Origin of the sequence: Rhodococcus sp. ACS1, from assembly GCF_002300155.1 — a bacterium.
Lineage (GTDB): Bacteria > Actinomycetota > Actinomycetes > Mycobacteriales > Mycobacteriaceae > Rhodococcus_F > Rhodococcus_F koreensis.
Map to the genome: position 1 here is coordinate 57,672 of NZ_NSDZ01000003.1, position 57,671 is coordinate 115,342.

Below are 57,671 nucleotides of genomic sequence, written 5' to 3' on the forward strand. Positions count from 1 at the left end.
TTCCGGCGCGGGGAGCCACTGCGCGATCACGCCGGCGAACAGCGCGCCGCAGCCGAATCCCGCGGACAACGACATGGCGGCGCGGCGCGCACCCGCCCCGGCCGGCGACGTGGAGCTGAGTTCCTTCATCCAGGCAGTGCCGGCGCCGAACGCCATGCCGGACGCGAGTCCGGCCAGCACTCGTCCCAGATAGAGCAGGTCGGGGACGGCGGCTCCCGCGATCAGGACGAGGGAGGAGACGATGCCGACGGGGATCATCGGACGGATCACCGCTCGCCGGCCGAACCGGTCGGACACGCGCCCGAAGTACAGCAGCGCAGGGATCAGCCCGACGACATACGACGCGAGCATCGCGGTGAACGAACCGCTCCCGAGACCGAGATGATCGCGGTAGACCAGCTGCATCGGGGCGAACTGGTTGGCTCCCCAGCTGACCGCGAACAGCGCGACGGCAAGGCGGACCCAGGGCGAGAGCATTATCCGATCCTCCCAGAGCCGGTAGCGCGGCGAAGTATCAACTCTTCACAGGTCGGGCGCCGTATTCCTGTGAACAGTGGCCGTGTGCGGCGGGTCCGGGGATGTCTAGCGTCGACCCCTGAGCACGAGCCGAGGAGGACATGTGTGGGGTAACGACGGCAGCTGGGTCGGCTCGGACGCGCGGACGATTGCCCGCGCCGTGGCGAACCGGGAGGTGTCCGCGAGCCAGGTGCTCGACGATCACCTGGCGCACATCAAGGCCCGCAACCCGCAGTTGAACGCCGTCGTCACAGTCGCCGAGGACCAGGCGATCCGGGCCGCCGACGACCTCGATACCAGGATCGGCCGAGGTGAGGACGTCGGTCCGCTGGCCGGGGTCCCGTTCACGGTGAAGGACCTCATCGCGACGGCGGGAGTTCGGACGACGGCGGGATCACGCGCGCTCGAGCACAACGTGCCTTCTGTCGACGCCCCCGCGGTGGCCGCGGTGAGGGCGGCCGGCGCGATCCTCGTCGGCAAGACGAACACCCCGGAGTTCGGGGCCAGCGGTCTCACGCACAACGACCTGTTCGGGTACACCGTGAACCCGCTCCGGCCCGACGGCGTACCCCGCTCGCCCGGCGGTTCGAGCGGCGGCGAGGCGGCGGCGATCGCGTCCGGGATGAGTGTGGTCGGTCTCGGCACCGACTTCGGCGGGTCGGTGCGCTGGCCCGCGCACTGCACGGGACTGCGCTCCGTCCGCCCGACCGTCGGCCGGGTCGACCCCGACGGCCAGTACCCCGGCGTCCCGTCGGGCGATCACCTGCTGACCAATGCGGCGACCATGCACGGCACGCTGCAGACGATCGGTCCGATGGCGCGGACGCTGGACGACGCGGCCCTCGTGCTGCGGGTGCTCTCGTCCCGGCACTACCGGTGGACCGACCCGGGCACGGTGGACCTCTCACGTCTCGACGTCACGTGGGCGCCCGGTGAGGGGACCGTCCCGGTGGACGAGGAGATCGTCGCGGCCGTCGCCGGTGTCGCTCGGCAACTCGGTGCCCGCCCGTATCGGGGTGCGGCGCTGGCGGAGGGGAACGACCTGTTCGGGACGTTGCGGTCCGTCGAAACTCACACCGACATCGAAGAACTCGGCACCGGCTTCGGGGCGAACATCACCGCGATGCTCGCCGACGGGCGGGACGTGGACCGCCGGTCGGTCGAGCGGCTGTGGGCGCGGCGATCGGAACTGGTGCACCGGTTGCTCGGCGAGATGGGGGACGTCCTCGTCCTTCCCGTCGCCTCGATTCCGGCGCCCCCGCTCGGCGAAGAACTGTTCGACGTCGGTGGGCAGTCGCTCACGTGGGCTCAGGCCCTGGCGAGTTGCCGCGCGATCAGTGTGACGGGTCTGCCGTCCGTCGTCGTTCCGGTGGGAATCACGAAGTCGGGGTTGCCGATCGGCGTGCAGGTCGTCGCGCGGCCGTGGTGCGAGCACGTCGCGCTGGCCGTGGCCGCCCGGTTGTGAGGCGGCCACGACCCGCGTGACCTCAGATCACCCGGTCCCGCCGGAGGCCCTCGATGTCTTCCTCGCTCAACCCGAATTCGCCCAGCACCTCCGCCGTGTCCTGCCCCAGCACCATCGGCGGCGCATTCCGGATCGGCAGGGTTTCCTCGTCGACCCAGAACGGGCTCCGGACCAGCGGCACCTCACCGCCGTCCGGGGTGGCCACGGGCTGCACCATCTTCAGCGCCTGCACCTGCGGGTCGGCGAACGCCTGATCGATCGTGTGGACGGGACCGCACGGGATGCCCGCCGCGCGAATCAGTGTCACCCATTCGGCGGCCGGCCGCACGGACAGCAGTTCGAGCAGTTCCTTGGTGAGCTGGTCCCGGTGCGCGAGTCGTGACTGGCCGGTGCGGTATTCGGGCCGTTCGGCGAGGGCGGGATCCCCGAGAACCTGGCACAGCGAGTCCCAGTGCTTGTCCGAGCCGGTCGCGATGATGATCGGGAAATCGGCGGTGTCGAACGTGCCGTACGGCGTGATCGTGGGGTGCGTGTTCCCGTTCGGCTCCGCGACGCGTCCGGTGCTCAGGTAGTCCTGGGCCTGGAACGACATGATCGACAGCGCCGATTCGAGCAGGGACGTCTGCACGTGATGGCCGGCGCCGTCCCGCCCCCGGGCCACGAGTGCCGCCGTGATGCCCAGCGCCGCATAGATACCGGACACCGTGTCGATGATCGGGATCCCGACGCGCATCGGCGTGTGGTCACCGGCGCCGGTCACCGACATCAGCCCCGACATGCCCTGCGCGACCTGATCGAGTCCCGGCGAGAACTGCTCGGGACCGGTCGGGCCGAAACCGCTGACGCTCATCACGATCACCCCGGGATTGTCCGCGGCGAGCGACTCCTGGTCGAGTCCCATCTCCGCGAGAACGCCGGGACGGAAGTTCTCCACGATGACGTCCACGCCGACGGCAATGCGGCGCAGCAGTTTCCGGCCCTGCTCACTACGCATGTCGAGAGCGACCGAACGTTTGCCACGGTTGACGGAGGTGAAGTAGAGGCTGTCGCTGCCGTCGAACGGCGGCCACTGCCGGGAACTGTCGCCACCGGAACGGGTCTCGACCTTGATGATGTCGGCGCCGAAATCGGACAGCAGTGCCGTGCACAGCGGTCCGGCGAGGGCTCGTGTGAGGTCGAGGACCCGGATCCCGCTGAGCAACTGGTTCATGGTGGATCCTCGGTTCTCTGAGAAGGAAGGGGACCGTCCGAGAATTGCGGACTCGCCGGTCGATAGCGATGGCGAGAATGCACAAGCGGCCGCTGGGGATTTCGGCGCATTGTGTGCCGCGACGGCAGGTCACGGCCGGTTAGCGTGAGCTACCCGAAGAAGCACCCGAGGAGGACGAGACGATGCGCGACATCCTGACGGGCCTGGAATCGTGGTTCGACCGCGGCGAGACGTTCGCGCTCGCGACGGTGGTGCGCACCTGGAAGTCGTCCCCGCGGGCGCCGGGCGCGGCGATGGCCGTGTCGGAATCCGGTGAGGTGCTCGGAAGTGTGTCCGGTGGGTGCGTCGAGAGCACGCTGTACGAGACGGCGCGGGACGTGCTGGCCGACGGGCGGAGCCGGACGGAAGTGTTCTGTGTGGCGGACGACGACGCGATCGGGGTCGGACTGACGTGCGGCGGCACCATCGAGGTGTTCGTCCAGCGCATCGGGCGGCACGACTTCCCGGGTTTCGCGGACGCGGCGCGGCGCATCCGCGGCGGCGAATCGATCGCCGTCGTGACGGAAACCGGCGACGGATCGCGGACCCGGCGCTGCGTGATCACCGGCGACGGGCCGGTGGGCGACCTCGACCTGCCCGGCGCCGACGTCGACAGCGTCCGCCGGCGGCTCGAGGCCGGTGAGTCGCAGGTGTATCAGCTGCGGTCGGAGACGGTGTGCATGGTCGAGATCTTCGCGCCGCCGCCGCGGATGTACATCTTCGGGGCCATCGACTTCGCCGCCGCCATGTGCACGCTGGGCGCGTTCGCCGGCTACCACGTCACGGTGATCGACGCCCGCGCCGTGTTCGCGACCCGCGCCCGGTTCCCGGACGCCGACGACGTCGTCGTGATGTGGCCGCACCGGTTCCTCGAGACCGCACCGGTCGACCACCGGACCGTCCTGGCCGTGCTGACCCACGACGAGAAGTTCGACATTCCGCTGCTGGAGCTGGCCCTGCGATCGGACGCGGCGTACATCGGCGCGATGGGCAGTCGGGCCACACACGAGCGCCGGGTCGCGCTGCTGTGCGAACAGGGGACGACCGCGGCGGAGCTGGCGCGGCTGCATTCGCCGATCGGCCTCGACCTGGGTGCCCGCACCCCCGAGGAGACGGCGGTGTCGATCCTCGCCGAGATGATGAAGACGACCCGCGGAACCACGGGCCTCGAGCTCCAGCAGCTGAGCGGTCCGATCCACCGTGACGCGCCCGCCGGGACCGGCCGTCCGCTCGAGTGCACCGCGTGAGCGACGTTTGACGGGTATTCGGGTCGAGACTTAAGGTCAGGCTTTCGCGCCATCCGGGGCGAGTGTCGGATCAGGTGAGCAGGGTGTTGCAGTGACGACGAGGGATGCCGGTAGTTCCGCTCCCGGGTTCCGCGCAGCCGCCGACACCGGCAACGGGCCTGGTCCGGGCGTTGCGCCGCAACCGCTCGCCGACGTGTTGGCATCCGATCTGCTCGTCTCCCCGACCCTCGTCGCCGGCGAGAGCGGCACCTCGCGTGAGGTGTCGAACATCGCCGTGATGGCGGTGCCGGGCATCGGACCGTGGCTCCGGACCGGACAGTTGCTGATCACCACGACCGCGGTTCTCGGCCGGCTGGTCGAGCCGATCGACGCGTTCCTGGCCCGGCTCGACCGGCGAGGTGTCGCTGGGCTCGCCGTGCGCCTCGACGACCCCACCGCGCCGCTGCCGGCCGAGATGTCCGATGCGGCCGACGAACTCGGGCTTCCGGTCGTCGTGGTCGCCGACCTGTACTCGCAGGCACATCCGCTGGCGGCGGCTCTCGCGGAGTTGTCGGCCCGGCAGGTCGACGCCGTGTTCGAGGCGGACCGGCTGCGGCGGGTGCTCGTCGACGTCGTGATGGCAGGCGGCGGGTTCGCCGAACTGTCCGTCGCCGTCGCCGCCGAATTGGGCGGGGCGGTGCTGATCACGACACCCGACGGACGTCAGTTGTGCCGGGCGGGCGACGAGTCGGAACTGAGCCGGCTGGCATCGAGTGCAGCGCTCGACTCCACCGGACGGGTCCGCACCGATTCCACGGAGGGCGGGCTCGGCCTGCACCGGCTGGGCGACGAGTCCATCGCGGTATCAGCGATTTCGGCCAACGGCATCGACCACGGGCGGCTGGTGCACTCTTGCACCGGACGCGCGCTGCGCAGCGAGGACCTGTACCTCGTCGAGCAGGCGGCCGCGGTGTGCGCCCTGGTGGTGGCCCGCGAACTGGTCGTCTCCTCGGTGGAGGAGAAGCACCGCGCGAACTTCGTGCGCGACCTGCTGCTCGGCCGCGGCGGCGAACACGAGCACGTGGTCGCGCACGCCAAGACGTTCGGCTGGGACCTGGACCGCCCCGTGGTGGTCGTGGTGATCGAACCCGACCCGGTCGGCGAGGACGAACCGTCGATGCCCACCCGGATGCCGCTCGTCGAGCGGCAGGCGCGGGCATTCACCAGCGCCGTCGCGGGCCGCGACCAGGGCGCCGCCGTCACCGCGCTGGCAACCGAGACGGTGATCCTCATGGGTGTCGGCACCGACACGATGAACCTCGTCCACGAACTCGTCGCCACTGTGCGCGGCGCCGGTGGCGGCGGTCGCCGCCCGTTCGGGGTGGGCGTTTCCCGGCCGACGGACTCGGTGGACGGCATCCCCGCCCTCTACGGTCAGGCTCGGACCGCGCTGAAGGTGGGACGGCAGATCACCGGCGCCTGGGCGGTGACGCATTTCGACGACCTCGGCGTGTACCGGCTGTTGAGTCTCGTCGAGGACGACCGTGAACTCGAGTCGTTCGCGAGCGAGACGCTGCGCGAACTGACCGCGGACACAGCGGAGGCGCAGGACATGCGGCGCACCCTCGAGGTGCTGCTCGCCACCAACATCAACATCGCCGAAACCGCACGTCAACTCCACTTTCACTACAACACCCTGCGGTACCGGGTGGTGAAGCTGGAGAAGATGCTCGGGTCGTTCACCGATCACCCCGAATTGCGCCTCGACCTGTCGCTCGCCCTCAAGATCATGGCGATGCGCGGCATCAATTCCTAAAGTTGCCAATTTCGCCGGGCACGCCCTGGCAGATTCTTCTCACGCCGGGTGGCTGACGCTGTAATAACGTTTCCCTCCTATCGAGGTGTAATTGTGACGTGCGGCACATCGCCAGAAGCGGCCCGCCGGCACCCCTGCACCGCCACCTGTCTGAAAGGTCCCCCTATGCCTATCTGGACACTGCACGGAGATGGCAAGACCATCGCACCCGGGGAGGTCGTCACCCCCAGCGAACGGCTCAGCTGGGGCCGCACGATCGGGCTGGGCGGGCAGCACGTGGTCTCGATGTTCGGGGCCACGTTCGTCTTCCCGATCATCATGGGCCTCAATCCTCAACTGGCCGTGATGATGTCGGGATTCTGCACGCTCTTCTTCCTGCTCGTCGTCAAGGGCCGGATTCCCAGCTACCTCGGGACGTCGGCCGCATTCGTCGGCGGCATCGCCGCGATCCGTGCCCAGGGCGGCACGTCCGCGCAGGTGACGGGCGCGATCCTGGTGTCGGGTCTCGTGCTCGCCGGGATCGGCGTGCTGATCCACTTCCTCGGCGGCGGGGTGGTGTTCAAGATCCTGCCGCCCGTGGTCACCGGCGCCGTCGTCATGCTGATCGGGTTCAACCTGGCCCCGGTGGTCGCCGGAACGTACTGGCCCCAGGACCAGTGGGTCGCGTTGACGGTGATGGTCGTGCTGGTGGTGGCGAGCGTCGCGCTGCGCGGATTCCTCGGGCGGGTCGCGATCTTCCTGACCCTGCTGTTCGGCTACGTGCTGTCGTGGGTGCTCGACCTGACGACCGGCATGATCACCTCGTACGACCCGGTCGCCGGCGCGGTCACCGAGCACTTCCGCGTCAACTGGGACGGCGTCTCCTCGGCGTCGTGGATCGGGCTTCCGCCGTTCTCCGACGAGGCGAACGGCATCGTCGGCATCCACGCGCCGTCGTTCAGTCTCACGTTCATCGTCCTCGTGCTGCCCGGTGTGATCGCCCTGATCGCGGAAAACGCCGGACACGTCAAGGCCGTCGCGGAGATCACCAAGACCGACCTCGACCCGATGATGGGGCGCGCCCTGATCGGCGACGGCCTGGCCACCACCATTGCGACCAGCGTCGGCGGATCCCCCACGACGACGTACGCGGAGAACATCGGCGTCATGGCCGCGACCAAGGTGTACTCGACCGCCGCGTACGCCGCGGCCGGGGTGATCGCGATGCTGCTGGGCTTCTCCCCCAAGTTCGGTGCCGTCATCTCCGCGACCCCCGGCGGCGTGCTCGGCGGAATCACGGTGGTGCTCTACGGGATCATCGGCCTGCTCGGCGCGAAGATCTGGAAGGAGAACGGCGTCGACTTCGGCAATCCGCTCAACCTGATGCCCATCGCGGCGGGCCTGATCATCGCGATCGGTGACGTGGAGCTGACGTTCAGCGACAGCTTCTCCCTCAGCGGCATCGCGCTCGGCACGATCGTGGTGATCGGGATGTACCACCTGTGCCGCGTCATCGCCCCGAAGGACGCCGACAACGCCGACGACGCAGGCACCGGCCGTCACCACCCGAAGCCGACCACCGACGACGGAACGGTCCCGGACCGGGTCGGTCAGCTCACGTGATCTGCCAGCGTCAGCACGTGAGTTTTGTCACTAGTTCACGAAACGTCGAGCGTACGATACGGGCAGGATCTGAGGAATGAAACCGTCGCCACTGACTTATCACCGACCTCGGTCGATCGACGAGGCCTGTCAGATCCTCGCGGACGTGGCTCACGAGGGAAAGGTGCTCGCGGGCGGGCAGTCGCTGATCCCGTTGCTCTCGATGCGGCTGGCCGCGCCGGCGCACCTCGTCGACATCGGGTCGATCCCCCGGCTGGACGCGGTGTCGTCGTCACGTGACCTCGGTGTCACGTTCGACGCCCTGACCACGCATTCGGTGCTCGAAGCCGACCGCGGCGCCGCCCAGGTGCAGCCGCTGATCGGCCGCGGGCTGCGTCTCGTCGCGCACCCGACCATCCGCAACCGCGGCACGACGGTCGGGTCCATCGTGCACGCCGACCCGTCCGCCGAGATGCCGGCCGTGCTCGCGCTGCTCGGGGGCTCGATCACCGTGCGCTCGGTGCGCGGGGTCCGGGAGATCCGGTCGACCGACCTGTTCGCCGGGCCGCTCGAAAGCACCCTCGAGGCGGACGAGATCGCGACCAGTGTCACCGTCCCGGCCGCCGAGCCCGGTGTCGGGACGGCGATCGACGAGATCGCCCGCAGACACGGCGACTACGCACTCGTCGGGGTCGCGGCGCAGGTGCGGGTCGAGGACGGCGTCGTGGCCGAGGCCCGGATGACGTACGTGTCGGCCGGCGAACTCGGTGAGGTCGTCGACTACACGGACATCCTCCAGGGCGCGTCCGCGACGGACGACCGGGACCCGTTGTGGCGGAATCTGTCCGAGTTCGCGCGGGAACGGATCGACACCGAACCCGACATCCACGCCACGGCGCGGTACCGGTCGCAACTGGTGGCGGCGCTGACCGCACGGGTCGGATTCGCGGCCGCGCAGGATGCAGTGCTCGACGGTGCCGCCGTGCACGCGTCGGCGGGAGGAAGATGACCATGGCAAAGGCAACGACCAGCATCGACGAGCAACTCGCCGAGCTACAGGAGGAGACGGGCGAACAGCACGTCGCGGTGACGTTCACGCTCAACGCGGTGACGCAGACGGTGCTGCTGCCGTCGCGGACGCTCGCGTCCGACGCGATCCGGCACCATCTGCGCCAGACGGGAACCCACGTCGGCTGCGAGCACGGCGTGTGCGGCGCCTGCACCGTGCTGCTCGACGGCAAGCCGGTGCGGTCGTGCCTGGTACTCGCGGCAAGCCTCGAAGGCAGGGAGGTCACCACGGTCGAGGGACTCGTCGAACCCGACGGCACGCTGCATCCGGTGCAGCAGGCGTTCATCGACTGCCACGGCCTGCAGTGCGGGTTCTGCACTCCCGGGTTCGTCACGACCATCGCGGCGTTCCTCGAGGAGAACGACTCGCCCACCCGCGAGGAGGCCACCGACGCGATCGCCGGCAACCTCTGCCGGTGCACCGGCTACCAGAACATCCGGGCGGCCGTGCTGCGCGCCGCGGAGATCAAGCGCGAGCGTTCGGGCGAATTCCCGCTCGGCAAGGACGACGAGTCGGCCCGCGCGTCACTCGATCCAAAGGTCCGCGGCACCACCAACCCCGTCGGGGGAAGGGCAGGGAGAGCATGAGCGTCACGAAACCCCGCACCGCGCCGGCAGGCACGAAGCACACCGGCGGGGACACCGCCGAATCCGAGAAGCTGTTCGGCAAACCGATTCCCCGCACCGAGGACGCCCGGCTGCTGTCCGGCAACGGCCGCTACCTCGACGACCTGGGCCACAATGCGCTCATCGCCGCGTTCGTCCGATCACCGCACGCGCACGCCCGGATCACCGGGATCGACATCGACGCCGCCCTGGATCTGCCCGGCGTGCACGCGATCTACACGTACGACGACCTCGCGGACGACTCCCCGGAGATGGCGGAGAACCTGCCCCTCCTGATCCCGCATCCGGCGATCACCGCCCCGCGCAACGGATATCCGCTCGCCAAGGACGAGGTCAACCACGTCGGTGAGGCAATCGCGATGGTCGTCGCCGACAGCCGGTACATCGCCGAGGACGCGTGCGCCAAGATCGACGTCACGTACGAGATGCTCCCGCCGGTCGTGGGCATCGACGTGGCGCGGCAGGCGGACAACGCCGTGCACGCGGACGTCCCCGACAACGTCGCGGCGCACCTGCAGCACGGATTCGGCGACGTGGACGCGGAACTGGCGAACGCACCGCACCGGCTCACGCTGAACCTCGAGATCGAGCGGTCGGCGTCGATGCCGATGGAGGGCAAGGGCGTCTACGCGCGCTGGGACACCGACGAGCAGGCGCTCACGTTCTGGACGTCGACTCAGACGTCGACGTCGGCCCGCGCCGCGATCGCGGCCCGGCTGAAGATGGCGCACAACAAGGTCCATTGCATCGCCCCCGACGTCGGTGGCGGCTTCGGCGTCAAGATCGTCCACCCGTGGCCGGAGGAGGTCATGGTCACCTGGGCCGCGCGGCGGCTCGGGACGGCGGGCATCTCCAGCGAGGTCAAATGGGTCGAGGACCGGCGCGAGCACTTCGTGTCGAGCGCGCACGAACGCGGCCAGATCCAGGAGGTGACGGTCGGATTCGACGACGACGGCACCCTCCTCGCGTTCGACTTCACGTTCTGGCACGACAACGGCGCCTACCTGCCGTACGGCATCATCGTCATGCTGAACACGTCGACGCAGGTGCTCGGGCCGTACAAGCCGAAATCGTTCCGGGTGGACGCGTATTCGCTGTACACGAACACCGTCATCGTGACGCCCTACCGCGGCGCCGGGCGCCCGCAGGCCGTGTTCGCGATGGAACGGGCGATGGACGCGATCGCGAAGTATCTCGGCAAGGACGTCATCGAGGTCCGCGAGCACAACTTCATCCGGCCCGAGGAGATGCCGTACGACTTCCATCTCACGTTCCAGGACGGCCGCCCGCTGATCTACGACACCGGCAACTACCAGGCCGGGATCGACAAGCTGAAGAAGCTCATCGACTGGGACGGGTTCGCCGAGTACAAGAAGCAGGCGAAGGCCGAGGGCCGGGCCGTGGGCATCGGGATCGGCGCCTACGTGGAGGGAACCGGGCCGGGCCCGTACGAGGGCGCCCACGTCCTCGTCGAAACGTCCGGGAAGGTGAAGGCCGCAACGGGTCTGACCACTCAGGGGCAGGGCCACCAGACGGCGTTCGCGCAGATCGTCGCGGACGACCTCGGCGTGCCGGTCACCGACGTGGAGATCGTCACCGGCGACACCCGCCGATTCGGCTATGCCGTCGGCACGTTCGCGTCCCGCGGTGCCGTGATGTCCGGGTCGGCGTTCCACGTGGCCGCGCAGATGGTCGCGGAGAAGGCCCGCAAGATCGCCGGGGACGCGCTGAACCTCGATCCCGCCGAACTGGAACTTCGCGGTGGGCACGTGTGCAAGATCGGCACGCTGCCCGGCGCCGAGGGCACCTCCATCTCGCTGGGCGTGGTCGCCGTGCTGTCGAACCCGCTGCGCTACGCGTTCGACGACGCGTCGCGGCAGGCCACCGGATTCGCGAAAGCCGACACGGACATGACGATTCCGCCGGTCCGGGAAGGTGAACAACCCGGGCTCGAGGCCACCGGCTACTACTCGCCCCCGACGTCGACGTTCGCGTCCGGCGTGCACGCGGCGATCGTCGAAACCGATCCGGTGACGGCCGAAATCCACGTCCGGCGGTACGCCGTCATCCACGACTGCGGCAACGTCATCAACCCGCGGATCGTCGAGGGCCAGGTCATGGGCGCGGTCGCGCAGGGGGTCGGCGGCGCGCTGTACGAGAAGATCGTCTACGACGAGCACGGCCAGATGCTGAACGCGTCGTACATGGACTTCCTGATGCCGTTCGTCACCGAGATGCCCGACTCGCTCGAGATGGACCACACCGTCACCCCATCCGGCCTCAATCCCCTCGGCATGAAGGGTGCGGGCGAGGCGGGCGTGATTCCGACGTCCGCCGTCATCGCCGCCGCGATCGAGGACGCGGAAGGCATCCCGATCACATCCATGCCGATATCCCCATCGGAGTTGTTCGAGCTTCGCCTCGTGCACGCGTCGTCACAGAGCAAGGAGAACGAATGAGAATCGCAGGCACCGCCCTACTGACCGCACCGCCGGAGGCCGTGTACGACAACCTGCAGGACGGAAAGGTCCTCGCGGCCACGATTCCCGGGGTGCAGTCCCTCGAGCAGGTCAGCGACAACCATTACAAGTTGTCCATCACCGCGGGCGTCGCATCCATCAAGGGCACCTATGACGGCGAAGTGATTCTGTCGCAGCAGAATCGGCCCCAGTCGTTCGTGATGACGGCGTCCGGCGCCGGTGCGCCCGGCACCGTCAAGGCCGACGTGACGGTGCGGCTCGAGGAACGCGACGGCGGCACCCTGCTCAGCTACGACGCGGACGCCGTCGTCGGCGGCATGGTCGGCGGCGTCGGGCAGCGGATGATCACCGGCGTCGCGAAGAAGATGGCCGGGGTGTTCTTCAAGGGCATCGACGGCGTCATCGCCAACGGCATCCCACCGGCCGAGGTCGCCGCCGCGGCGGGTGAGGCCCCGGCGGTCGCGGGTGTCGCGCAGGCAGCCCCGGTCCCCACGGCGGCCGCGGCCCGGCTGCGGGCACCCGAGGCGGCGTCCACGGCAACTGTTCTCGCGTCGGCCGCACTGGGCGCCGGCATCGCTCTCGCCGGTGTCCTCGTCGGCGGCATCCTCGTGCGGGGCACCTGCTCGAAATAACCCGCGCACACCCTCGACACAGCACCCCGAACCGCCCGGTTCGGGGTGCTGTCGTCTGTCCAGGGGTGCGGCCGCGCGGGCAGCGCCGAACGAGGACCGCCGAGTTCGGCGATATGTGACAAAGAAACCGGGCGGCGGAAACGGTGCAATTGCCTTACAGAGACGAGCCCAGGAGGAATCGTGGAATCCAGGAAGATTCGGGTCGGTATCGACACCGGCGGAACATTCACCGACGTCGTGGCTGTGGACGAGGAGTCCGGAGCCGTCGTCACCACCAAGACACCCTCGACGCCTGCCGACCCGGCGCAGGGATTCCTCACCGGAATCGAGAAGGTGCTCGCCAAGCTCGGCGAGACCGGAGACGCGATCGGCGCCGTCAGCCACGGCACCACCGTCGCCACCAACAAGCTCCTCGAAGGCAAGGTCGAGAACCTCGGGTTCATCACCACCGAGGGGTACGAGCACGTCCTCGAGATCGCCCGCCAGTCCGTCCCCGACGGCTATGGCAACTCCTACTTCTGGGTCAAGCCCGACCGCATCGTCCCCGCCGACCGCGTCCGCACCATCGGCGGCCGGCTCGCGTTCGACGGCAGCGAGATCCGCCCCCTCGTCGAGGACGACGTCCGCCAGGCGGCCCGCTTCTTCGCCGACCGCGGCATCCGCACCATCGGCGTGTGCCTGATGCACTCCTACGCCAATCCGAGCCACGAGAACCGCGTCCGGGATCTTCTGCTCGAGGAATACCCCGAGGCGACGGTGAGCATCTCCAGCCAGGTGCTGCGCGAGTACCGCGAATACGAGCGGTCCATCACCACGCTCGTCGACGCGGCCGTGAAGCCGAACATCCGCAACTACGTGAACAACATCGCGAACCGGCTGCGCGAATTCTCCTCCGACGAGGGCGAGGCCCGCGACATCCCGTTCTACGTGATGAAGTCGAACGGCGGCGTGCTGTCCGCGAAGGAGGTCGTGCACCAGCCGATCACCACGGTGCTGTCCGGCCCGGCGGCCGGCGCGCTCGGTGCGGCGCTCATCGCGAGTGTCGCGGGTGTCGAGCAGGTCCTCACGTGCGACGGCGGCGGAACGTCGACCGACGTCACCGTCGTGGTCCGCGGCGAGCCCGCGCTCACCACCGAGGGCCGGGTCGGGGCGTACCCGTCGAAGATCCCGATGATCGACGTCGTCACCGTCGGCGCAGGCGGCGGCTCCATCGCCTGGCAGACCCCCGAAGGCACTCTGCGTGTCGGACCGCAGTCGGCGGGCGCCGACCCCGGCCCGCTCTGCTACGGCAAGGGCGGCAGCGAGCCGACCATCACCGACGCCCACGTGCTGCTCGGCCGCATCCCACCCCACCTGCTCGGCGGCGAGATCCCCCTCGACACCGAACTGGCCCGCAAGGGCGTCGAGCAGCTCGCACACCAGCTGAAGCTCGACTTCGAGACCTGCGCCACCGGCATCCTCGAGGTGTCGGCGTGGAACCAGGCCAACGCACTGCGGCAGATCACGGTCAAGCGGGGCCTCGACGTCCGCGACTTCACCCTGGTGACGTTCGGCGGCTCCGGTTCGCTGCTCGCCTGCCGGCTCGTCGACATTCTCGGCCTCAAGGACGTCCTCGTCCCGCTGAACCCGGGCAACGTGTCCGCGTTCGGACTGCTCACCGTCGACGTCCGCAACGACTACGTCCAGACTCACGTCTGCCGGCACGACCGGCTGGAGATCGCCGAACTGCAGTCGGGGCTGGACGCGCTCGCCGCCGAGGCGGAAATCGCACTCGCCGACGAGGGCTTCGGCGAGGCGGAGCGCAAGTATGCGCGTTCGGCCGACCTCCGCTACCTCGGCCAGGCGTTCGAGGTGCGGGTGCCCGTCGGGGACGGTCCCGTCACCCCGGAGCTGATGGACGAGGCCGCGGAGCGGTTCCACCAGGCGCACAAGGAGCTGTACGGGTACGACTTCCGCGGCGACCCGCACCAGCACGTGGAGTGGGTGAACCTCCGCGTCAGCGGCATCGGCCCGATCAAGCGCCCGACGCTGAACGAGATCGCGGCGGGCACCGGAGCCGAGTCCGCGGTGACCGGCACCCGACCGGCGTACTTCGACGAATGGGTCACCACCCAGGTCTACGACCGGGCCAAGCTCGGCGCCGGCGACGTGCTCGAGGGCCCGGCGGTGATCGAGGAATTCAGCTCCACCATTCCCGTGCACCCCGGATTCCGGGCACGGATCGACACCTTCGGAAACATCCGCATCACCAAGATCGCCGACTCGAACGGAGCGAACCGATGACCGTCACCACCGAACCCGTTGCAGTGCAGCCGGTCAAGCCCTACCGGCTGACACCGGTCGACGGTACGACGCCCGACCCGGTGCTGGTGGAGATCGTCGCCGGCTACCTCGCCAGCGTCGAGATGGAGGTCGAGACGTCGATCTCGCGGACCTCCCGCTCCCCGATGATCCGCGACGCGCACGACTTCCGCGCCGGCATCCACGACCGCAACCTCCGGAAGCTCACCGGCCGTTCGTATTCGGCGCTCGTGCATCCGGTGGCGCGGGACTTCCCGCTCGACACCATGAAGCCCGGCGACGTCTACTTCCACAACGACGTCTACCTGTCCGAAGGCGGCATCGGCCACCTCCCCGACCTCTGCGTCACCGTCCCGGTGTTCGCGACCCGGCCGGGCGAGGAGGAACCGTCCGTCGTCGCGTTCGTGCAGGCGTTCGGCCACCACGACGACATCGGCGGCTGCTGCCCGGGATCGATGCCGTCCGGCGCGACCACGGTGTACGAGGAGGGCCTGATGGTCCCGCCGATCAAGCTGTGGGATCAGGGTGTGCCCAACGAGGCCGCACTGCGCATCATGACCCGCAACTCGCGGATGCCCGACGCGCTGGCCGCCGACCTCGACGCCGAATGCTCGGCGTGCCTCATGGGCGCCCGTCGCCTCACCGAACTGTTCGAGCGGTACGGCTGCGACACCGTCGAGGCCTGCTTCGACGCGATGATGGACGCGACCACCGAGACGTACCGGCGGGAGATCCTCAGCAAGATCCCCAAGGGCGAATACACGTGGGAGGACTACGCCGAACACGACGGCGTCGACGAGCCCATGCTGCACCGGCAGCGGATCACGCTCACCAAGACCGGACCGGAGGACGAGGGCGGCGAACGCCTCATCCTCGACTTCAACGGCACCGGCCCGCAGGCCAAGGGTCCGATCAACCACTGCGGTGACTACGCCGACGGCAACTTCCTCATCAAGTGGCTCGCACCGATCCTGCGCAACCTCGCCGACAGTCCCGAGCGGATGGCGGAACTCGACGTCAACGAGGGCGTCGTGCCGTTGATCGAGATGAAGTTCCCGGAGAAGGGCACGCTGATCACGCCGATCTTCCCGGCGCCCACCAACGCCCGGACGTTCGTGATCCTGCGGCTGCTCGGCGTGCTCGCCGGCGTCGTCGCGAAGGCCGTCGACGGGAACATGCCCGCCGACCAGGAGACCATCCGCTACACCGGGGTGTACGGCGAGGACTTCGACGGGCACTCGTACCTGATGCGCGAGGTGCTCGGCGGCGGGTCCGGCGGCAGGCACTACGCGGACGGCGAGGACACCATCCACGTCGTTCCCGACTCACGGAACCTGCCGACCGAGTTCACGGAGAGCCGGTTCCCGTTCATCGTCGAGAAGCTGGGCCTGGCGAAGGACTCCGGCGGCGCCGGACGCTACCGCGGCGGCCTCGGCTACGAGAAGCACATCCGGATGCTCAAGGACGCCAACTTCATGTCCATCGCCGACCGCTCGATCCTCTCCTGCTGGGGAGTCAAGGGCGGCAAGGCCGGACGTCCCTTCTCGGTGGTCCTCGACCCGGGCGGCCCGAACGAGCGCGAGTTCGACGCGCTCACCGACGCCGAACCGATCAAGGCCGGCGAGGTGGTGCGCATCCGCACGACCGGTGGCGGCGGCTGGGGCGACCCCCTCGACCGTCCGATCGAGGAGGTCGTCCGGGATGTGCTGTGGGGCAAGGTGTCCGCGGAGGGTGCCCGGGCCGACTACGGTGTGGTGCTGACGTCGTCGACCGAGGAACCGGTCGCGGACGCCGACGCCACCGAGGCGCTGCGCGAGCAGATGCGCGACAGCCGCGGACTGGACGAGCCGTTCTTCGACCGCGGTCCCGGTTACGAACGCCTCTCCGGCGGTGCGAAGTTCGCCGAGTTCGACTTCATCGACCGGTGATCCGATGACCGAGTCACTCTCCCGCGGCGCCGGCATCGCCGTCGTCGGCGCCGCGGGGAAGACCGGAGCCGCCGTCGTCGCGGCGCTCGAGGGACTCGCCGACGTACGCCGGGTGGTGCACACCGCCCGGCGTTCCGGCGATTTCGCCGTCGACCTCGAAACCGGTGCGGGACTGGCCGACGCGCTGTCGGGGTGCCGGGGCGTGTACTTCATCGCCCCGAATGTGCATCCCGACGAGCCGGCCCTCGTGCGCCGGGTTCTCACGGCCGCCGCCGACGCGGGCGTCGAGCATTTCGTCTACCACTCGGTGGCGTGGCCGTACACCCCGCTCATGCCGCACCACGTCGACAAGGCGCGGTGCGAGGACATGCTCCGGACGTTCGGTGGGCTCCGGTGGACGATTCTGCAGCCGTGCGCGTACGCCGAGAACTTCGCGTCGGTCCTCGACGGCACGGCCACCGAGGTCGACGTGCCGTACAGCCCCGACGCGGCGTTCTCGTTCGTCGCACTCGCGGACGTCGCCGAGGTGGCCGCGCGAGTGCTGATGGAGGGCCCGGACATCCACCACGGCGCCACCTACGAACTGGGTGGCCCGGAGGCCCTGACCGTGCGGGAACTGTGCGACCGGGCGGCCGGTCCGGTGTCGGTGAAGCAGGTGTCCGTCGACGAGTGGATGTCGCGGCACGGGCGCGACCTGACGGACGACGGTCGCGCCCGGTTGTCCGCGATGTTCGAGTTCTACGACCGGCACGGCTTCACCGCGGGCAATGCTGTGTTCGAGTCGCTGCTGGGCCGCCCACCCAGGTGAGCGGCAAAGCGTGCCGGGGCACACTTTGCCACTCACATGGGGTCAGACGCCGATCCGGCCGCCCGACTTCCACACCGCCACGACGGCGGGACGCGGCTGCATATCGCCGCCGTCGGGCCAGTGCGACGCCGGGTTGTCGGCGCTCGCGTCGTCCAGTTCACCCGGGTGCTGCACGCACACCGTGACCCGCTCCTCGCTGACGATCGGACCGCACGTCTCGGCGCCCTTGGGCACGGAGAGGAACTGCTTGGTCTCCCCGCGGTTCGCGCCGTCGAGGACGACGCTGAACAGGCCGTCGTTCGACTTCAGCGCGTTGCCGTCGGTGGAGATCCACAGGTTGCCGTGCGGGTCGAACGCCAGGTTGTCGGGGCAGGAGATCGGGCTGACGCTCTCCTTGTCGAACCCGCCGAAGTAGGTGTCGGCCGCCGTCGGGTCACCGCACACGAGCAGCAGGTTCCACGTGAACGCGGTGCCGGCGTGGTCGTCGGTGAGTTCGAGGACCTGGCCGTTCTTGTTGTTGTTCCGCGGGTTGGCCTCGTCGGCGGCCGCGGCGCCGTCGACGCCGCGCTTGGTGTTGTTGGTCAGCGCCACGTACACCTTGCCGCTTGTCGGGCTGGGCTCGAAGTCCTCGGGGCGGTCCATCTTGGTGGCACCGACCTTGTCGCCGGCCTGACGGGTGAACACCGCCACCTCCTCGGCGCTCATGCCGTCGACGAGGGATTCCCCCTTGCCGTCCTCGCCGGTGCGCAGCAGCGGGATCCACTCCCCGCTGCCGTCGAACGTGCCGCTCGACGGCAGCGCCCCCGACCCGTCGATCTCGTCCGCGGAGTTCCCGGCGAACTTCGCGACGTACAGGGTGCCCGCGTCGAGCAGTGTCATGTTGTTGCGGACGGCGGCCTGGCTGTTGCCGTCCATCATCTTCCGGCTGGAGACGAACTTGTACATGTAGTCGAAGCGTTCGTCGTCGCCGCTGTACGCCACGACGGTGCCGTCGTCGGTGACGTGTATGGTGGCGGCCTCGTGCTTGAACCGGCCCAGCGCCGTGTGCTTGACGGGCGCGGACGTCGCGTCCCACGGGTTGACCTCGACGACCCAGCCGAAGCGGTTGACCTCGTTCGGCTCCTGGGCGAGGTCGAAACGCTTGTCGAATCGCTCCCACTTGCGTTCGGATGCAGCACCTTCCACGCCGTACCGCTTCAGCCGCGCGGCGACGGCGGGGTCGGTGACCAGTTCGGCGTTCGCGAAGTACTGGTTGAAGTTCTCCTCCCCCGACAGCACCGTGCCCCACGGGGTGACGCCGCCGGAACAGTTGTTGAGCGTGCCGAGCACCTTGGTGCCCGTCGGGTCGGCGGACGTCTTCAGGAAGTCGCTGCCCGCGGCGGGACCGGTGACGACGAATTCCGTCGTCGCCGTGATGCGCCGGTTGTACGGCCCGAAGTCGGGAGTGAGCGCGCCCGAGCCGGATTCACCCTTCACCTGCACCACGGACAGTCCGTGGGCGGCGAGCGCCGTCTGGAACTGCTCCGGCGACGGGTTCTCGGCGTCGTATCCCTTGAACATGAACGGCTCGGTGGTGTACTCGTGGTTGACCACCAGCAGGAAGGTGTTCGGCTGCCCCTCGACCGGCAGCAGTCCGGCGAAGTCGTTGTTGAACCCGAACTGCTGCGCCTGTGCCTGGGCGGTCTGGTTGTCGAAGTCGAACGCGGGGGCCCCGGGCAGCACCGGGTCGCCCCAGCGGATCACGACGGCCTGCTCGTACCCCTCGGGGACGACGACGGCGTCCTCGGTGTTGGGGGCGACGGCACCGAAGTTCGTTCCCGCCGGTGTGGCGCCGTCCGAACCCCCCGTGCCGGAGACACTTCCGCTGCCGGAGTCGTCCGAGCAGGCGGCCAGCGCACTGCCCGCGCCGACGGCGAGGACGGCCATCCCCGTCCCGCGCAGCATCCCGCGCCGCGACAGGGCGGTGCGGGCGATGTCACGGAAGTATTCGCCGTGCGAGGTGTTGGGCACGTCGTGGGAGCACGCGTTTCCGCACTTGTACTGGCAGGTGACGGAGGCGCGTGAGGACGCGCCGTCATGGTTGACGAACAGTGCGAGGGGTTTCAAACTCACCGTGGCTCCCGATTCGAATGCGGACAACTCCGGCACCGTAGAAGTCGTAAGCGAGGGAAAGGGAACGTAGGTGTGAACGCGCGGACAACGAGGCGACCCTAAGTCTGGAGTGATTTACGTCTAGCCAGCAGCCCGGACGGCGTGCACGATGGATAGATGGACGCCGTCGATGCGCTGCGGGAAATTGCGTTCTGGCTCGAGCGTTCGCGCGACGAGGGACCCAGGATCGGCGCCTTCCGCCGGGCGGCCGATGTGCTCGAGTCGTCGACCGCCGAGGAGCGGGAAGCCCTGGCGGCGAACGGCTGGGTATATCTGCCCGACATCGGCTCCGAGGCGGCCGCGATCATCCGTGAGTGCGCCGATGCGGTGCCGCTGTACCTGACGTATCTGCGCGGTTCCGCGGAGCCGATCGGGCTGGGCGGAACGGAACTGCTCGAGGCGCTCCGCGGCGACCTGCACACCCATTCGGATTGGTCGGATGGCCGGTGCCAGCTCCGGGAGATGATGCGGCGCGCGGCCGCGCTGGGGCACGACTACTGCGCGATCACCGACCACTCGCCGCGGCTGACGGTCGCGAACGGGCTGTCGTCGGAGCAACTGCTCGTCCAGTTGAACGTGGTCGCCGAACTGAACGTCGAACTCGCGCCGTTCCGGGTGCTCACCGGAATCGAGGTCGACATCCTCGACGACGGCTCCCTCGACCAGGACGACGACGTGCTCGCCGACCTGGACATCGTGGTCGCGAGCGTGCACTCGCATCTGGACACCGACCGGGCGACGACGACCAAGCGGATGCTGCAGGCCGTCAAGTCTCCGCACGTCGACGTGCTCGGGCACTGCACCGGCCGCCTCGTCGAGGGGGTGCGGGGACCGCGGCCCGAATCGAAGTTCGACGCGGAACGGGTGTTCGACGCGTGCCGCGAGTACGGCACCGCGGTGGAGATCAACTCCCGACCCGAGCGCCGCGACCCGCCGGGACGCCTGATCGACCTCGCACTGAACAGCGGCTGCAAGTTCTCCATCGACACGGACGCGCACACCACCGGGCACCTCGCGTGGCAGGGTTATGCCTGCGAGCGCGCCGCGGAGCGCGGAGTCGAGCCGTCGGATGTGATCAACACCCTGCCCGTGGCCGAGTTGCTGGAGTGGACCGGCGCGCCGATTCGGCAATGATCCGTGTCGTGCTGATCGCGGCCGCGGTGATGGCACTGCTGATCGCCGCGGCGTGGGTGCTGCAGCGAAAACTGATCTACTACCCCGACACCACCCCGGTGCCCCCCGCCGGCCGGCTGATCGCCGGGGCGGAGGACGTCACGCTGACCACGTCGGACGGCCTCGAACTCGGTGCCTGGTACGTCCCGCCGGCGGTCGGCGAGCCGCGCATGACCGTCCTCGTGGCCGCCGGGAACGCCGGCAACCGGGCCGACCGGGCACTGCTGGCCTCGGACCTCGCCGCCGCGGGTTTCGCCACCCTGCTCTTCGACTACCGCGGGTACGGCGGCAACCCCGGTCAGCCCAGCGAGGAGGGGCTGGCACTCGACGTCCGGGCCGCTCGCCGGCACCTCGTCGACGAACGTCGCGTGCCGCCGGGGCGGCTGCTCTACTTCGGGGAGAGCCTCGGCACCGGTGTGGTCACCGAACTCGCCACCGAGCACCCGCCCGCCGGACTGCTGCTGCGGTCGCCGTTCGCCGACCTCGCCGCCGTCGGCAGGGCGCACTACCCGTTCCTGCCGGTTCGGTTGCTGTTGCGCGACCGATTTCCCGTCGCCGAGTTCGTCGCACGCATCGACGTGCCTGTCACCGTGGTCTACGGGACGGCGGACACCATCGTCCCGCCGGAGCAGAGTGCCCGCGTCGCCGAAGCCGCGCTCGGCGACGTCGACACCGTCGTGCTGTCCGGCGCGGGGCACAACGACGACGTGATGTTCGGCGGCCCGGAGATCGTCCGCGCCGCCGCCGAACTCGCCGCGAGGGCGCTCCGCGCCCCGTGAGTGGTTGACGAGTCTCTGGACTCGCTAACCACGCACGGGGGCGTCAGCGCACGATCACGACGTCCAGCGTCCGGGGACCGTGCACGCCTTCGACGCGGTTGAGTTCGATGTCGCTGGTGGCGCTGGGACCGCTGATGAACGTCAGCGGTGTGGTCGGGTCGAGGGTCTGGAAGGCCTGCGGCACGGTGTCGACGATCTGGTCGGTGCGCACGATGCAGATGTGGTGATCCGGGACCAGCGTCAGCGCCCGGCGTCCCTGACCGGCGCCGCCGTCGAGCACGATGGTGCCGGTGGCCGCGATTCCGAGGGTGCAGCCGGTGACGACCACGTCGATGGCGTCGAGTTCGAGCGTCGACAGTTCGGCGGGTGCGCCGTCGACGACGACGTCACGTCGCGGCCGCCACGACTGCGGCAGGTCCGGTGGGACGACGGCCCGCTTCCCCTCCGCGATCAGTCCGGTGACGATCTCGGCGACGGTGGTCTCGTCGGCGCGGTGGACCTGTGCGCGGTAGTCGTCGACGGTGTGGGCGAACAACTCGACGTCGCCGGGGCCGGACGCGGGCTCGCGGTGGTAGTCGCGGGGAACGGGGTCGGGGGCCGGCGCGTCGGCGAGCGCCGACCGGATCCGGGACAGTATCTCTGCGCGTGCGGTCATCGTGTCGTGTCCTCGTGTGTGCGGGCCCACCATTGTCGGAACGTTTCCTTCGGCGGGGCGGGCAGGTCGCGGCTCGCGGTCCATTTCGATGCCGGGTACGGCAGCGACGTGATGCGTCCGGACCGGCCGCCCAGCACCCGGCCGACCTTGGCCGCCGTCTCGGCGGCGGCGAACCGTTTCTCCGAACCCATCACGAAGCCGGCGGCTTTCATCGCGAGGTCCTGGCCGCCGGGAAGTCCGTGCCGTTCGGAGTCGACCTGTTCCGCGCGTAGGTGCACGAGGATGCTGGGGATGTCGATGCGGACCGGGCAGGCGTCGAAGCAGGCGCCGCACAGGGTGGAGGCGTAGGGCAGTGAGGCGTTCGGGTCGTCGTGGCCGGTGGTCCCGGTGAGTTGTGGGCTGAGGATCGCGCCGATCGGCCCGGGGTAGACCGACCCGTACGCGTGCCCGCCCGCCCGCTCGTAGACGGGGCACACGTTCAGGCAGGCGCTGCAGCGGATGCAGTGCAGTGCCGCCCGCCCGGTCTCGTCCGCGAGGACGTTGGTGCGACCGTTGTCGAGGAGGACGACGTGGAAGTTCTGCGGGCCGTCGCCGGGGTGCACCCCGGTCCACATGGAGGTGTACGGGTTCATCCGCTCGGCGGTGGACGACCGGGGCAGCAGTTGCATGAACACCTCGAGGTCGGTGAACGTGGGGACCAGTTTCTCGATGCCCATGAGCGTGATGAGGGTGTCGGGGAGGGTCAGGCACATCCGTCCGTTGCCCTCCGACTCCACCACCGCGAGGGTCCCGGTTTCCGCGATTCCGAAGTTCGCGCCGCTGATCGCGACCTTGGCGGACAGGAACTTTCGCCGCAGGTGCGCCCGCGCGGCCATCGCCAGCGCGCGGGGGTCGTCGGTGATGTCCTTGTCGACGCCCGGCATCGCGTTCAGGAAGATCTCGCGGATTTCGGCGCGGTTGCGGTGGATGGCGGGAACGAGGATGTGGCTCGGTTTGTCCTCGCCGAGTTGGACGATGAGTTCGGCGAGGTCGGTTTCGATGGCCGCGATCCCGTTCTCCTCGAGATGCTCGTTCAGGCCCGTCTCCTGGGTGGCCATCGACTTGACCTTCACCACCTCGTCGGAGCCGGTGGCCCGCACGAGGTCGGTGATGATCCGGTTCGCCTCCTCCGCGTCGCGCGCCCAGTGGACGGTGCCGCCGTGGGCGGTGACGTTCTCCTCGAACTGCACGAGCAGTTCGGGGAGCCGGGCCATCACGTCCGCCTTCAGGGCGCTGCCGGCCCGGCGCAGTTCCTCCCAGTCGTCGACCTCGGCGACCGCGGCGATCCGTTTGTTGCGGATGGTAGTGGTGGCGGCGCCGAGGTTGGCGCGCAGCTGGGTGTCGGTGAGTGCCTTCCGTGCGGCGTCGGGGAAAGATTCTGTGCCCCGGATGTTTCCGGTGCCGGCGTGGAAGGTGGGTGAGCCGAGGAACGTGGTCATGCGTTGCTCCCGATCTTCTCGGTGCTCGCCAGGATCTCGGCGAGGTGGACGGTGCGGACCCCGCTGCGCAGCCGGGACAGCCCGCCGCCGATGTGCATCAGGCAGGACGAGTCGCCGGCGCTGCACACCTCGGCGCCGGTGCTCAGGACGTTGCCCATCTTGTCGGCGAGCATCGCGGTCGACGTCTCGGAGTTCTTCAGCGCGAACGTTCCGCCGAAGCCGCAACAGGATTCGGCCGCGGGTAGCTCGATCAGGGTCATCCCCCGCACCGCGCGCAGCAGTTGCAGCGGTTTGTCGGCAACCCGCAGCATCCGCAGCGAGTGGCACGTCGGGTGGTACGTCACCCGGTGCGGGTAGTAGGCGCCGACGTCGGTGACGCCGAGGACGTCGACGAGCAGTTCCGACAGCTCGTACGTCCGGGACGCGACGTCCTCGGCGCGGGTCGCGAGCGATTCGTCGCCGTACCGGCGGGCGACCATCGCGTGCTGGTGCCGGACGGATCCGACGCACGAACCGGACGGGGCCACTGCGACGTCCCACGACGGTCCGCTCTCGAACGCCTCCACGTGGTGACGGACGAGCGGCAGCGCCTCGGCCTGGTAGCCGGTGTTGACGTGCATCTGCCCGCAGCACGTCTGCTTCGGCGGGAACACGACCTCGTGGCCGAGCCGCTCGAGCAGGCGGACCGTGGAGGTGGCGGATTCGGGGAACAGGGCATCCGCCAGGCAGGTGGCGAACAGGGCGATTCTCATCGGGTACTCCAACCGGGCTGGGCTGTGGTCTGACCACAGTAGCGCACTGTGGTCAGACCACACCAGGTAAACTTCGGTCGTGCGCACACACGAGGTCGTCCTGCACCGCATCGAGCAGGATCTGGCGGCCGGCAAACTCACCGTCGGCGGTCGTCTGCCCGCCGAGCGCGCACTCGCCGAGGAACTGGGCGTCGGACGCTCGTCGGTCCGCGAGGCCATGCGGGTGCTCGAGGCGATGGGCATCGTCCGCACCGCCGTCGGCTCCGGACCGGACGCAGGCGCGATCGTCGCCGCCGACCCGGCCGCGTCCATCGGCGCGGCCCTGCGGCTGCACATGGCGACGCGCACCCTGCCGATCCGCGACGTCGTCCAGACGCGCACGCTGCTCGAGTCGTGGGCGGTGCAGGAAGCCGCCGGGCAGTCCGGTGACCTCGACTTCTCGGCCATCGACGCGCTGCTCGACGCGATGGACGACGAGGACCTCTCCCCGGAGGCGTTCCACCGTCTCGACGCCGACCTGCACGTCGCGATGGCCGGGCTGGCCGGCAACGTTCTCGTCGAGGCGATGATGGTCTCGCTCCGCGACTCCATTCACGGCTACGTCATGCAGGCCGTGCCGCTGCTCGACGACTGGCCCGCGGTCGCGACCCACCTGCGCTGCGAGCACCGCGGCATCGTCGCCGCCCTCCGCGGCGGACACGGCGCCGAGGCCGCCGGCCTGGTGCGGGAGCACATCGAGGGCTTCTACGGGCTGATCCGCTAGGTGCTGCGCACCCGTGCGCCTTTATGGTTGCTCCAGCTACCAGAAAGGCGCACGGGCGCGAAGCGCCTCAGTACGCCCCCAGGATCTGCGCCTCGGCGTCTTCGAGGTAGGTCTTGAGTAGCTGACCTGCGGCTTCGGTGTTGCCGGCGACGAGGGCGTCGTAGATCTCGTGATTACGGGTGAGGTATGGCCCGTGGAATCGGTGGGCGTCGTCCATGACGTGGAAGACGAGCCGTGCCTCGTTCCAGACGCTGCGCATGAGTTCGTCGATGCGGTTGCTGTTGTTGAGGCTCGCGAGGGCGCTGTGGAAGTGGATGTCGGCGGTGCCGACGCCGGTCCAGTCCTCGACGGCGTGCCGTTCGTCGGCCAGGTTCAGGGCCTCGGCGACGCCGGACAGGTCGCCGGTGGCGGGGTCGAATCCGTTGACGCCGGCGCATTCGACGACGCGCCGGCAGATGTAGAGCTCGGTGATGTCCTCGGCGGTGGGTACGCGGACGAAGACGCCGCGGTTGAGTTCGTGCGCCACCAGCCGGTCTTCGATCAGGATCTGGAAGGCCTCACGGACGGTGTTGCGGGAGACGTCGAGGGCGGCGCAGATGTCGGGTTCGGACAGTCGCGCCCCTGGTTGGAACGTTCCGTCGATGATGGCGTCCCGCAGAATGCCGGCGACCCGCGTGGTCCTGCTGGTGCGTTCGAGCAGGCCGCGGTGAGCGGCCAGGCGGGAATGCGCATCGCCGCGAAGGGCATTCGAGCTGGTCAAGTCCACTCCTCAGGTTTCGATCTCGACCGCAATCATAGTTGTCAGCTCGGTTCCGCGATTTCTTCCAGGATAACAATCCCCTCGAGGTATTGCAGGATCGTTGAACGATTTGTACCGTGATGGGAGTTACATCGGATTCTTCGAGCAGTTACATCCCTTCTTCAGGCGAGGTGCCATGACCACAGATACACAGACCGAGGTCGCGCAGGCGCGCCCCTTCGACTGGTTCCGCACCCTCGGGCCGAAGGGAAAAAGAGCCTTCATCGGCGCGTTCGGCGGATACGGGCTCGACTCCTACGACTTCCAGGTCCTCCCGCTCGGCCTCGCGGCCATCGCCGCCTACTTCGGCCTCACCACCGGTCAGGCAGGCCTGCTGACCACCGTGACGCTGGTGGTGTCCGCGCTCGGCGGCGCCCTCGCCGGCATCCTCGTCGACAAGATCGGCCGGGTCCGCACGCTGCAGGTCACCGTCGCGACGTACACGATCTTCACGGTGCTGTGCGGTTTCGCGCAGAACTTCGAGACGCTGCTGATCTTCCGCGCCTTCCAGGGCCTCGGCTTCGGCGGTGAGTGGGCGGCAGGCGCGATTCTCGTCGCCGAGTACGCCCGCGCCGAGTACCGTGGCCGGGCCGTCGCCTTCGTGCAGAGCGCGTGGGCCGTCGGCTGGGCGCTGGCCGTGATCGTCTACACCGTCGTCTTCCAGCTGTTCGACCCCGACGTCGCGTGGCGCGTGCTGTTCTTCACCGGTGTGCTGCCCGCCTTCCTCATCATCTGGGTGCGCCGGAATCTGAAGGACCCCGAGGTCGTCACGGAGCGCCGCGAGTCCGCGGGCAAGCAGACGGGCTCGTTCGCGGCCATCTTCCGCGGCGGACTGCTCCGCACCACCGTGCTCGCGTCGCTGCTCGCCACCGGTGTGCAGGGCGGCTACTACACGCTGGCGTCCTGGCTGCCGACGTTCCTCAAGACCTCGCGCGGACTCGACGTCGTCGGCACCGGCGGCTACCTGGCGATCCTCATCTCCGGAGCGTTCCTCGGCTACGTCAGCGGCGGCATCCTCACCGACAAGCTGGGCCGCAAGCGGACCATGCAGCTGTTCGCGTTCCTGTCGGCGATCTTCATGGTCGGCTACACCCAGGTGCCCGAGGGTGCGAACATGCTGATCCTGATCCTGGGCTTCCCGCTCGGCTTCTGCACGTCGGCGATCTTCAGCGGATTCGGATCGTTCCTGTCCGAGCTGTACCCGACGCAGTCCCGCGGCACCGGCCAGGGCTTCACGTACAACTTCGGCCGCGCGGTCGGCGCCGTGTTCCCCGCCGTCGTGGGTTTCCTGGCCGCCACCCAGCTGGGCATCGGAGGCGCGATGATCTTCGGTGCGCTCGGTTACGCCATCGCCGTGTTCGCCCTGTTCTTCCTCCCCGAGACCCGCGGGAGCGAACTTGCCTGACTCGCCGACCGACCTCCGCTCCGCGTTCCGCTCGGGACGTGTCACCCCGACCGCCGGTCTGGCACCCGGATTCGCGCAGACGAATCTCATCGCCGTCCCGCAGGACTGGGCATACGACGTGCTGCTGTTCACCCAGCGCAACCCCAAGCCGTGCCCCGTCCTCGACGTCGGCGACGCCGGCTCCCGGACGACGATGCTCGCCCCCGGCGCCGACATCGCAACGGATCTGCCGCTGTACCGGGTGTGGAAGGACGGCGAACTCGCGGACGAGACCACGGACGTGTCCTCGCTGTGGCGGGACGACCTCGTCGCGTTCCACATCGGGTGCAGCTTCACGTTCGAACACCCGGTGGCCGCTGCCGGGGTGCCGCTCCGGCACGTCGAGCAGGGCAGCAACGTCCCGATGTATGTCACCGACCGCGAGTGCAGGCCCGCGGGCCGGGTCAGCGGGCCGATGGTGGTGTCGATGCGACCCGTCCCCGAACACCAGGTGGCGCTCGCGGCGGCGATCTCGGCGCGGATGCCCGCCGTCCACGGTGGCCCCGTGCACGTCGGTGATCCCGCGGAACTCGGCATCGCCGATCTCGCGGCCCCCGACTTCGGCGATCCGGTGAACTTCGAGCCCGGCGACGTCCCGATGTTCTGGGCCTGTGGGGTCACCCCGCAGGCGGCGGTGATGGCGTCCCGGTTGCCGTTCGCGATCACCCACGCACCCGGGTACATGCTGATCACCGACACCCCGGACAGCGAGTACGTCCTGGAGGTCCCCGATGCGCGTTGACCTGAACTGCGACCTCGGCGAGGGCTTCGGGCAGTGGACGCTGGCCGACGACGAGGCCCTCCTCGACGTCGTCACCAGTGCGAACATCGCGTGCGGGTTTCACGCGGGCGATCCGATGATCATCCGCAAGGCCTGCGAGAGCGCGGCCGAGCGAGGCGTCGCGATCGGGGCGCACGTGGGGTTCCGGGATCTGGCTGGATTCGGCCGGCGCGAACTCGCGGTGTCGCCCGCGGATCTGCGCGACGAGACGCTGTACCAGATCGGCGCGCTCGCCGGGTTCGCCCGCGCCGCCGGATCCTCGGTGACGTACGTCAAACCGCATGGTGCGCTCTACAATTCCGCGGCACTCGACTTCGAGCGGGCCGATGCGGTCGCATCCGCCATCGACGAGTTCGCCGAGCCGCTCACGCTGATGGGACCGCCCGGCTCGCAGTTGCAGCGGGCCGCGGAGGCGCACGGCATCGAGTTCGTCGCGGAAGGGTTCGCCGACCGCCGCTACACCGCCGCGGGCACGCTGACCCCGCGCTCGGTGCCCGGTGCCGTCATCGACGATCCCGACGCCGCCGCCGCCCAGGCCGTGCGGATGGTGTCGACCGGAACGGTGGAGTCGATCGACGGCGACGACGTCGCGGTGGCGGTGCGCAGCATCTGCGTCCACGGCGACACGCCCGGGTCCGTGCACACCGCGCGCCGGGTCCGGCACGCGCTGGAGAGTGCCGACGTCACGCTCGGATCCTTCACATGACCACCCCCACCCGGATCCTCCCGGCGGGCGATCGGGCCCTGCTCGTCGAACTCGACTCGGAACCTTTGGTCGTGTCGCTGACCGAACGCCTGCGCCGGACACCGGTTCCCGGTATGGAGGACGTGCTGCCCGCGGCGCGCACGGTGCTCGTCACCACCACACCGCGGACCGACCTCGACGAGGTGCGCCGCGCGCTGCGGACGTTGACCGTCGACCTCGAGGCGCACGACCACACCGGCGTGCCCGAATCGGAACCGGTCACCATCCCGGTCCGCTACGACGGCGCCGATCTCGCCGACGTCGCCGACCTTCTGCGGATGAGCCGCGAGGACGTGATCGCCGCCCACACCGCCGCCACCTGGCGTTGTGTATTCATCGGATTCGCACCGGGTTTCGGCTACCTGAGTTGCGGCGACGACCGGCTCACCGTGCCCCGGCGCGCGCAGTCCCGCACCGTGGTGCCCGCCGGGTCCGTGGCCCTCGCCGGCGGCTACGGCGCGGTGTATCCGCGGTCCTCACCCGGCGGATGGCAGATCATCGGAACCACGGACTCCCCGATGTGGAACCTCGACGCGGAACCCCCGGCGCTGCTGCAGCCGGGACGTCGCGTCCGATTCGTCGACGAGGAAACGCTGTGAGTGAACTCGAAGTACTCGAAACGGGTCCGCTCAGCCTGATCCAGGATCTCGGCCGCCCCGGCTACCTGAGTTCGGGTGTCGGCGTGTCCGGCGCCGCCGACCGCGGGTCCGCGAGGCTCGCGAATCGTCTGGTCGGGAACGACGAGAACGGCGCGTGCATCGAGGTGCTGATGGGCGGGCTCGCCCTGCGTGCGCAGGCGGTGACGACCGTCGCCGTCACCGGTGCCCCCGCCACGGCGCTGCTCGACGGCATCCCGATGGGTCACGCGAGCGTCATCGTGATGCAGCCGGGGCAGACGCTGCGGTTGCAGTATGCGCAGGTCGGGCTGCGCAGCTACGTCGGGGTCCGCGGTGGCCTCGCGGTGCCGGACGTGCTCGGCTCCCGCAGCACCGACACCCTCTCCGGGATCGGGCCGGAAGCGTTGAAGCCCAACGACGTCCTGCCCGTCGGCACGTGGACGAGGAACTTCCCGAACGTCGACGTCGCGCCCCTCCCCGCGATGGACCCCGGACCGCTGTCGGTGCGGGTCATCGGCGGCCCCCGCGACGACTGGTTCACCAACCCGGACGCGCTGACCACGGGTGCGTGGGCGGTCTCCCCGGACACCGACCGCATCGGCGCCCGGCTGAACCGGCACGCCGGCGCACCTGCCCTGCAGCGGACGTCCGAGGCCGAACTCCCCACCGAGGGCGTCGCACTCGGGTCCATCCAGGTTCCGCCGAGCGGGCAGCCCGTCGTGTTCCTCGCGGACCATCCCATCTCCGGCGGTTACCCCGTCATCGGCGTCGTCGCGGACGAGGACATCGACCGGATCGCCCAGGCCCGCCCAGGCCAACTGATTCGCTTCACCACTGCGTGATCGGCTGCGCGCCGATCCCACTACAGGAGATCACCCCATCGCCATGAACAGCATCGGCACGGAACTCGACACACCCTGGTCCCACGAGTTGTGGCGCAACACGCTGCTTGCGGAACCGCACCGTCAGGGCACCGCGGTCGCGCGCCACTACGCGTCCGCGCTGCCGATCAGCTACGCCACCGAAACCGATCCTGCACAGGCGATCCGCGACGTCGCCGCGGTGGAACGTCTCGACGTCGACAGTGTGGCGCTGACGTTCACCACCTCCGAGGCGTCCGCGCCGTACGAGAACCTCAAGATCTACGCCGTCGGGAAACCCGCACCGCTCAACGAGGTGCTGCCGATCCTGTCCAGCCTGGGCGTCAACGCCCTCGACGAACGTCCGGCCGCGCTGACCCGGCCGGACGGCAGTCGCGCCTGGATCTACGACCTGACCGTCGACCTGCCGGCCGTCACGGACGGCCACGGGTCCACCCGGGACGGCCGGATCGCGGACGCGTTCCGCGCGGCGTGGACGGGTGAGACCGAGGTGGACGGGTTCAACGCCCTCGTCCTGCACGCCGGGCTCGGCTGGCGTCAGGTGACCGTCCTGCGGGCGTACGCCGCGTACCTGCGGCAGGCCGGGCTCCCGTACAGCCGCAGCAACGTCGAACGAGTCCTGCTGGGCAACACCGGCATCACCCAACTCCTCGTCGAGTTGCACGCACTCCGGCTCGACCCCAGCCTGGAACGGGACGCCGCCGCGGAGAGCGCGCTCGAAGACCGCATCTCGGCCGCGATCGACGCCGTCGCCGGAATCGACGCCGACCGGATCCTGCGGGCCCTGCTGTCCCTGATCCGCGCCACCACCCGCACGACCTACTACGCCGGCGACCCCCGGCCCGGGCGCGCCCTCGCGTTCAAGTTCGACTCCTCGTCGATCGACGAATTGCCGCTGCCCCGGCCGAAATACGAGGCCTACGTGTACTCGCCGCGGATGGAAGGCGTGCACCTGCGGTTCGACGACGTCGCCCGCGGCGGCCTCCGGTGGTCCGATCGGCGCGACGACTTCCGCACCGAGATCCTCGGACTCGTGAAGGCGCAGGCGGTCAAGAACGCCGTCATCGTCCCCGCCGGGGCAAAGGGCGGCTTCGTCGTCAAGAACCCGCCCGCGGCGACCGGCGACGCCGCCGCCGACCGGGAGGCGATGCTGGCGGCCGGAATCTCCTGCTACCGCGAATTCATCTCGAGCCTCCTCGACATGACGGACAACCTCGACATCGCGACCCGGCACGTGATCGCGCCGGACGGCATCGTCCGCCGCGACGGCGACGACACCTACCTCGTGGTCGCCGCGGACAAGGGCACCGCGGCGTTCTCGGACGTCGCCAACGCCGTCGCGCTCGCGCGCGGGTACTGGCTGGGCGACGGTTTCGCGTCCGGCGGGTCCGTCGGCTACGACCACAAGGCGATGGGCATCACCGCCCGCGGCGCGTGGGAGAGCGTCGTGCAGCACTTCCGTGAGATGGGCGTCGACACCCACACCGACGACTTCACCGTCGTCGGGATCGGCGACATGAGCGGCGACGTGTTCGGCAACGGGATGCTGCTCAGCCCCCACATCCGCCTCGTCGCCGCGTTCGACCACCGCCACGTCTTCATCGACCCCGATCCCGACCCGCAGACGTCCTGGGACGAGCGGGCGCGGCTCTTCGGCCTCGGCAGGTCCAGTTGGAAGGACTACGACAGGGCGGTCCTCAGCGAGGGCGCGATGATCGTCGACCGGTCGGCGAAGTCGGTTCGGCTCACACCGCAGGCGCGGCGCGCGCTGGGGATCGACACGGATCGGGCGCTCACCACCGTCGAACTCGTCCGCGCCGTCCTCGGTGCGCCCGCGGACCTGCTGTGGAACGGCGGCGTCGGCACGTACGTCAAGGCCACGTCGGAGAGTCACGCGGACGTCGGCGACAAGTCGAACGACGCCGTCCGGCTGGACGCGCCCGCGCTGCGCGTCCGGGTGGTCGGCGAGGGCGGCAACCTCGGCCTCACCCAACTCGGCCGAATCGAATACGCGCGCCACGGCGGTCGCGTCAACACCGACGCACTCGACAACTCGGCCGGTGTCGACTGCTCCGACCACGAGGTCAACATCAAGATCGCCCTCGCGGGCGCCACCGCCGACGACACGCTCGCCGCGCAGGACCGTCGAGAACTGCTGTCCGACATGACCGACGACGTCAGCAGGCTCGTCCTCGCCGACAACCGCAGCCAGAACGAGATGATGAGCCTCAACCGGGCGCAGGCGGTGACGCTCGTCAGCTTCCACTCCCGCATGGTCGACGACCTGGAACGGCGCGGCCACGTGGACCGCGCGATCGACGTGCTCCCGACGTCCGCCCAGTTCGATGCCCTCGAACGCGAGCAGAAGGGCCTGACCAGCCCGGAACTGGCGCAGCTCACCGCGCAGGTCAAGCGGTTCATCAAGAGCGAGGTGTCGGGCACCACGCTCCCCGACAACAAGGTCTACGCCGGCCGGCTCCACGACTACTTCCCGCCGCGGCTCGGCCGCGAGTACGCGCACACGGTCGCCGCGCATCCGCTGCGCCGGGAGATCGTCACCACGTCGGTCGTCAACGACATGGTCGACCGTGCCGGGATGACGTTCGCCTTCCGGCTGCGGGAGGAGACCGGCGCCGACTCGGCGGAGGCGGTGAACGCCTTCACCGCCGTCACCGAGATCTTCGACCTCGGAGCGACTTTCGCGCGGATCCGGGCGGCGGCCGACACGACCCCGGCGTCCGGGACGAACGCGCTGACCGTGCAGACCCAGCGGCTGATCGACCGGGCGTCGCGGTGGCTGACCACGCACCGGCCGCAACCGCTGCCGCTCGAGGCCACCATCGCCCGCTACCGGCCGGTGGTCCGCGAACTCGGACCCCGCGTGCGGGAATGGTTGCAGGGCGACGAGATCACCGCCGTCGAGGGCCGAACCGAGGCCCTGACGTCGCGGGGTGCGGACGCCGGGATCGCCGCCGACGTCGCGGACCTCCTGCACACGTACTGCCTTCTCGACATCGTGGACATCGCGGAGATCTCCCAGCACCGCGCGGAGGACGTCGCGGAACTGTATTTCGCGCTGTCGGCGCACCTGCACATCAACACCGCGCTGACCGCCGTCACGGCGCTCCCGCGGCTGGACCGGTGGCACGCCCTCGCGCGTCTCGCCCTGCGCGACGACCTCTACAGCTCGCTGCGCGCCATCACCCTCGACGCGCTGTCCGTCAGCGAACCCGGCGACGCCGCGGCCGACAAGGTCGACCAGTGGGAGCAGCACAACGCCGCCCGGCTCGCCCGCGCGCGGGCGCTGCTCACCGAGATCGAGTCGGAGGTCGCCACCGAACCCACCCTGGCGCTGATCTCCGTCGCGGCCAGGCGGATCCGGGCGATGACGCGGTAGGCGCTTCGCGCCCGTGCGCCTTTCTGGTTGTTCCAGCTACCAAAAAGGCGCACAGGCCGCGGAGCGGCCTACAGCACCTGCGACAGGAACTGCTGCAGCCGTTCGGTTTCTGGCTTGTCGAACAGCTGGTCCGGTTTGCCGGTCTCGACGACGGCGCCGTGGTCCATGAACAGCACGGTGTCGGACACCTCGCGGGCGAAGCCCATTTCGTGGGTGACGACGACCATCGTCATGCCGCCCTTGGCGAGGTCGGCCATCAGGGCGAGGACGCCCTTCACCAGTTCGGGGTCGAGTGCCGACGTGGCCTCGTCGAAGAACATCACCTCGGGTTTCATCGCGAGGGCGCGGGCGATCGCGACGCGCTGCTGCTGCCCGCCCGACAGGTTGCCGGGGCGTGAGTCGGCCTTGTTGGCGAGGCCGACGAGTTCGAGTTGCTCGAGCGCCACCGACCGCGCCTCGTCCTTCGACATGCCCTTGAGCTTGCGGGGGCCGAGGGCGATGTTGTCGACGACGGTCTTGTGCGGGAACAGGTTGAAGTGCTGGAACACCATGCCGATGCGCTGCCGCAGCTTGTCGGGGTTGTCCTGCAGCACGGATTTGCCGTCGAGGAGGACGTCGCCCTGGTCGGGTTCGTGCAGCCGGTTGAGGACCCGCAGCAGCGTGGACTTGCCGGAGCCGGACGGCCCGATGACGGTGACGGTGTCGCCGGCGTCGACGTGGAGGTCGACGCCGCGCAGCACCTGGTTGGTGCCGAACGCGAGGTGCAGGTTGGTTCCAGTGAGAGAGACGGCCATCGCCCTATCCCCTTTCCACGACGATGGACTGTTCCACCGGGTCGAGCGTGCCGGACGTGTCGGCGCGGCCGGTGCGCAGACGGTTGTCGATGTAGTTGACGAGGTGCGTCAGCGGGATGGTGAGCGCCAGGTAGAACAGGCCGGCGGCGACGAGCGGTGACAGGTTGCCGGTCTGTGCGTTGAGGTCGCGGCCGACGGCGAACAGTTCCCGCTGGCTGACTAGCAGGCCGAGGAAGTAGATCAGCGACGAGTCCTTGATCAGGGAGATGAACTGGTTCATCAGCGCGGGCAGCACCCGCCGCACACCCTGCGGGACGACGACGAGCGTCATCGACTTCCGATAGCTGAAGCCGAGCGCCCGGGACGCCTCGAGCTGTCCGGGTTCGACGCTCTGGATCCCGGACCGGAAGATTTCACCGATGTACGCGGACGCCAGCAGCGACAGTGCGGCGGCGCCGAGCCAGTACGGGTTGTTGCCGGTGAGTCCCTTGACGACGGGTCCGGCGCCGAGTCCGACGATGAGGATGATGACGACGGCGGGCAGGCCGCGGAACACGTCCGTGTAGACGCGGGCGGGCCAGCGCAGCCAGCGGGTGCGGGAGATGCCGGCCATCGCGAGCAGCATGCCGAGGACGGTGCCGACGATGCCGGACGCCAACGCCAGGATCAGCGTGTTCGGCAGACCGGTCTTCAGCAGGTCGGGGAAGGCCCGGGTGTAGAGGTCCCAGTCGAAGAACGTGTCCTTCAGTTGCTGGAGTGTCGACTTGGGTTCGGCGACCGGGGTTTCGGTCGTGTCGTTCGCGTTCTGGGCGGCGATCGCGGCGAAGTCCGGGAGGTCGGGCGCCGGCGCCGCCTTGCTGCCCGGTTTCCAGCCCTCGGGCAGTTCGCGGGGCACCCAGTCGGAATACAGCTGGGCCCAGGTGCCGTCGGCGATGACGGCGTCGAGCCCGGAGTTCAGTGCGTCGACGAGCGGCTGGTTCTCCTTGTTGACGGCCCAGCCCACATAGTTGTTGACGCTGAAGGTGTTCTCGACGATCGACGTGGGATCGCCCGGTGCGATGGCGCCCTCGGCCTGCTGCGACGGCGCCACCCAGGCGTCGATCTGCCCGGTCTTGAGGTTGGCGTACGCGGTGGCGTAGTCGGGGAACTTGACCGGGTTCAGCTTCAGCGTGTTCACGACGTAGTCGTCCTGGACGGTGCCCTGGACGACGCCGATGCGGGTCGACGCGTTCAGGTCGTCGAAGCTCTGGATCGGTCCGCCGTTGGGAACGACGAGCGAGAAGTAGCCGAAGTCGTAGCCGTTGGTGAAGCCGACGGTGTTGCGGCGCTCGTCGGTCGTGGTGATGGACGAGGACCCGACGTCGAAGCGGCGCCCGGCCACCTGGGCGAGAAGCCCGGCGAACTCGGTGCCTACGAAGTCGACGCGCAGGCCCAGCTTGTCGGCGACGGCCCGCAGCAGTTCGTTGTCGTAGCCGGTGAACTGGTTGTCCGAGTTCACGCAGATGCTCGGCGGCGCGTCGGACAGGGTGCCGACGGTGAGCACCCCGGGGGTGATGAGGTTCAGTTTCGACGTGTCGATCTGGTCGAGCGGGGTGGTCGACGGCGTCGTGTAGCGGTCCTCGGCCGCGGCGCCGGAGGCGGCGAGGTTGGTCGGGGCGGCCGTGGCCGCGCCGACTCCCGGCGGGGAACACAGATCCTGCGGCGCCGACCCCGAGGTGTCGCCGCCGCTGGAACAGGACGACAGGGTCAACGCCAGCAGGGCGGTGAGCAGTAACGCCACCACCACACGGATCTTCGCTCCGACGGAAGAAAACATGGTGAGCAGCGTAACCCTGGCAGGCGGGTTTTCCGGGCTCGGAGGACGCCTCGGGCGACGCCCGTCACTCTCCTTGTTTGTCATACAAACAAAGAGAAGTTATTGTTTGTCGTACAAACAACTTGGAGGGCAGCCATGGCGTCGCAGACGGGCCGAGCAGCGCGCGGAACCCGGGAGTCCGGTCGGCAGACCCGCGACGCCCTGTTCACCGCCGCAACTGAACTCTTCCTCGAACACGGCGACGGCGTCGCGATCACCCAGATCTGTGCCGCCGCCGGGGCCCACCCCAACCAGGTGACCTATTACTACGGGTCCAAGGAACGGCTCTTCGTCGAGGTGGCCTGCGCTGCCGTGCTGCGCGCCGGCAAGCGGGCCGAGGACGACGCCGCCACCGCGGAGACCGTCGGCGACTACACGGAGAAACTCGTCGGCTCCCTGCTCGGACCGGGCGCACCCAGCGTCGAACTGTTCGTCGAAGCGATGCTCATGACGGGCCGCCGCGGCGAACTCCGCGACCTCATCACCGACACCCTCCGCACCCTGCACTCCTCGGGCGAGGACGCGCTCATCCGCACCCTGATGCGCACCGGGTGGCAACTGCGCGCCGGCATCGACGTGGAGGCGAAGGCATTCTGGTCGGCGATCTTCGGACTGGTGATCCAGAAGACCGCCACCGGCGAGAGCTTCGGCTATTCGCTCGAGGAGGCCGTCGCCGTCATCTTCGCGAACCTGCAGATTCCCGAGACCGTCCTCAACACCTCCATCGACTGACCCCCTCTTCAAGGAGCGCGATGAACATCGTTCGCGTATTCGACAGCAACGTCCGCAAGACGCCCGACAAGGCGTTTCTCCACTTCCAGGGCCGGAACCATACGTATGGTTCCGTGCAGGACGGCAGCCGCCGCGCCGCCGCCCTCCTGCGGAAACTGGGGGTCGGGCGCGGTGACCGCGTCGCCCTCATGTGCTTCAACACCCCCGGCTTCGTCTACGCCATGCTCGGCGCCTGGCGCATCGGGGCGGTGGTGGTGCCGGTCAACCACAAGATGCAGGCGCCCGAGGTCGACTACATCCTGCGGCACGCGCACGTGACGGTGTGCGTCTTCGACGGCGAACTCGCGCCCGTGATCGAGCGGTTGCAGACGCCGGTGGTGCTGCTGTCCACCGACACCGCGGTGGACGGGTGCACCTTCTTCGACGACGCGATCGCGGACCTCGACCCGATCGACGGCATCGACGTCGACGAGAACGACCCGGCCGAAATCCTCTACACGTCCGGCACCACCGGCGCGCCCAAGGGCTGCGTCCACAGCCACCGCAACGTGGTGCGCGTCGCGACCACGGCGGCGCTCGGCCTGTCCGTCACCCGCGACGAGCGGCTGCTGATGGCCGTCCCGATCTGGCATGCGTCCCCGCTGAACAACTGGCTGATGGCCACGCTGTACATGGGCGGCACCGTGGTGCTCCTCCGCGAATACCACCCCATCCATTTCCTGGAAGCGGTTCAGCAGCAACGCATCACATTGTGCTTCGGGCCGCCGATCATCTACACGACGGCGCTGAACGCGGTCCCGGATTTCGCCGACTACGACCTGTCGAGTGTCCGGGCCTGGCTGTACGGCGGCGGGCCGATCGGCGCGGACGTGGCCCGCAGGCTCGTCGAGTCGTACCGGACCACCCGCTTCTACCAGGTGTACGGGATGACCGAGACCGGTCCCGTGGGGGCCGTTCTGTATCCGGAGGAGCAGCTGACCAAGGCCGGCTCCATCGGCCGGGTCGCGCTCGCCGGCGTCGACATGCGCCTGGCCGGCCCCGGCGGCGCCGATGTGCCCGCCGGGGGGATCGGCGAGATCTGGGTGCGCACCGACACCGTGATGCAGGGGTACCTCGACGACCCCGACGCCACCGCGGCCGTGTTCGCCGACGGCGGCTGGTACCGCACCGGCGATCTCGCCCGCACGGACGACGACGGTTACCTCTTCATCGTCGACCGCGCGAAAGACATGATCATCACCGGCGGCGAGAACGTCTATTCCAAGGAAGTGGAGGACGCCATCTCCGGTCATCTCGACGTCGTCGACGTCGCCGTCGTGGGGCGCCCGCACCCGGAGTGGGGCGAGACCGTCGTCGCGCACGTCGTGTGGCGTGAACCGGACGTCGTCGGAGCCGACGACCTTCGCGACTATCTGTCGGACAAGCTGGCGCGCTACAAGATTCCCCGCGACTACGTGTTCGCCACCGTGCTGCCCCGCACCCCCACCGGCAAGATCCAGAAACACCTGATCCGCACCGCGAGCTGACTCACGAAAGACAATGCCATGACTACCTTTTCCGACACGAACGTCACCCATCCCGCACCCCACCGGACGCACACCGTGCTCAACCAGTCGGTGCCCCGCACCGACGTCAACGAGTTCACCCTCGACACCGTGCTGTCCGAGGGCGTGCGCCGCCACGACGCCGACTGGGCCACTGCGGAACTCGCCGACATCGGTGCACTCGTCGGCAGCGCCACGTTCCAGCACGACGCCGAACTCGCCAACACGATCATCCCCGAACTGAAGACGTTCGACCGCTGGGGCAACCGGATCGACGAGGTCGAGTACCACCCGTCCTACCACCGGATCATCTCCGCGGCCGTCGCACACGGCGCGCACACGTCGGCATGGGCCGATCCGAAACCCGGCGCGAACGTCGCTCGCGCAGCCGCATTCATGCTGTTCGCGCAGATCGAGCCGGGCCACTCCTGCCCGATCTCGATGACCAACGCCGTCATCCCGTCCCTCGAACTGCAACCCGACGTCGCCGCGATCTGGAAGCCACGCGCCCTGTCCCGCAGCTACACCCCGGAACTCGACGCACCGGGCAAGGCGTCCGCGATCTTCGGCATGTCGATGACGGAGAAGCAGGGCGGCTCCGACGTCCGCGCCAACACCACCCTCGCGAAACCCGCCGCACGCGGCGGTTCCGGCGCCGACTACCTGCTCACCGGTCACAAGTGGTTCTGCTCCGCGCCGATGTCCGACGCGTTCCTCGTACTCGCGCAGGCGGAAGGTGCGGGCGGCGAAGGGCTCTCGTGTTTCCTGCTGCCGCGCATCCTCCCGGACGGCACCCGCAACGTCTTCCGCATCCAGCGGCTGAAGAACAAGCTCGGCAACAAGTCCAACGCGTCGTCCGAGATCGAACTCGACGGCACCGTCGGCGTCATGGTCGGCGAACCGGGGCGCGGCGTCCGCACCATCATCGAGATGGTCGCGCGCACCCGCCTCGACTGTGTGCTCGGCAGCGCGTCGGGGATGCGGCAGTCCGTCGCCGAGGCCGTGTGGCACGCCCGGCACCGTGCCGCGTTCGGTGCCGTCCTGGCCGACCAGCCGGCCATGACGTCGGTGCTGGCCGACCTTGCGCTCGAGTCCGAGGCCGCCACCGTCACCGCCCTGCGGCTCGCCCGCGCCCACGACGAGGACGCGAGCGAGCAGGAGCGCAGCTTCCGCAGGCTCGCGACCGCCGTCGCGAAGTACTGGATCTGCAAGCGCGGCCCGCACCACGCCTACGAGGCGCTGGAATGCCTGGGCGGCAACGGGTACACCGAAGACTTCCCGCTCGCCCGCCGCTACCGCGAACAGCCCGTCATGGCCGTCTGGGAGGGGTCGGGGAACGTCATCGCCCTCGACGTCCTGCGCGCGATGACCCGCGAACCCGACAGCGTCGCCGCGTTCGACGCCGAGGTGAACCTGGCCCGCGGCGCCAACACCGTGCTGGACGCGCACCTCGACCGGGTCCGTACACAACTCGGCGACCTCGCCGGACTCGACCCCGCCGACGCCCAACGTCGTGCCCGCACCGTCGTCGAATCGATGGCCCTCGCCCTGCAGGCGTCGCTGCTCACCCGGTTCTCACCTGGCGCCGTCGCGGACGCGTTCGTCGACGCCCGCCTCGGCCCCGACCGCAGCCACGAATACGGCACCCTCTCCCCGGCCGCCGACCTGCAGGCGATCCTCCGTCGCGCGTAGCGCCCGTGCGTGGTTAACGAGTCCAGAGACTCCTTTCCCACTCACAGGCGGCGAAGCCGCCTACCGCAGGACCGTCGGGCCCAGGAACTCGCACACCTGCAGGGCGAGTGCGAGATCCAACTTGCTGTGCGTGCCGGTGGCCGGGTCGCCGAGTGCCTTGGTGATGCGGTATTTGACGGTGTTGCGGTGCAGGTTCATCTGCTGCGCGGTGTGGAGGTGGCTCTCGCCGGTCGCGAAGTAGGTGCTCAGCGTGGCCCGCAAGGTCGCGGCCTGGTCGGTGTTCTCCGCGAGCGGGCCGAGGACCTCCCACACCCACGCCCGGGTGGAGTCCAGGTTCTCGGCGAGGAGGGACACGACGGCGACGCCGCGGTCGCCGAAACCGACGATCGGCCGGACCTGGGTGTGGGGCACGGTGGCGACGGAGTAGGCGGCCCGCGCCTGTTCGTGCGACCGCCGGAATCCGGCGATCCCGGGTGCGGGCAGGCCGATCGCGGTCCGGATACCCGGCTTCGACGGCAGGGCGGCGGCGAGTTCGGTGGTGTCGAGAGCGGGCTTGCGGCGACCGAAAGGGAGCCAGGCCCAGAGGGTTCGGCGGTCGATGGCGGTGACGATGGGCGCGGAGTCGGTGGTGAGGTGACGGGCGAGGTCGCGCACGTAGTGGTCGAGCGCGTTGAGGCTCGCCTCGGTGTCGGCTCCGGTGGACCACAGGATCATCGCGACGTGCGTCTGGTCGAGCCGGTACTGCGTCTCGGCCTCGAACGCGGACCCGTCGTTCCCGGTCCCGGTGAGGAGGGTGTGGATGGTCGACGAGTGCACGTTGCCGCGGGCACCCAGCCACCGCCGCCGTTCCTGCTCGTAGGCGTCGAACACGTACAGCGTGATCCAGTCGATGTAGCTGTACACGACCTCCGAGATATGTTTGAGCACTGCGAGAGTCAGCGGTCCGGGCAGGTCGAGGGCGCTGACCTCGTCGTAGCAGATCTTCATCAGATCGTCCTGGCCCATGTGATACGCGCGCACCAGCGAGTTCGACGACACGTCCCGTTGCGCCAACCGCAGCGCGTACTCCACGGCGGCGGTGGTGGGCTGGAGATGGTCGACGGGAATGTCGTTGGCCAGGACGTGGACGATCGTCGAGACGTTGCCGTGCACACTGGCCTCGAGCAGTTCGACGAGCTGCGGGTCCTCGTCGAGTTGGTCGATCTCGTGCGCGAGCAGCGCGCTCATCGCGCGGGTGATCTCCGCCTGCCGCGCATCGAGTTTCCGTGCGATGCCGGCCACGATGTCGAGGACCTCGGTCTCCGCCATCGCCGGCACCCGCGCCATCCGGCGACGGGCACCGGCGCGGCGGTCGCCGGGGGCGGGACTGCTCACAGCACGTCCCCTCCGGCGCGGCGTAGATGGCGCAGCGCGGACTGGGCGGCGTTGTACCCGCACATGCCGTGCGCGCCGGCGCCGGGCGGTGCGGATGCCGAGCACAGGTAGGTGCCCGGGATCCCGGTGCTGTACGGGTCGAGGGCGATCCGGGGGCGCAGCACCACCTGGGTTTCGGTGTTGGCGCCGCCGATGATGTCGCCGCCGACGTAGTTCGCGTTCGACTCGGCCAACTGCACGGGTCCACTGCTGACGGTGGCGACGACGCGGTCCCGGAAACCGGGGGCGAACCGTTCGATCTGCGTGATCACCGCCTCGGTCGCGTCCCCGGTGTACCCGTGCGGGACATGGGCGTACGCGTACAGCGGGTGCAGGTTCCCGTTCGACCGGCCGGGGTCGGCGACATACTGCTGTCCGACGAGGACGAACGGCCGCCGCGGCATCCGGCCCGTCGCGACGTCGCGTTCGGCGTCGGCGATCTCCGCGAAAGTTCCACCGAGGTGCACGGTTCCGGCGCGACCGCAGGCGGGGTCGGTCCACGGCACCCCGCCGTCGACGGCGAAGTCGACCTTGAACGCGGCCGGTCCGTGCCGGTACCGGCGGTAGGCCTTGGCGACCCGCGGCGGCAGCCGGTCGCCGAGGATGTCGGCGGCGGCGGACGGCGCGAGGTCGAGGAGGACGACGTCCGCCGGGGGAATGTCCCGCGCGCTGCGGACCCGGGTGCCGGTGGTGATCTTGCCGCCCCAGTCGGTGAGCATCGCGGCGAGCGCGGCGGTGATCGACTGTGACCCGCCCTCGGCGACCGGCCAGCCGTAGCGGTGCCCGGCGGCGACGATCATCAACCCGACCGCGGACGTTGCGGGCCGGTCGAGGCGGTAGTACGCGTGCGCGGCGACGCCGCCGAACAGTGCGCGGGCCTTCTCGGTGCGCCACCAGCGGGCCGTGACGGTGGCCGGCAACAGGGCGCGGGGGCCGAAGCTCGCGAGCTTGATCGGGTGCCGGGGGATGTTCGCGATCGGGCGCATGAGGTCGGCGGCGAGGTCGTCGAAGCCGTCGGCGAGTCCGCCGAACATCCGCTGCCAGCGTGTTCCGTCGTCGCCCAGGCCGGCGGCGGTGTTCTCGACGGAGCGGTGCAGCAGCCCGGCGTCGCCGGTGTCGAGGGGGTGCGCGCAGTCGATGTCCGGCCATTTCCAGGTCAGCCCGAATCGTTCGAGGTCGAGGGTCTGCAGGTACGGCGACCCGGCGCCCATCGGGTGGAACGCGGAGCATTCGTCGTGCAGCAGTCCGGGCACGGTGAGTTCGCCGGAGCGGGTGCCGCCACCGATGGTGTCGGCGGCCTCGAGGACCTGGACGTCGACGCCGTGCCGGGCGAGGTGGACCGCGGCGGCGAGCCCGTTGGGCCCGCTACCGACCACGACCGCGGTCGTCACGGCCGCACCGCCACGTTCGACTTCGTCAACTCGCTCTCCCGCTCCTCGACGTCTCCCCCCAGTCTCCACTGCACGTCGAACGGAATGGGCCCGTTCGGCAGCCACGGCTGCTCGTTGATCGCGTCGGACACCTTGTAGGTGCCTCGTTCGATGACTCCGAGCGCCGCGTCGATCACCTTGTACTCTTGGATGCCCTTGTGGATGGGCTGCGATTCGATCCAGGCGATCACGAATTCGCCGGGCGCGAAGTTGCAGCGCCGCTGGAGTGCGGCGATCAGGAACTCGTTGTGCAGGTGGCCGTCTCCGAAGTTGAACGCCACGAGTGAGTTACAGCTGAACTCGGCCTCCCGCAGCGAGTACGTGTCGATGTCGTCGCCGAGGTGGTTCATCAGCAGCGAGTACAACGCGCGGCCCTGGCTGTGCATCGACCGCCAGCCGAGCAGTTGGTGCATCACCACGTCCGCGACCTCCGGCGGGTAGGTGGCGAGCAACTGGGTGCGGGTGTTCTGGCTGGGCCGCTTCACGAATCGGTCGAGCTTCTCCTCGGCGCCCGGCGCGAACGCCCAGGTGGCCGACGCCCAGTTGCCGGCGTACTGGCGCATCGACGGCAGGAACGAGACGAGGTCGGGGCGCAGGTTGCCGAGGATCGGGAAGAACACCAGCGCGGCGACGATCGCCGCGGTCAGCCACACCGACGACATGTCGGCGATGCCGTACCCGTCCCAGGCGGGGAATCCGACGAACAGGAAGATCGACGCGTAGGCGAACAGCAGATTCCATTCGAGCGGCACCGCGAGCGGGAACGTGGACAGGATGAACAGGTGGAATGCCACCATCAACGCGACCGCGAGCAGCGTCAGCGTGCGGTTGGTGGAGAACAGCAGCACCAGCGGGGTCACCACCTCTACGACCGTGCCGAGCACGTGTGCGACACCACCGGCGACGATCGACGGTCGCAGGTCCTCGGGGAAACTGCGGTAGTGGGCGCGCTTGATCTTCTTGAACGGCATCCACGGGGTGTTGGACAGCATCGGCGGGACGACCATCGAGAAGTGGTGTCCGAGTTTGGAGATCCCGGCGCCGACCCACACCGACACGATGAGCAGCTTGAGGGCGATGATCATGTCCACGAACGGCAGGACGCCGAAGAAGACGACGGCCGGGAAGTACTGCTCGCCGCGGGCGGCGATGAAGATGACCTTGTCCCGCAGCCCGATCACGATCAGCAATGCGATCAGCGGCAACAGGAGTGTGGGGTTCACCAGGCCGTGGTTGCCGGGCAGTACCGCGTCGATGGACGGGGTGTGCACGCCGGCGAACCCGAGCGCGAGCATGATGTTGATCAGAATCGCGGCGTAGATCAGGACGTCGAACACGGTGCGCGTGTCCCCGGAGGTCAGCGGTACCTTCCCCGGCCACGGTGGGAGCCGGATGGTGCCGGGCCGCAGCCAGAACAGGGCGCCACCCATCATCGGCTTGAAGTGGCCGGCGAGCGGACCCCAGGAACCGCCCAGGCCGATCGTCTCGACCAGCAGGGTCCACAGGATCAGCTTCTGGTACACGATGGGTGCGTTCCACCACGCGCCGACGTCGAGCACGTTGTACCCGGAGGTGAACGTCGCGATCGACAGTCCGGCGCCGAGGTAGAGGACGAGCAATTTCAGAATGTAGATGGTGTGCACCATCTTCGGGGTCCCGAAGCCGTAGTCGACCCAATGCGTCGACATGGCGCGCAGACGGTCGCGGAACGGGAGGTCGAGGAAGGTGGCGGGGTCGACTTCGGGGAAGTTCCCGGTCTTGAATCCCATGGGGAGGCTCCTTGCGGGTAGGGGTCATCGCCTCGGGTGGCGCCCGAGGTCTGGGGTGGTGCTGGATCAGTTGACGGCGGCGGGCCGGTGGCGGCTGCGCAGACCGGGCTTGTCGATCTTGCCGACGGGGTTGCGGGGCAAGGCGTCCACGATGTGAATGGCCACGGGCAGTTTGACTTTCGTCAGCCGGTCGCGCAGATGGTCGTCGAGCTGATCGTCGGTGACCGGGCTGTCGGGGTAGGCGACGACGTAGGCGACCGGGACCTCGCCGTACACGTCGTGCGGGGCGCCGATCACGGCGGCCTCGAGGACGTCGTCGTGGGTTGCGAGGGCGTTCTCGATCTCCTTGGGGTAGATGTTCTCGCCGCCGCGGATGATCATGTCCTTGATGCGGTCGACGAGGGTGAGGTAGCCGTCCTCGTCGAGGCGTCCGACGTCGCCGGTGTGCAGCCAGCCGTCGACGACGGTGCGTTCGGTTTCGTCGGGCCGTCCGAGGTAGCCGCGCATCACGTTCGCGCCCCGGATCACCACCTCACCGACGGTCCCCATCGGTGCCGGTGCGCCGGACTCGTCGACGATCGCGATGGTCTGACCCGGCAGCGCGGGCCCGACCGTGCCCAGCTTGCGGACGCCGCCCGGCGGGTTGCACGCCGACGCGCACGTCCCCTCGGTCAGCCCGTAGCCCTCGACGATGACGAGACCGAAACGCTGCTCGGCGCGGTCGAGGAGTTCCTTCGAGATCGGGGCGGCCCCGCACACCGCGAACCGCAGCGACGAGAGGTCGGTGTCGGCGTCCTGGGAAACCAGCAGGGCGTAGATGGTCGGGACGGCGGAGAAGTACGTCGGGCGCAGTCGGGCGACGTCGTCGAAGAACCGGGCCGGAGAGAACCGTCCGGTGACGCTCAGCTGACCGCCGGCCAGCATCGGAGCAAGGAAGCTGACGCAGATCGCGTTGACGTGGAACAGCGGCAGGATCAGCAGACAATGGTCGTCGGCGGTCAGCGAGAAGTGCTGAACCATCGACGAGCTCATGAACTGCAGATTCTCGTGGGTGAGCATCACACCCTTGGGGCGTCCCGTCGAACCGGACGTGTAGATCAGCAGCGCGAGGTCGCCGGCGCCGGCGGTCGGGCCCAGCGCCCAGTCGGGGTCGGGGCTGGCCGCCATGTCGTCGACGGCGATCGTCGGCCGTCCGCCGGTGGGTGCGTCCGGTCCCTCGTTGACGACGAGAACTGCGGCGGCGTCCGCGATCTGATATTCCGCCTCCGTCGCGGTGAAGGTGGGATTGACCGGGGTCGCGGCCGCCCCGATCCGCCAGGACGCCATGAGGGCGACGAGCAGTTCGGCGCGGTTGGGCAGCATGATCGCGACGACGTCACCGCGACCGACGCCGTGCCCGGACAACTGCGCGGCGAACGCGTCGACCCGCTCCGCGAACTGCCGGTAGGTCAGGTCGAGGCGGTCGTCGCGCAGGCACGGCGCATCAGCGCGCTGTGCGGCGCGGTCCCAAGCGAAATAGCCGATGTGCGACACGATTTCGATCCCCTTCGGTGGTGGTGTGATGTACGACACTATCGGCGGGTTTGGGGGTGGGAAACGGTCTCGGGGGCTCGAGTTCGGACGCCGCGTTGTCGGTTGAGCACAACCGCAGGGGCCCGGGGGTTGACACCGCGCCGCGGCCGTGGTCAATATATGCAAATGCTTAGAAAATAAGCAGATGCTTAGAACTGAGGGGCTGCAGGTCCGCACCGACCGCCGTCCACCACGTCAATCGGTAGGAGTTACCCATGCCCGAGGCCGTCATCGTTTCCATCGCCCGTTCCCCGATCGGTCGTGCCATGAAGGGGTCGCTGGTCGGCATGCGCCCCGACGACCTCGCCGCGCAGATGGTGCAGGCGGCCCTCGACAAGGTGCCCGCACTCGACCCGACCGACGTCAACGACCTCATCCTCGGTTGCGGTCTGCCCGGCGGCGAGCAGGGCTTCAACATGGGCCGCAACGTCGCCGTCCAGCTCGGCTACGACTTCATCCCCGGCACCACCATCACCCGCTACTGTTCGTCGTCGCTGCAGACCACCCGCATGGCGCTGCACGCCATCAAGGCCGGTGAAGGCGACGTGTTCATCTCCGCCGGCGTCGAGACCGTCTCCCGATTCGTCAAGGGCAACTCCGATTCGCTGCCCGACACCCAGAACCCGCTGTACGCCGACGCGCAGACCCGCACCGAGAAGCTGGCCCAGGGCGGCCAGCAGTGGGTCGACCCCCGCGAGGAGGGCCTGGTCCCGGACACCTACATCGCGATGGGCCAGACCGCGGAGAACGTCGCCCAGGTCACCGGCATCACCCGCGAGGAGCAGGACCGCTGGGCGGTGCGCTCCCAGAACCGCGCCGAGGAGGCCATCAAGAACGGCTTCTTCGCACGGGAGATCACCCCGGTCACCCTCCCCGACGGCACCGTCGTCAGCGCCGACGACGGTCCCCGCGCCGGCACCACCTACGAGGCCGTCTCCCAGCTCAAGCCGGTGTTCCGCCCGGACGGCACCGTCACAGCCGGCAACGCGTGCCCGCTCAACGACGGCGCCGCCGCCCTGGTGATCATGTCCGACACCAAGGCCAAGGAACTCGGCCTGACCCCGCTGGCCCGGATCGTGTCCACCGGGGTGTCCGGGCTGTCGCCGGAGATCATGGGACTCGGCCCGATCGAGGCGTCCAAGCGCGCCCTCGCGATCGCGGGGCTGGGCATCTCCGACATCGACCTCGTCGAGATCAACGAGGCGTTCGCGGTGCAGGTGATCGGGTCGGCGCGGGAGCTGAACATCGACGAGGACAAGCTCAACGTCTCCGGCGGCGCGATCGCCCTCGGTCACCCGTTCGGCATGACCGGTGCCCGCATCACCGCCACCCTGCTCAACAACCTGACCACCCACGACAAGCAGTTCGGCCTCGAAACCATGTGCGTCGGAGGCGGTCAGGGCATGGCCATGGTCCTCGAGCGGCTGTAGGCGGCTCCGCCGCCCGTGAGCCTTTTTGGTAGCCAGAACAACCAGAAAGGCGCACGGGCGCGAAGCGCCTAGGCCAGGCCCGACAGCGGCGGCGGGGTGTTCTCGTCGCGCCAGGCGATGGCCTCCTTCAGGGTGCTCAGGTCGTAGTCGGGACCGCCCACACCCACGGTGAAGAGCGTGACACCGGCGTCGACATGGGCCGCCGCGTCGTCGACACCCGGCCACGACGTCGAGTGCTGGATGCTTTCCGGGCTGCGTCCCGCATCGTGTGCGTACCCGGCCAGGATCCCCGACTTACGTTGGTACGTGTCCATGTCGCTGAAGCTGTGCCAGATGTCGCCGTATTTGCCGACCAGCGGCAACGTCTTCTTCTCGCCGCCGCCGCCGATGAGAATCGGAATGTGCCGGGTGGGCGCGGGTTCCAGCTTGGCGAACCGGGCGGTGATCCGCGGGAGGTACTCGGCCAGCAGGTCGAGGCGCGACCCGGCGGTGCCGAATTCGTAGCCGTACTCGTCGTAGTCGCGCTCGAACCAACCGGAGCCGATGCCCAGGATCAGGCGTCCGCCGCTGATGTGGTCGACGGTGCGGGCCATGTCGGCGAGGAGGTCCGGGTTGCGGTAGCCGGCGCACGTGACGAGCGCGCCGATCTCCACCCGTTCCGTCTGTTCGGCGAACGCCCCGAGCATCGTCCAGCATTCGAAGTGGGCGCCTGCGGGGTCGCCGTACAGCGGGTAGAAGTGATCCCAGTTGAAGACGATGTCGACGCCGGCGTCCTCGGCCCGCAGCACCGCGTCGCGGATCATCCCGTAGTCGGGCGCGTGTTGCGGCTGAAGTTGGACGCCGATGCGAACTGGACGAGTCATTCTGGCTCCTCGGAGTAGACGGTGGGCCTTCTCGATCCATACTGCTCGCGCGACGGCCGGGCGCACAACGAACCGCCGAGCGGACGGTCGCCGTGGAAGACTGGGCGTGTGAAGGTCACCCAGCGGCCCGACCCGCCCACCGGCTTCCGGCGGGCGTTCTTCCGCGCGCCGATCTACCTCTACCGCTGCCACCTCGGGTTCCTGCTCGGCGGCCGGTTTCTGCTCCTCGAACACGTCGGGCGCAAGACCGGCGCCCGCAGGCAGGTCGTGCTCGAGGTGGTCAACCACGACGCCGTCGGCGACGGGTACGTGCTGGCCGCCGGGTTCGGTCCCAAGTCCGATTGGTACCGGAACCTGCGGGCGCAGCCGAACGCGACGGCCCAGGTGGGCCGCCGGCGACTGTCCGTGACAGCCGAATTCCTCGATCCCGAGACCGGTGCGGACTTCATGGCGCACTACGCGGCGGAGCATCCGAAACTCGGGATGCGGATCGCCCGGGGCATGGGCTTCGACGTCGACGGCAGCGCGTCCGACTTCCGGGCGGCGGGCCGCGAGATCCGTTTCGTCAGGCTGCGTCCCCTCGTCTGACCCAGGCTCGGGTACCGGATCGGACGCCGCACCCTGATGCTCCTCGGCGGTGCCGGGTTCGCCGCCGCGTCGGTGGTCGCCGCCTTCTCCACGAGTCCGGAGATGCTCATCGCCGCACGCGCCCTGCTCGGCATCGCCGGGGCGACGCTGGCGCCGTCGACACTCGGCCTGATCAGCACGATGTTCCGCGACGCCAGACAGCGGTCGGTGGCGATCGGACTGTGGATGATCGGGTTCATGGGCGGCGCCGCCGGACCCGTCGTCGGCGGATTCATGCTCGAGCACTTCTGGTGGGGCTCGGTGTTCCTCCTCGGCGTGCCGGCGATGGCCCTGTTGTTCGTCATTGAATCGCTGGTGTTCTTCACCGCCCAGTTCCTGCAACTCGTCGCCGGTCTCACACCGCTGCAGGCGGGGTTCGCGATGCTGCCGGCGGCGCTCGCGGCGATCGTGAGTTTCGGTGGGGCTCCGATACTCGGCACCGGGATCGTCGTCGGTTCGGTGCCCAGCGCGAAAGTCGGCTCGGCGGCCGCGATATCCGAGACGAGTGCCGAGTTCGGGTACGCCATCGGGCTCGTCGTCGTGGGCAGTCTCGGCGCGCTCGTGTACCGCACCCAGCTGGCCATCGCCCCGGACGTTCCCGGTGAGCTGGCGGAATGGGCACGCGAAAGCCTTGCCGGCGGTGCGAATTCGGCCGCGCAACTCGGGCCCCGCGGCACCCCTGAGTGGGCGAATGTGCCGTCCGTCGCCTCGGATGCGCCGAAAGGTACGTTCGCCCGGCCGTCCGGGCGTCAGTTCAGCCGCACCCCGCCGGCGAGGAGCATGGTCCGCAGGACGAACGCCGCCTCGGGGCCGATGATTTCCCCGACCAGGGTGAGGTAGCGGTCCACGTATTCCGGTCCGTGCGGCGCGACCGTCGGGTATTCGGGATCGGACGGGTCGAGGTGGTGGGCGATCTCGTGCAGCACCACCAGTTCGCGGAACGCCCAGGCGTTGCCGTTCCGGTGCTCGGGTACGGCGATTGTCGCGCAATCGCTTTCGTAGTGCGCGGCCTTGTTACCCGACCTTGCCCGGACGTGGATCGGGGTGGCCGCCCGCGTCCACGTGGATCGCACCCAGTTCAGTGCGAGCACGCGGTCGACGTAGTCCTGCACCGAATCGATGGACGCGAACTTGCGTTCCACCGGCAGCGTCACCTGCGAACCCAGGACGTCGACGACCCGCAGGCCGCGTTCGTCGGCGCGGTCGAACATGATGCGCACCAACGCTTCGGCGTCGTAGACGGCGGTGCGCTGAGTGTCGCGGGGTCGCTTCACGACGGGATCTGTCTGCGTGCGACAGACAGTTCGGGAGAATTGCTCAACCGTGCGGTCCGGGCGGCGCGATCCCCCGCCCGCTGTGCACTCGACGAATGTCCGGCGGACGCCCGGCCGCCGCGCCACGTGCCGCGGGCCTGCGAGTTCTCCGAGTAGTAGTCCTTCAGCTCGAGCTGCTTGTCGCGCAGGACCAGCGCCGTCTCCGCCGACGACTCCGGCACCGACACCGCCTGCTCCTCGGCATCCTTCTTGGCGTCGGCGAGGCGCTGCCCGACCCGCGCGGCGTAGGCGAGCTGGAAGTTCAACCGGGCGGTGACGCCGGCGACGGGGCGTCGCACCCGGGTTGCGACCCGGCGGCGTCCGCGCGTCTCGACCTGCGTCCGGACCGTCGTCTCGTCGCGGTACTCGCCGGACTTGATGTAGGCGTCGGACGCGCGGACCATCTGGATCAGCAGACTCGCGTACAGGGCCTCGCAGATGTCGATGTCGCCGGCGAACCCGTACGCGTAGATGACGGCCGAAGTCTGGGCGATGTCGCACTGCACGTCGTTGGCGGCGGCGATCGCCAGGAACAGCTGCGCGTACGTCCGCAGACCCTTCTTGCCGGGTTCACCGATCGTGATCAGCCGTTGCGTGGGAGTCGCCCGCTTCTCCCGGCCTGCCGCGTGGGCGCGCGCCACCGCGAGGTCGATCGAGGAGGCGGTGGCGAGCCGCTGAGCCGCCGCCATGAAGGCCTCGCCCTCGTGCGGGTTGTCGGTGGATTCCGCCTGCCGGAGGAGCCCACCGATGCGGGTCAGCATCTTGTCGGAACTCACCAGGGCAGGCTACGCCCGTGCGTGGTTGACGAGTCCTGACACTCCTTGACCGCGCACGGGCGGCGAAGCCGCCTACAGCCGCTCGAGGTCGTCGCGGATCAGGTTTGCGCCGGTGAGACCGATGCCGGTGATCCACACCCGGTAGTCGGTCTGGCGGACGCCGTCGCGTCGTGACGGCCCCATCTGCCCGACGAGGACGGGGTCGATGCCCAGGTCACCGGGTGCGCCCGTGTTGGCGACGAACGCGATGTCGGAGTCGATCCGGGCGACGTTCTCGAGCGAGATCTCGGACATGTCGTTTTTCGCGTCCCACGGCTGCCCGGTGATGGTGTAGCCGGCGGCGGTCAGCACCGAACCCGAGAACGTGCCGGGACCGTGGAGGCGCAGTCCGTCGTCCATCACGCGGATGACGTGTGCGGTGCGGCCCCGGGTGGTTTCGCTCAGCGCGGCGGCGCGGGCGTGGAACTCCGACAGTTTCTGTTCGGCGGCCTGCGTTTCGCCCATGGCCTCCGCGAACAGCCGCAGCGTCCCCTGCCAGTCGACGGCGGGCGACACGGAGAAGACGGTGGGTGCGATCGTCGACAGCGCGTCGTACAGGTCACCGTGCCGCTGCTTGCTGCTGAGGATGAGGTCGGGCTGCAGCGCGGCGATCGCCTCGAGGTTCGGTTCGGCGATCGACCCGACGACGGTGGTGCTGTCCAGTCCGCCGCCGAGGTAGGCGGGCAGCGCGTCGGCGGAACCGGCCTGAGCCGCGCCGACCGGGATCTTCCCGAGCGTGACCACGGTGTCGATGGGCAGGCTGTCGAGGGCGACGATGCGACTGGGCCGGTTGCTCACCGTCGTCGTTCCCATCGCGTGGGTGACCGTCCGCCGGCCGCCGCTGTCGCCGTCCGACGCCGCGTCGGGTCCCGCGCACGCGGCGGTGAACGCGGCCAGCGCTGCTGCTCCCAGCCCGGCACCGAACTGTCGTCGCGTCAGGGCGTCGACGATTTCCTGCCATTGGACGTCGGTGACATTCGGGGAGCACGTGGCTGAACGCATCCTGGACCTCGATCTCGAAGGGGGTGGAAGATAGGCGAACCTAACCTTATACAGTCCGTGTGTGAGTGTGCAGACGACGACGCCGCCCGAGGGGTGGACGCCACCGGCCTGCGCGGCGCTCTCCCAGTCACTGCAGGAGCCGTTGTGCGGCACCGCACCCCGGGTGAGCGGATGGCTGCTGATCGAGCAGCCCGGACCGTGGGGCCGCGACCGACTGCGGCAGAGCCGCCTCGACCCGGTCCTCGGCGACGCACTCGCCGCCCGGTGCGCCGACGCAGGGGTGCGTCCGGCGCTGATCCGCACCCGGCAGCGCCGCGACCTCGCCGCCGGACGGCACGTCTATCTCGCCCGGCCGGGCCGCGCCGACGGCTGGGCGGAACGACTGCTGGTGCGCGAGTACCGGGAACTGCTCGACCTGGACCTCACCGTCGACGCGCCACCCGGGCTCGGGGATCGTCTCGACGCCACCGAATCACTGTTCCTGGTCTGCACCCACGGCAAGAAGGACGCCTGCTGCGCGTCGTTCGGACGCCCCGTGGTCACCGGCCTCGGCCATCGCGGCGGCCGGGTCTGGGAGTCGACGCACGTCGGCGGCGACCGGTTCGCCGCGACCATGGTGTGCCTGCCGTCCGGCATCTATTACGGGAGGGTCACGGGCGAGGCCGCGGAACATATTGTCGCCGAGCACGATCGCGGGCGGCTGGTGCTCGAACACTACCGCGGCCGGTGCACCGACGACCCGGTGCTGCAGTTCGCCGAGCACACCGTCCGGGCGGAGCGGTCGCTGCTCGGACTCGACGACGTGATCCCGCTGTCGGCGGTCCCACGCCAGGACGGCGACACCGACGTCCTGGTCAGGCACCCCGGCGGCACCGACCGGGTCCGGGTCCGCACGACCCGCGCCGAACCCCGCCTGACCGCCTGCAGCGCCGGTGTCGTGGACAGCCCGGACCGGTTCGAGGCGGCTCCGCCCGTGCGCCTTTCTGGTAGCTAGGACAACCAAAAAGGCGCACGGGGCGCGAAGCGCCCTGTGTTCACACGGTATTCACGCCCCCGTTTCATTGCGGCGTTCATCCCCAGCTGTGGAGAAACCTGTACATGAATCCGACCAACATGATTCGGACCGAGGGGAATTCGTACCGGACCAACCCACAGGTGAGTGAGAAAGTGTGTCAACAGGTACATTTTCACGCACCTGAGCGCGGCGCCGGGTAGAAGGGACTTCGACGTTCATGGCCACAGTGACCTATGACGGTGCCACCTGCCTGTTCCCCGGCTCGGACAAGCCGGCCGTCGACACGCTCGACCTGAAGATCGAGGACGGCGAGTTCCTGGTCCTCGTCGGCCCGTCCGGCTGCGGCAAGTCGACGTCGCTGCGGATGCTGGCCGGGCTCGAGGACGTCCACAGCGGGCGGATCCTCATCGGTGACCGCGACGTCACCACGCAGGAACCCAAGGAACGCGACATCGCGATGGTGTTCCAGAACTATGCGCTGTACCCGCATATGTCGGTCGCCGAGAACATGGGTTTCGCGCTGAAGCTTGCCGGCGCCGCGAAGGACGACATCCGCACGCGGGTCGAGGAGACGGCGAAACTCCTCGACCTCGAGCCGTACCTGGACCGCAAGCCGAAGGCGCTGTCCGGCGGTCAGCGGCAGCGCGTCGCGATGGGACGCGCCATCGTCCGGCAGCCGCAGGTGTTCCTGATGGACGAGCCGCTGTCCAACCTCGACGCCAAGCTCCGGGTGCAAACGCGCACCCAGATCGCGCAGCTGCAGCGGCGCCTCGAGACGACGATGGTCTACGTGACGCACGACCAGGTCGAGGCCATGACCATGGGCGACCGGGTGGCCGTACTGAAGGACGGGGTGCTGCAGCAGTGTGCGTCGCCGCGCGACCTCTACAACCGGCCGGCGAACGTGTTCGTCGCCGGTTTCATGGGGTCGCCGTCGATGAACCTCTTCACGCTGCCGATCACCCCGGACGGGGTGCTGCTCGGCGACGCGACCATCCCCCTGCCCCGGCAGCTGCGTGCCGACTCCGACGAGCGTCAGGTGGTCGTCGGGATCCGCCCGGAGCACCTGGAACTGTCGACCACCGGCATTCCGATGGAGGTGGCGGTGGTGGAGGAACTCGGATCCGACGCCTACATCTACGGCCGCAGCACCGTCAACGGGGAGACGCAGCAGTTGGTGGCCCGCGCCGACTGGCGGAACCCGCCCCGCAAGGGTGACCTGGTGAAACTGCACGTCGACCCGTCGCAGGTGCACCTGTTCTCGGCGTCCGAGGGGTACCGGCTCAGCTGATCGCGGCGTCTCCTGACCGATTCAGGTCGGGGGTAATGCCGGACTTAGACGGTGTTCCATGCCACAGTATGTTCCGACGCCGCAGCGGTGCCGCGAAATCTCGTCGCACCGTGGCGGGGTTCATCCACCTTTACCCACGGGGAGACTCCATGGTTCAGATTTCGAGAGCGGTCCGGCGCGCCGCGGTGTTTGCCACCGCCGCCTCGCTGGTCACGCTCACCGCTTGCTCGAGCGACAGCGGCAGCGATTCCACGTCGGAGAACCTCGACGGTCGCGGACCCATCACGTACGTCGAGGGCAAGGACACCACCGAGACCGGTGTCGTCCGCCAGATCATCGACGCATGGAACGCCGAGCACCCGGACGAGCAGGTGACGTTCAAGGAGCAGTCGAACGACGCCGATCAGGCGCACGACGACCTGGTCCAGCACCTGCAGGCCAAGCAGTCCGACTACGACGTCGTCGCACTCGACGTCCCCTGGACCGCGGAGTTCGCGGCCAAGGGCTGGCTGCAGCCGCTGACCGGCGAGTTCGCGGTGGACAACACCGGAATCCTCCCCGCAACGGTCGACAGCGCCACCTACAACGGCACCCAGTACGCGGCGCCGAAGAACACCAACGGCGGCCTGCTGTACTACCGCAGCGACCTGCTGCCCGCCGCACCGAAGACGTGGACCGAGCTGGCCGCCGCGTGTGAGGTCGCGAAGACCAACAACATCGACTGCTACGCCGGTCAGTTCGCACCGTACGAGGGCCTGACGGTGAACACCGCCGAGGTCATCAACGCCTACGGTGGCTCGTTCGTCGGTGAAGACGGCAAGACCCCCACGGTCGACAGCCCCGAGGCCCGCGCCGGCCTCCAGGTGCTGGTCGACAACTTCAAGAACGGTGACATCCCGGCTCAGGACACCACGTTCAAGGAGCCCGAAAGCCAGAAGGCGTTCGAGGACGGCAAGTCGCTGTTCCTGCGCAACTGGCCGTACGTGTACGGCACCGCCGACAAGGATTCGTCCGCGGTGAAGGGCAAGTTCGCGGTCGCCCCGCTGCCCGGCAAGGACGGCATCGGCGCCTCGACGCTCGGCGGCTACAACGCGGCCATCAGCGCGTACTCCGAGAACAAGGCGACGGCCCGCGACTTCCTCACCTTCCTGCAGGGTGAGCAGGCACAGCGGATCATCGCCATGGGCTCGCTGCCGCCGGTCCGCGCCGCACTGTACGACGACCCGGAGATCATCGCCGCGTTCCCGTTCATGCCGACGCTGAAGGTGTCGATCGAGAACGCCGTCCCCCGCCCGGTTACGCCGTTCTACCCGGCGGTGTCGAAGGCCGTGCAGGACAACGCCTACGCTGCCATCAAGGGTGAGAAGTCGGTGGATCAGGCGATCACGGACATGCAGTCCGGTATCCAGTCCGCAGGCTCGTAGAGCACAGGAGTGAACATGGCCGTTCCGACTGGCACCACCAGTGGAGCGCCGGCCGGTACCGCGGCCGGGGGTTCCGACCCCGGCCGCGGTTCGCGTGAGAAGAGCGAGAACACGCGAAGCTCCGGGCTGAGCGGTCGTCGCGCGTGGATGTTGGTCGTACCGACGCTCGTCGTGCTGGCCGTCGTCATCGGCTACCCGGTGGTCCGGGCAGTGGTGATGTCGTTCCAGAAGGACGCGGGACTCGATCCGACGACCGGCATGTTCGTCGAGGGCGGCTGGGCCGGATTCACCAACTACACGCACTGGATCCTGCAGCAGTGCACGTCCCCGAGCGGGGTGGCGGTCGCGTGCCCGCCCGGCACGCTCGGCTCCCAGTTCTGGTCGGCCGTCGGGAACACCGCGTTCTTCACGGTCGTGACGGTGACTCTCGAGGTCGCGATCGGCCTGTGGATGGCGATCATCATGGGCAAGACGTTCAAGGGCCGCGCCCTGCTGCGCGCGGCGGTCCTGATCCCGTGGGCCATCCCGACCGCGGTCACCGCCAAGCTCTGGTACTTCATCTTCGCCTACGACGGCATCGCCAACCGCCTCCTCGGCACCGAGATCCTGTGGACTTCGGACGCCTGGCCGGCCCGGTTCGCGGTGATCATCTCGGATGTCTGGAAAACCACCCCGTTCATGGCCCTGCTGATCCTCGCCGGGCTGCAGATGATCCCGCAGGACGTGTACGAGGCGGCGCGGGTCGACGGTGCCTCCGCCTGGCAGCGGTTCCGGCAGATCACGCTCCCGCTGGTGAAGCCAGCGCTGATGGTCGCGATCCTGTTCCGCACCATGGACGCCCTGCGCATGTACGACCTGCCCGCCATCCTGACCGGCGGAAACCCGGCCACCACGACGGTGTCGATCCTCGTCGTCGACCAGGTGCGGCAAGGGTTCAACAGTGCGTCCGCACTCTCGACCATCACGTTCCTCCTGATC

General features: G+C 69.1%; 47 protein-coding genes (2 of these 47 cut by a window edge). 30 read left to right on the forward strand and 17 right to left on the reverse strand.

Going from position 1 to position 57,671, the window contains the following annotated elements; genetic code table 11:
- Window positions 1–477: the 5' end (the start) of an MFS transporter gene (locus CJ179_RS10810; RefSeq protein WP_095861488.1), read on the reverse strand. 696 nt of this gene lie to the left of the window's left edge; only the first 477 of its 1,173 coding nucleotides appear in the window; its start codon is at window positions 475–477; its stop codon lies beyond the left edge, outside the window.
- Window positions 478–619: 142 nt separating this feature from the next.
- Here CJ179_RS10810 and CJ179_RS10815 point away from each other — a divergent pair, with 142 nt between their 5' ends.
- Complete coding sequence (locus CJ179_RS10815; protein ID WP_095861489.1) at window positions 620–1,981, forward strand: amidase; 1,362 nt, start codon at window positions 620–622, stop codon at window positions 1,979–1,981.
- 22 nt (window positions 1,982–2,003) lie between these two features.
- Here the strand turns inward: CJ179_RS10815 and CJ179_RS10820 are convergent, their stop codons facing one another.
- The gene (locus tag CJ179_RS10820; protein WP_095861490.1) at window positions 2,004–3,191 is read right to left on the reverse strand and encodes a CaiB/BaiF CoA-transferase family protein; all 1,188 of its coding nucleotides are present in this window, start codon (window positions 3,189–3,191) and stop codon (window positions 2,004–2,006) included.
- Window positions 3,192–3,373: 182 nt separating this feature from the next.
- On the opposite strand from CJ179_RS10820, the gene CJ179_RS10825 reads away from it, so the two are divergent.
- The 10 genes from CJ179_RS10825 to CJ179_RS10870 all read left to right on the forward strand — a co-directional run bounded on the left by CJ179_RS10825 (window position 3,374) and on the right by CJ179_RS10870 (window position 17,697).
- Window positions 3,374–4,477 carry an XdhC family protein gene (locus tag CJ179_RS10825; protein WP_095861491.1) on the forward strand — a complete coding sequence of 368 codons (1,104 nt, stop codon included), beginning with the start codon at window positions 3,374–3,376 and terminating at the stop codon, window positions 4,475–4,477.
- Window positions 4,478–4,568: 91 nt separating this feature from the next.
- Window positions 4,569–6,272 carry a PucR family transcriptional regulator gene (locus tag CJ179_RS10830; protein WP_095861492.1) on the forward strand — a complete coding sequence of 568 codons (1,704 nt, stop codon included), beginning with the start codon at window positions 4,569–4,571 and terminating at the stop codon, window positions 6,270–6,272.
- A gap of 165 nt (window positions 6,273–6,437) precedes the next feature.
- On the forward strand, window positions 6,438–7,874 hold the full coding sequence (locus tag CJ179_RS10835) for a uracil-xanthine permease family protein (protein ID WP_087560878.1): 1,437 nt from the start codon (window positions 6,438–6,440) through the stop codon (window positions 7,872–7,874).
- Between the two features lie 76 nt (window positions 7,875–7,950).
- A complete protein-coding gene (locus tag CJ179_RS10840; protein ID WP_095861493.1) occupies window positions 7,951–8,862 on the forward strand; it encodes a xanthine dehydrogenase family protein subunit M in 912 nt (303 codons plus the stop codon).
- Window positions 8,859–9,509: a (2Fe-2S)-binding protein gene (locus CJ179_RS10845; RefSeq protein WP_083395698.1), complete on the forward strand. Its 651-nt coding sequence runs from the start codon at window positions 8,859–8,861 to the stop codon at window positions 9,507–9,509. Before CJ179_RS10840 ends, CJ179_RS10845 begins: the two co-directional genes overlap by 4 nt.
- Window positions 9,506–12,007: an aerobic carbon-monoxide dehydrogenase large subunit gene (gene cutA / locus CJ179_RS10850; protein ID WP_095861494.1), complete on the forward strand. Its 2,502-nt coding sequence runs from the start codon at window positions 9,506–9,508 to the stop codon at window positions 12,005–12,007. Before CJ179_RS10845 ends, cutA begins: the two co-directional genes overlap by 4 nt.
- Window positions 12,004–12,660, forward strand: a complete 657-nt coding sequence (locus CJ179_RS10855; protein WP_072945087.1) for a carbon monoxide dehydrogenase subunit G — start codon at window positions 12,004–12,006, stop codon at window positions 12,658–12,660. The genes cutA and CJ179_RS10855 overlap by 4 nt, the downstream gene beginning before the upstream one ends.
- Window positions 12,661–12,840: 180 nt before the next feature.
- Window positions 12,841–14,943, forward strand: coding sequence for a hydantoinase/oxoprolinase family protein (locus tag CJ179_RS10860; RefSeq protein ID WP_095861495.1), 2,103 nt, complete (start codon window positions 12,841–12,843; stop codon window positions 14,941–14,943).
- On the forward strand, window positions 14,940–16,889 hold the full coding sequence (locus CJ179_RS10865) for a hydantoinase B/oxoprolinase family protein (RefSeq protein WP_074933821.1): 1,950 nt from the start codon (window positions 14,940–14,942) through the stop codon (window positions 16,887–16,889). The genes CJ179_RS10860 and CJ179_RS10865 overlap by 4 nt, the downstream gene beginning before the upstream one ends.
- 4 nt (window positions 16,890–16,893) lie before the next feature.
- Window positions 16,894–17,697, forward strand: coding sequence for an NmrA family NAD(P)-binding protein (locus CJ179_RS10870; RefSeq protein WP_095861496.1), 804 nt, complete (start codon window positions 16,894–16,896; stop codon window positions 17,695–17,697).
- A 42-nt stretch (window positions 17,698–17,739) separates the two neighbouring features.
- Here the strand turns inward: CJ179_RS10870 and CJ179_RS10875 are convergent, their stop codons facing one another.
- The gene (locus CJ179_RS10875; protein WP_095861689.1) at window positions 17,740–19,809 is read right to left on the reverse strand and encodes a PhoX family phosphatase; all 2,070 of its coding nucleotides are present in this window, start codon (window positions 19,807–19,809) and stop codon (window positions 17,740–17,742) included.
- A 156-nt stretch (window positions 19,810–19,965) separates the two neighbouring features.
- On the opposite strand from CJ179_RS10875, the gene CJ179_RS10880 reads away from it, so the two are divergent.
- Both CJ179_RS10880 and CJ179_RS10885 read left to right on the forward strand, forming a co-directional pair.
- Window positions 19,966–20,982 (forward strand): PHP domain-containing protein, encoded by a 1,017-nt coding sequence (locus tag CJ179_RS10880; protein ID WP_095861497.1) that lies wholly within the window; start codon window positions 19,966–19,968, stop codon window positions 20,980–20,982.
- Window positions 20,979–21,800: an alpha/beta hydrolase gene (locus CJ179_RS10885; protein ID WP_095861690.1), complete on the forward strand. Its 822-nt coding sequence runs from the start codon at window positions 20,979–20,981 to the stop codon at window positions 21,798–21,800. The genes CJ179_RS10880 and CJ179_RS10885 overlap by 4 nt, the downstream gene beginning before the upstream one ends.
- A 43-nt stretch (window positions 21,801–21,843) precedes the next feature.
- Here CJ179_RS10885 and CJ179_RS10890 read toward each other — a convergent pair whose 3' ends face one another.
- Genes CJ179_RS10890 through CJ179_RS10900 form a run of 3 tightly spaced genes read right to left on the reverse strand, consistent with a single transcriptional unit; the run spans window position 21,844 to window position 24,685 of the window.
- Window positions 21,844–22,455 (reverse strand): lactate utilization protein C, encoded by a 612-nt coding sequence (locus CJ179_RS10890; protein WP_095861498.1) that lies wholly within the window; start codon window positions 22,453–22,455, stop codon window positions 21,844–21,846.
- A complete protein-coding gene (locus CJ179_RS10895; RefSeq protein ID WP_095861499.1) occupies window positions 22,452–23,933 on the reverse strand; it encodes a LutB/LldF family L-lactate oxidation iron-sulfur protein in 1,482 nt (493 codons plus the stop codon). Before CJ179_RS10895 ends, CJ179_RS10890 begins: the two co-directional genes overlap by 4 nt.
- Complete coding sequence (locus tag CJ179_RS10900) at window positions 23,930–24,685, reverse strand: (Fe-S)-binding protein (RefSeq protein ID WP_072945138.1); 756 nt, start codon at window positions 24,683–24,685, stop codon at window positions 23,930–23,932. The genes CJ179_RS10895 and CJ179_RS10900 overlap by 4 nt, the downstream gene beginning before the upstream one ends.
- A 79-nt stretch (window positions 24,686–24,764) precedes the next feature.
- Here CJ179_RS10900 and CJ179_RS10905 point away from each other — a divergent pair, with 79 nt between their 5' ends.
- Window positions 24,765–25,448, forward strand: coding sequence for a FadR/GntR family transcriptional regulator (locus tag CJ179_RS10905; protein ID WP_072945140.1), 684 nt, complete (start codon window positions 24,765–24,767; stop codon window positions 25,446–25,448).
- 67 nt (window positions 25,449–25,515) lie between these two features.
- Here the strand turns inward: CJ179_RS10905 and CJ179_RS10910 are convergent, their stop codons facing one another.
- Window positions 25,516–26,214 carry a GntR family transcriptional regulator gene (locus CJ179_RS10910; RefSeq protein ID WP_095861500.1) on the reverse strand — a complete coding sequence of 233 codons (699 nt, stop codon included), beginning with the start codon at window positions 26,212–26,214 and terminating at the stop codon, window positions 25,516–25,518.
- A 103-nt stretch (window positions 26,215–26,317) separates the two neighbouring features.
- On the opposite strand from CJ179_RS10910, the gene CJ179_RS10915 reads away from it, so the two are divergent.
- From CJ179_RS10915 to CJ179_RS10940, 6 genes are read left to right on the forward strand one after another with little or no spacing between them, the layout of a single operon-like run.
- The gene (locus CJ179_RS10915; RefSeq protein WP_255314998.1) at window positions 26,318–27,652 is read left to right on the forward strand and encodes an MFS transporter; all 1,335 of its coding nucleotides are present in this window, start codon (window positions 26,318–26,320) and stop codon (window positions 27,650–27,652) included.
- Window positions 27,645–28,433 (forward strand): putative hydro-lyase, encoded by a 789-nt coding sequence (locus tag CJ179_RS10920; RefSeq protein ID WP_072945144.1) that lies wholly within the window; start codon window positions 27,645–27,647, stop codon window positions 28,431–28,433. The genes CJ179_RS10915 and CJ179_RS10920 overlap by 8 nt, the downstream gene beginning before the upstream one ends.
- Window positions 28,423–29,178: a LamB/YcsF family protein gene (locus CJ179_RS10925; protein WP_095861501.1), complete on the forward strand. Its 756-nt coding sequence runs from the start codon at window positions 28,423–28,425 to the stop codon at window positions 29,176–29,178. The genes CJ179_RS10920 and CJ179_RS10925 overlap by 11 nt, the downstream gene beginning before the upstream one ends.
- Window positions 29,175–29,816 (forward strand): allophanate hydrolase subunit 1, encoded by a 642-nt coding sequence (locus tag CJ179_RS10930; protein ID WP_095861502.1) that lies wholly within the window; start codon window positions 29,175–29,177, stop codon window positions 29,814–29,816. Before CJ179_RS10925 ends, CJ179_RS10930 begins: the two co-directional genes overlap by 4 nt.
- Window positions 29,813–30,676: a biotin-dependent carboxyltransferase family protein gene (locus CJ179_RS10935; RefSeq protein WP_095861503.1), complete on the forward strand. Its 864-nt coding sequence runs from the start codon at window positions 29,813–29,815 to the stop codon at window positions 30,674–30,676. The genes CJ179_RS10930 and CJ179_RS10935 overlap by 4 nt, the downstream gene beginning before the upstream one ends.
- Window positions 30,677–30,719: 43 nt before the next feature.
- Entirely contained in the window at window positions 30,720–34,112 is a 3,393-nt protein-coding gene (locus CJ179_RS10940) for an NAD-glutamate dehydrogenase domain-containing protein (RefSeq protein WP_095861504.1), read from the forward strand.
- A gap of 68 nt (window positions 34,113–34,180) precedes the next feature.
- Here the strand turns inward: CJ179_RS10940 and CJ179_RS10945 are convergent, their stop codons facing one another.
- Both CJ179_RS10945 and CJ179_RS10950 read right to left on the reverse strand, forming a co-directional pair.
- Complete coding sequence (locus CJ179_RS10945; protein ID WP_072945155.1) at window positions 34,181–34,906, reverse strand: amino acid ABC transporter ATP-binding protein; 726 nt, start codon at window positions 34,904–34,906, stop codon at window positions 34,181–34,183.
- Between the two features lie 4 nt (window positions 34,907–34,910).
- Window positions 34,911–36,722, reverse strand: coding sequence for an ABC transporter substrate-binding protein/permease (locus CJ179_RS10950; protein WP_095861505.1), 1,812 nt, complete (start codon window positions 36,720–36,722; stop codon window positions 34,911–34,913).
- 135 nt (window positions 36,723–36,857) lie between these two features.
- Between CJ179_RS10950 and CJ179_RS10955 the strand changes: the two genes are divergently transcribed.
- Genes CJ179_RS10955 through CJ179_RS10965 form a run of 3 tightly spaced genes read left to right on the forward strand, consistent with a single transcriptional unit; the run spans window position 36,858 to window position 40,729 of the window.
- A complete protein-coding gene (locus CJ179_RS10955; protein WP_095861506.1) occupies window positions 36,858–37,493 on the forward strand; it encodes a TetR/AcrR family transcriptional regulator C-terminal domain-containing protein in 636 nt (211 codons plus the stop codon).
- Between the two features lie 20 nt (window positions 37,494–37,513).
- Window positions 37,514–39,019 carry a class I adenylate-forming enzyme family protein gene (locus tag CJ179_RS10960; RefSeq protein ID WP_095861507.1) on the forward strand — a complete coding sequence of 502 codons (1,506 nt, stop codon included), beginning with the start codon at window positions 37,514–37,516 and terminating at the stop codon, window positions 39,017–39,019.
- An 18-nt stretch (window positions 39,020–39,037) separates the two neighbouring features.
- Entirely contained in the window at window positions 39,038–40,729 is a 1,692-nt protein-coding gene (locus CJ179_RS10965; protein WP_095861508.1) for an acyl-CoA dehydrogenase family protein, read from the forward strand.
- Between the two features lie 60 nt (window positions 40,730–40,789).
- Here the strand turns inward: CJ179_RS10965 and CJ179_RS10970 are convergent, their stop codons facing one another.
- The 4 genes from CJ179_RS10970 to CJ179_RS10985 form a co-directional block, all read right to left on the reverse strand.
- Window positions 40,790–42,103: a PucR family transcriptional regulator gene (locus CJ179_RS10970; protein WP_373560135.1), complete on the reverse strand. Its 1,314-nt coding sequence runs from the start codon at window positions 42,101–42,103 to the stop codon at window positions 40,790–40,792.
- Window positions 42,100–43,533: an NAD(P)/FAD-dependent oxidoreductase gene (locus CJ179_RS10975; RefSeq protein ID WP_095861509.1), complete on the reverse strand. Its 1,434-nt coding sequence runs from the start codon at window positions 43,531–43,533 to the stop codon at window positions 42,100–42,102. The genes CJ179_RS10970 and CJ179_RS10975 overlap by 4 nt, the downstream gene beginning before the upstream one ends.
- Complete coding sequence (locus tag CJ179_RS10980; RefSeq protein ID WP_095861510.1) at window positions 43,530–45,341, reverse strand: DUF3556 domain-containing protein; 1,812 nt, start codon at window positions 45,339–45,341, stop codon at window positions 43,530–43,532. The genes CJ179_RS10975 and CJ179_RS10980 overlap by 4 nt, the downstream gene beginning before the upstream one ends.
- A 66-nt stretch (window positions 45,342–45,407) precedes the next feature.
- Complete coding sequence (locus tag CJ179_RS10985; RefSeq protein ID WP_095861692.1) at window positions 45,408–46,874, reverse strand: class I adenylate-forming enzyme family protein; 1,467 nt, start codon at window positions 46,872–46,874, stop codon at window positions 45,408–45,410.
- 254 nt (window positions 46,875–47,128) lie between these two features.
- Here CJ179_RS10985 and CJ179_RS10990 point away from each other — a divergent pair, with 254 nt between their 5' ends.
- On the forward strand, window positions 47,129–48,343 hold the full coding sequence (locus CJ179_RS10990) for an acetyl-CoA C-acetyltransferase (protein ID WP_095861511.1): 1,215 nt from the start codon (window positions 47,129–47,131) through the stop codon (window positions 48,341–48,343).
- A gap of 68 nt (window positions 48,344–48,411) precedes the next feature.
- On the opposite strand, the gene CJ179_RS10995 is transcribed toward CJ179_RS10990, so the two are convergent.
- Window positions 48,412–49,206, reverse strand: a complete 795-nt coding sequence (locus tag CJ179_RS10995) for an LLM class F420-dependent oxidoreductase (protein ID WP_095861512.1) — start codon at window positions 49,204–49,206, stop codon at window positions 48,412–48,414.
- 108 nt (window positions 49,207–49,314) lie between these two features.
- Here CJ179_RS10995 and CJ179_RS11000 point away from each other — a divergent pair, with 108 nt between their 5' ends.
- Window positions 49,315–49,794 carry a nitroreductase family deazaflavin-dependent oxidoreductase gene (locus CJ179_RS11000; protein WP_072945177.1) on the forward strand — a complete coding sequence of 160 codons (480 nt, stop codon included), beginning with the start codon at window positions 49,315–49,317 and terminating at the stop codon, window positions 49,792–49,794.
- A gap of 18 nt (window positions 49,795–49,812) precedes the next feature.
- Complete coding sequence (locus CJ179_RS11005) at window positions 49,813–50,673, forward strand: MFS transporter (protein ID WP_257015456.1); 861 nt, start codon at window positions 49,813–49,815, stop codon at window positions 50,671–50,673.
- On the opposite strand, the gene CJ179_RS11010 is transcribed toward CJ179_RS11005, so the two are convergent.
- The 3 genes from CJ179_RS11010 to CJ179_RS11020 form a co-directional block, all read right to left on the reverse strand.
- Window positions 50,583–51,107, reverse strand: coding sequence for a TIGR04338 family metallohydrolase (locus CJ179_RS11010; RefSeq protein ID WP_072945182.1), 525 nt, complete (start codon window positions 51,105–51,107; stop codon window positions 50,583–50,585). The genes CJ179_RS11005 and CJ179_RS11010 overlap by 91 nt on opposite strands.
- On the reverse strand, window positions 51,104–51,922 hold the full coding sequence (locus CJ179_RS11015) for a DUF2786 domain-containing protein (RefSeq protein WP_072945185.1): 819 nt from the start codon (window positions 51,920–51,922) through the stop codon (window positions 51,104–51,106). The genes CJ179_RS11010 and CJ179_RS11015 overlap by 4 nt, the downstream gene beginning before the upstream one ends.
- A 72-nt stretch (window positions 51,923–51,994) precedes the next feature.
- The gene (locus CJ179_RS11020; RefSeq protein WP_095861514.1) at window positions 51,995–52,963 is read right to left on the reverse strand and encodes an ABC transporter substrate-binding protein; all 969 of its coding nucleotides are present in this window, start codon (window positions 52,961–52,963) and stop codon (window positions 51,995–51,997) included.
- A gap of 61 nt (window positions 52,964–53,024) precedes the next feature.
- Here CJ179_RS11020 and CJ179_RS11025 point away from each other — a divergent pair, with 61 nt between their 5' ends.
- The 4 genes from CJ179_RS11025 to CJ179_RS11040 all read left to right on the forward strand — a co-directional run.
- Window positions 53,025–53,957, forward strand: coding sequence for a sucrase ferredoxin (locus CJ179_RS11025; protein WP_095861515.1), 933 nt, complete (start codon window positions 53,025–53,027; stop codon window positions 53,955–53,957).
- A 238-nt stretch (window positions 53,958–54,195) separates the two neighbouring features.
- Window positions 54,196–55,269, forward strand: coding sequence for an ABC transporter ATP-binding protein (locus tag CJ179_RS11030; RefSeq protein WP_072945191.1), 1,074 nt, complete (start codon window positions 54,196–54,198; stop codon window positions 55,267–55,269).
- A gap of 149 nt (window positions 55,270–55,418) precedes the next feature.
- Window positions 55,419–56,693 carry an ABC transporter substrate-binding protein gene (locus tag CJ179_RS11035; RefSeq protein ID WP_095861516.1) on the forward strand — a complete coding sequence of 425 codons (1,275 nt, stop codon included), beginning with the start codon at window positions 55,419–55,421 and terminating at the stop codon, window positions 56,691–56,693.
- Window positions 56,694–56,708: 15 nt separating this feature from the next.
- Window positions 56,709–57,671 carry the 5' portion of a carbohydrate ABC transporter permease gene (locus CJ179_RS11040; RefSeq protein WP_072945195.1) on the forward strand. It continues 87 nt past the right edge of the window, so only the first 963 of its 1,050 coding nucleotides appear in the window; its start codon is at window positions 56,709–56,711; its stop codon lies off the right edge, out of view.

Coding starts and splice junctions, on each gene's coding strand:
- CJ179_RS10865 (WP_074933821.1), top strand. CDS start 14,940: ATGACCGTCACCACCGAACCCGTTGCAGTGCAGCCGGTCAAGCCCTAC.
- CJ179_RS10900 (WP_072945138.1), bottom strand. CDS start 24,685: ATGAGAATCGCCCTGTTCGCCACCTGCCTGGCGGATGCCCTGTTCCCC.
- CJ179_RS10960 (WP_095861507.1), top strand. CDS start 37,514: ATGAACATCGTTCGCGTATTCGACAGCAACGTCCGCAAGACGCCCGAC.
- CJ179_RS10965 (WP_095861508.1), top strand. CDS start 39,038: ATGACTACCTTTTCCGACACGAACGTCACCCATCCCGCACCCCACCGG.
- CJ179_RS10820 (WP_095861490.1), bottom strand. CDS start 3,191: ATGAACCAGTTGCTCAGCGGGATCCGGGTCCTCGACCTCACACGAGCC.
- CJ179_RS10880 (WP_095861497.1), top strand. CDS start 19,966: ATGGACGCCGTCGATGCGCTGCGGGAAATTGCGTTCTGGCTCGAGCGT.
- CJ179_RS10845 (WP_083395698.1), top strand. CDS start 8,859: ATGACCATGGCAAAGGCAACGACCAGCATCGACGAGCAACTCGCCGAG.
- CJ179_RS10855 (WP_072945087.1), top strand. CDS start 12,004: ATGAGAATCGCAGGCACCGCCCTACTGACCGCACCGCCGGAGGCCGTG.
- CJ179_RS10840 (WP_095861493.1), top strand. CDS start 7,951: ATGAAACCGTCGCCACTGACTTATCACCGACCTCGGTCGATCGACGAG.
- CJ179_RS10895 (WP_095861499.1), bottom strand. CDS start 23,933: ATGACCACGTTCCTCGGCTCACCCACCTTCCACGCCGGCACCGGAAAC.
- CJ179_RS10930 (WP_095861502.1), top strand. CDS start 29,175: ATGACCACCCCCACCCGGATCCTCCCGGCGGGCGATCGGGCCCTGCTC.
- CJ179_RS10990 (WP_095861511.1), top strand. CDS start 47,129: ATGCCCGAGGCCGTCATCGTTTCCATCGCCCGTTCCCCGATCGGTCGT.
- CJ179_RS10945 (WP_072945155.1), bottom strand. CDS start 34,906: ATGGCCGTCTCTCTCACTGGAACCAACCTGCACCTCGCGTTCGGCACC.
- CJ179_RS10925 (WP_095861501.1), top strand. CDS start 28,423: ATGCGCGTTGACCTGAACTGCGACCTCGGCGAGGGCTTCGGGCAGTGG.
- CJ179_RS10950 (WP_095861505.1), bottom strand. CDS start 36,722: ATGTTTTCTTCCGTCGGAGCGAAGATCCGTGTGGTGGTGGCGTTACTG.
- CJ179_RS10940 (WP_095861504.1), top strand. CDS start 30,720: ATGAACAGCATCGGCACGGAACTCGACACACCCTGGTCCCACGAGTTG.
- CJ179_RS11020 (WP_095861514.1), bottom strand. CDS start 52,963: ATGCGTTCAGCCACGTGCTCCCCGAATGTCACCGACGTCCAATGGCAG.
- CJ179_RS10835 (WP_087560878.1), top strand. CDS start 6,438: ATGCCTATCTGGACACTGCACGGAGATGGCAAGACCATCGCACCCGGG.
- CJ179_RS10825 (WP_095861491.1), top strand. CDS start 3,374: ATGCGCGACATCCTGACGGGCCTGGAATCGTGGTTCGACCGCGGCGAG.
- CJ179_RS10870 (WP_095861496.1), top strand. CDS start 16,894: ATGACCGAGTCACTCTCCCGCGGCGCCGGCATCGCCGTCGTCGGCGCC.
- CJ179_RS10955 (WP_095861506.1), top strand. CDS start 36,858: ATGGCGTCGCAGACGGGCCGAGCAGCGCGCGGAACCCGGGAGTCCGGT.
- CJ179_RS11035 (WP_095861516.1), top strand. CDS start 55,419: ATGGTTCAGATTTCGAGAGCGGTCCGGCGCGCCGCGGTGTTTGCCACC.
- CJ179_RS10890 (WP_095861498.1), bottom strand. CDS start 22,455: ATGACCGCACGCGCAGAGATACTGTCCCGGATCCGGTCGGCGCTCGCC.
- CJ179_RS11030 (WP_072945191.1), top strand. CDS start 54,196: ATGGCCACAGTGACCTATGACGGTGCCACCTGCCTGTTCCCCGGCTCG.
- CJ179_RS10980 (WP_095861510.1), bottom strand. CDS start 45,341: ATGGGATTCAAGACCGGGAACTTCCCCGAAGTCGACCCCGCCACCTTC.
- CJ179_RS10995 (WP_095861512.1), bottom strand. CDS start 49,206: ATGACTCGTCCAGTTCGCATCGGCGTCCAACTTCAGCCGCAACACGCG.
- CJ179_RS10885 (WP_095861690.1), top strand. CDS start 20,979: ATGATCCGTGTCGTGCTGATCGCGGCCGCGGTGATGGCACTGCTGATC.
- cutA (WP_095861494.1), top strand. CDS start 9,506: ATGAGCGTCACGAAACCCCGCACCGCGCCGGCAGGCACGAAGCACACC.